This is a genomic window from Bacillus sp. AFS053548 (genome assembly GCF_002575105.1).
In the GTDB taxonomy this organism is placed as follows: Bacteria; Bacillota; Bacilli; order Bacillales; family Bacillaceae_G; genus Gottfriedia.
Genome location: NZ_NUHI01000029.1, coordinates 1 through 42,608, shown reverse-complemented (window position 1 = coordinate 42,608; position 42,608 = coordinate 1). Strand labels below are relative to the sequence as shown.

The 42,608-nt window shown below is 31.6% G+C and carries 45 protein-coding genes and 2 pseudogenes; 12 read left to right on the top strand and 35 right to left on the bottom strand.

Annotated elements, in window-relative coordinates; translation table 11 throughout:
* Window positions 1-239: 239 nt before the first annotated feature.
* From CN946_RS16695 to CN946_RS16670, 7 genes and pseudogenes are all read right to left on the bottom strand, one after another.
* Window positions 240-677, bottom strand: a complete 438-nt coding sequence (locus CN946_RS16695; RefSeq protein ID WP_098862183.1) for a DUF4288 domain-containing protein — start codon at window positions 675-677, stop codon at window positions 240-242.
* Between the two features lie 539 nt (window positions 678-1,216).
* Window positions 1,217-1,681: a hypothetical protein gene (locus tag CN946_RS16690; RefSeq protein ID WP_098862182.1), complete on the bottom strand. Its 465-nt coding sequence runs from the start codon at window positions 1,679-1,681 to the stop codon at window positions 1,217-1,219.
* 46 nt (window positions 1,682-1,727) lie between these two features.
* Window positions 1,728-1,946, bottom strand: a pseudogene (locus CN946_RS16685) (SPFH domain-containing protein); the annotation flags it as partial.
* A 2-nt stretch (window positions 1,947-1,948) separates the two neighbouring features.
* A complete protein-coding gene (locus CN946_RS23870; protein ID WP_286133963.1) occupies window positions 1,949-2,071 on the bottom strand; it encodes a hypothetical protein in 123 nt (40 codons plus the stop codon).
* A gap of 250 nt (window positions 2,072-2,321) precedes the next feature.
* Window positions 2,322-3,308, bottom strand: a complete 987-nt coding sequence (locus CN946_RS16680) for a peptide ABC transporter permease (protein WP_098862180.1) — start codon at window positions 3,306-3,308, stop codon at window positions 2,322-2,324.
* Complete coding sequence (locus tag CN946_RS16675; protein WP_286133962.1) at window positions 3,305-4,186, bottom strand: ABC transporter permease subunit; 882 nt, start codon at window positions 4,184-4,186, stop codon at window positions 3,305-3,307. Before CN946_RS16675 ends, CN946_RS16680 begins: the two co-directional genes overlap by 4 nt.
* A gap of 44 nt (window positions 4,187-4,230) precedes the next feature.
* Complete coding sequence (locus CN946_RS16670) at window positions 4,231-4,725, bottom strand: hypothetical protein (protein WP_098862179.1); 495 nt, start codon at window positions 4,723-4,725, stop codon at window positions 4,231-4,233.
* Window positions 4,726-5,143: 418 nt separating this feature from the next.
* Here CN946_RS16670 and CN946_RS16665 point away from each other — a divergent pair, with 418 nt between their 5' ends.
* On the top strand, window positions 5,144-6,367 hold the full coding sequence (locus CN946_RS16665) for an MFS transporter (RefSeq protein ID WP_098862178.1): 1,224 nt from the start codon (window positions 5,144-5,146) through the stop codon (window positions 6,365-6,367).
* A gap of 518 nt (window positions 6,368-6,885) precedes the next feature.
* On the opposite strand, the gene CN946_RS16660 is transcribed toward CN946_RS16665, so the two are convergent.
* The 12 genes from CN946_RS16660 to CN946_RS16605 all read right to left on the bottom strand — a co-directional run bounded on the left by CN946_RS16660 (window position 6,886) and on the right by CN946_RS16605 (window position 20,441).
* Window positions 6,886-7,185: an SMI1/KNR4 family protein gene (locus CN946_RS16660; protein ID WP_098862177.1), complete on the bottom strand. Its 300-nt coding sequence runs from the start codon at window positions 7,183-7,185 to the stop codon at window positions 6,886-6,888.
* Between the two features lie 229 nt (window positions 7,186-7,414).
* Window positions 7,415-7,675, bottom strand: a complete 261-nt coding sequence (locus CN946_RS16655) for a DUF1294 domain-containing protein (RefSeq protein WP_097977681.1) — start codon at window positions 7,673-7,675, stop codon at window positions 7,415-7,417.
* A 22-nt stretch (window positions 7,676-7,697) separates the two neighbouring features.
* Entirely contained in the window at window positions 7,698-8,174 is a 477-nt protein-coding gene (gene ybaK, locus CN946_RS16650) for a Cys-tRNA(Pro) deacylase (protein WP_098862176.1), read from the bottom strand.
* Window positions 8,175-8,210: 36 nt separating this feature from the next.
* Complete coding sequence (gene rarD, locus CN946_RS16645) at window positions 8,211-9,146, bottom strand: EamA family transporter RarD (protein WP_098862175.1); 936 nt, start codon at window positions 9,144-9,146, stop codon at window positions 8,211-8,213.
* A 25-nt stretch (window positions 9,147-9,171) separates the two neighbouring features.
* Window positions 9,172-10,611, bottom strand: a complete 1,440-nt coding sequence (locus CN946_RS16640; protein WP_098862174.1) for an MDR family MFS transporter — start codon at window positions 10,609-10,611, stop codon at window positions 9,172-9,174.
* A 116-nt stretch (window positions 10,612-10,727) separates the two neighbouring features.
* A complete protein-coding gene (gene msrA / locus CN946_RS16635; RefSeq protein ID WP_098429555.1) occupies window positions 10,728-11,246 on the bottom strand; it encodes a peptide-methionine (S)-S-oxide reductase MsrA in 519 nt (172 codons plus the stop codon).
* A gap of 243 nt (window positions 11,247-11,489) precedes the next feature.
* Window positions 11,490-13,202 (bottom strand): FTR1 family iron permease, encoded by a 1,713-nt coding sequence (locus CN946_RS16630; protein ID WP_098862173.1) that lies wholly within the window; start codon window positions 13,200-13,202, stop codon window positions 11,490-11,492.
* 9 nt (window positions 13,203-13,211) lie between these two features.
* A complete protein-coding gene (gene efeB / locus CN946_RS16625; RefSeq protein WP_098862172.1) occupies window positions 13,212-14,462 on the bottom strand; it encodes an iron uptake transporter deferrochelatase/peroxidase subunit in 1,251 nt (416 codons plus the stop codon).
* Between the two features lies 1 nt (window position 14,463).
* Window positions 14,464-15,312, bottom strand: coding sequence for an iron uptake system protein EfeO (efeO, locus tag CN946_RS16620; protein ID WP_098862171.1), 849 nt, complete (start codon window positions 15,310-15,312; stop codon window positions 14,464-14,466).
* A gap of 288 nt (window positions 15,313-15,600) precedes the next feature.
* Window positions 15,601-16,908 (bottom strand): D-arabinono-1,4-lactone oxidase, encoded by a 1,308-nt coding sequence (locus CN946_RS16615; RefSeq protein ID WP_098862170.1) that lies wholly within the window; start codon window positions 16,906-16,908, stop codon window positions 15,601-15,603.
* On the bottom strand, window positions 16,896-18,071 hold the full coding sequence (locus CN946_RS16610) for an amino acid deaminase/aldolase (protein WP_098862169.1): 1,176 nt from the start codon (window positions 18,069-18,071) through the stop codon (window positions 16,896-16,898). Before CN946_RS16610 ends, CN946_RS16615 begins: the two co-directional genes overlap by 13 nt.
* 96 nt (window positions 18,072-18,167) lie before the next feature.
* On the bottom strand, window positions 18,168-20,441 hold the full coding sequence (locus CN946_RS16605; protein WP_098862168.1) for a DEAD/DEAH box helicase: 2,274 nt from the start codon (window positions 20,439-20,441) through the stop codon (window positions 18,168-18,170).
* A gap of 466 nt (window positions 20,442-20,907) precedes the next feature.
* Between CN946_RS16605 and CN946_RS23865 the strand changes: the two genes are divergently transcribed.
* Window positions 20,908-21,042 carry a hypothetical protein gene (locus tag CN946_RS23865; RefSeq protein ID WP_286133961.1) on the top strand — a complete coding sequence of 45 codons (135 nt, stop codon included), beginning with the start codon at window positions 20,908-20,910 and terminating at the stop codon, window positions 21,040-21,042.
* 15 nt (window positions 21,043-21,057) lie between these two features.
* Window positions 21,058-21,228 (top strand): DUF6678 family protein, encoded by a 171-nt coding sequence (locus CN946_RS24050; protein ID WP_353616201.1) that lies wholly within the window; start codon window positions 21,058-21,060, stop codon window positions 21,226-21,228.
* 233 nt (window positions 21,229-21,461) lie between these two features.
* Here CN946_RS24050 and CN946_RS16600 read toward each other — a convergent pair whose 3' ends face one another.
* A complete protein-coding gene (locus tag CN946_RS16600) occupies window positions 21,462-21,713 on the bottom strand; it encodes a hypothetical protein (protein WP_141546934.1) in 252 nt (83 codons plus the stop codon).
* 208 nt (window positions 21,714-21,921) lie between these two features.
* On the opposite strand from CN946_RS16600, the gene CN946_RS16595 reads away from it, so the two are divergent.
* Window positions 21,922-22,122, top strand: a complete 201-nt coding sequence (locus CN946_RS16595; protein WP_098861363.1) for a cold-shock protein — start codon at window positions 21,922-21,924, stop codon at window positions 22,120-22,122.
* A 583-nt stretch (window positions 22,123-22,705) separates the two neighbouring features.
* Here CN946_RS16595 and CN946_RS16590 read toward each other — a convergent pair.
* The 3 genes from CN946_RS16590 to CN946_RS16580 form a co-directional block, all read right to left on the bottom strand.
* Window positions 22,706-22,945 (bottom strand): hypothetical protein, encoded by a 240-nt coding sequence (locus CN946_RS16590; protein ID WP_098862166.1) that lies wholly within the window; start codon window positions 22,943-22,945, stop codon window positions 22,706-22,708.
* 149 nt (window positions 22,946-23,094) lie between these two features.
* A complete protein-coding gene (locus CN946_RS24115) occupies window positions 23,095-23,598 on the bottom strand; it encodes a barstar family protein (RefSeq protein WP_483295399.1) in 504 nt (167 codons plus the stop codon).
* A 155-nt stretch (window positions 23,599-23,753) separates the two neighbouring features.
* Complete coding sequence (locus CN946_RS16580; protein ID WP_176547355.1) at window positions 23,754-23,909, bottom strand: hypothetical protein; 156 nt, start codon at window positions 23,907-23,909, stop codon at window positions 23,754-23,756.
* Window positions 23,910-24,094: 185 nt separating this feature from the next.
* Between CN946_RS16580 and CN946_RS16575 the strand changes: the two genes are divergently transcribed.
* Window positions 24,095-24,934 (top strand): tyrosine-type recombinase/integrase, encoded by an 840-nt coding sequence (locus CN946_RS16575; RefSeq protein ID WP_098862164.1) that lies wholly within the window; start codon window positions 24,095-24,097, stop codon window positions 24,932-24,934.
* Window positions 24,935-25,128: 194 nt separating this feature from the next.
* Here the strand turns inward: CN946_RS16575 and CN946_RS16570 are convergent, their stop codons facing one another.
* The 5 genes from CN946_RS16570 to CN946_RS16545 all read right to left on the bottom strand — a co-directional run bounded on the left by CN946_RS16570 (window position 25,129) and on the right by CN946_RS16545 (window position 30,071).
* Window positions 25,129-25,635 (bottom strand): hypothetical protein, encoded by a 507-nt coding sequence (locus tag CN946_RS16570; protein WP_176547356.1) that lies wholly within the window; start codon window positions 25,633-25,635, stop codon window positions 25,129-25,131.
* A 304-nt stretch (window positions 25,636-25,939) separates the two neighbouring features.
* Window positions 25,940-26,491: an HNH endonuclease gene (locus tag CN946_RS16565; RefSeq protein ID WP_098862162.1), complete on the bottom strand. Its 552-nt coding sequence runs from the start codon at window positions 26,489-26,491 to the stop codon at window positions 25,940-25,942.
* A gap of 738 nt (window positions 26,492-27,229) precedes the next feature.
* Window positions 27,230-27,970 carry an esterase family protein gene (locus CN946_RS16555; RefSeq protein ID WP_098862160.1) on the bottom strand — a complete coding sequence of 247 codons (741 nt, stop codon included), beginning with the start codon at window positions 27,968-27,970 and terminating at the stop codon, window positions 27,230-27,232.
* Between the two features lie 17 nt (window positions 27,971-27,987).
* A complete protein-coding gene (locus tag CN946_RS16550; RefSeq protein ID WP_098862159.1) occupies window positions 27,988-29,175 on the bottom strand; it encodes an ATP-grasp domain-containing protein in 1,188 nt (395 codons plus the stop codon).
* A gap of 65 nt (window positions 29,176-29,240) precedes the next feature.
* Window positions 29,241-30,071, bottom strand: a complete 831-nt coding sequence (locus CN946_RS16545; protein WP_098862158.1) for an alpha/beta hydrolase — start codon at window positions 30,069-30,071, stop codon at window positions 29,241-29,243.
* A 520-nt stretch (window positions 30,072-30,591) separates the two neighbouring features.
* Here CN946_RS16545 and CN946_RS16540 point away from each other — a divergent pair.
* Window positions 30,592-31,104 (top strand): GNAT family N-acetyltransferase, encoded by a 513-nt coding sequence (locus tag CN946_RS16540; RefSeq protein WP_098862157.1) that lies wholly within the window; start codon window positions 30,592-30,594, stop codon window positions 31,102-31,104.
* A gap of 77 nt (window positions 31,105-31,181) precedes the next feature.
* Here the strand turns inward: CN946_RS16540 and CN946_RS16535 are convergent, their stop codons facing one another.
* The 3 genes from CN946_RS16535 to CN946_RS16525 all read right to left on the bottom strand — a co-directional run bounded on the left by CN946_RS16535 (window position 31,182) and on the right by CN946_RS16525 (window position 32,778).
* Complete coding sequence (locus tag CN946_RS16535; RefSeq protein WP_176547354.1) at window positions 31,182-31,649, bottom strand: hypothetical protein; 468 nt, start codon at window positions 31,647-31,649, stop codon at window positions 31,182-31,184.
* A 69-nt stretch (window positions 31,650-31,718) separates the two neighbouring features.
* Entirely contained in the window at window positions 31,719-32,237 is a 519-nt protein-coding gene (locus CN946_RS16530) for a hypothetical protein (protein ID WP_098862156.1), read from the bottom strand.
* On the bottom strand, window positions 32,212-32,778 hold the full coding sequence (locus CN946_RS16525) for an RNA polymerase sigma factor (RefSeq protein WP_286133960.1): 567 nt from the start codon (window positions 32,776-32,778) through the stop codon (window positions 32,212-32,214). The genes CN946_RS16530 and CN946_RS16525 overlap by 26 nt, the downstream gene beginning before the upstream one ends.
* Before the next feature lie 218 nt (window positions 32,779-32,996).
* On the opposite strand from CN946_RS16525, the gene CN946_RS16520 reads away from it, so the two are divergent.
* The gene (locus CN946_RS16520; RefSeq protein WP_098862154.1) at window positions 32,997-33,971 is read left to right on the top strand and encodes an NAD(P)H-quinone oxidoreductase; all 975 of its coding nucleotides are present in this window, start codon (window positions 32,997-32,999) and stop codon (window positions 33,969-33,971) included.
* Window positions 33,972-33,997: 26 nt separating this feature from the next.
* Complete coding sequence (locus tag CN946_RS16515) at window positions 33,998-34,702, top strand: DUF554 domain-containing protein (RefSeq protein ID WP_098862153.1); 705 nt, start codon at window positions 33,998-34,000, stop codon at window positions 34,700-34,702.
* A 40-nt stretch (window positions 34,703-34,742) separates the two neighbouring features.
* Here CN946_RS16515 and CN946_RS16510 read toward each other — a convergent pair whose 3' ends face one another.
* Window positions 34,743-35,441 carry a YoaK family protein gene (locus CN946_RS16510; RefSeq protein ID WP_098862152.1) on the bottom strand — a complete coding sequence of 233 codons (699 nt, stop codon included), beginning with the start codon at window positions 35,439-35,441 and terminating at the stop codon, window positions 34,743-34,745.
* 997 nt (window positions 35,442-36,438) lie between these two features.
* Here CN946_RS16510 and CN946_RS16505 point away from each other — a divergent pair.
* Together CN946_RS16505 and CN946_RS16500 are read left to right on the top strand one after the other, a co-directional pair.
* Complete coding sequence (locus tag CN946_RS16505; RefSeq protein WP_098862151.1) at window positions 36,439-37,326, top strand: Vgb family protein; 888 nt, start codon at window positions 36,439-36,441, stop codon at window positions 37,324-37,326.
* Between the two features lie 360 nt (window positions 37,327-37,686).
* A complete protein-coding gene (locus CN946_RS16500) occupies window positions 37,687-38,250 on the top strand; it encodes a GNAT family N-acetyltransferase (RefSeq protein ID WP_098862150.1) in 564 nt (187 codons plus the stop codon).
* Window positions 38,251-38,589: 339 nt separating this feature from the next.
* On the opposite strand, the gene CN946_RS16495 is transcribed toward CN946_RS16500, so the two are convergent.
* Window positions 38,590-39,141: a hypothetical protein gene (locus CN946_RS16495; protein WP_098862149.1), complete on the bottom strand. Its 552-nt coding sequence runs from the start codon at window positions 39,139-39,141 to the stop codon at window positions 38,590-38,592.
* Between the two features lie 392 nt (window positions 39,142-39,533).
* On the opposite strand from CN946_RS16495, the gene CN946_RS23860 reads away from it, so the two are divergent.
* Complete coding sequence (locus CN946_RS23860) at window positions 39,534-39,830, top strand: hypothetical protein (RefSeq protein ID WP_286133959.1); 297 nt, start codon at window positions 39,534-39,536, stop codon at window positions 39,828-39,830.
* A 12-nt stretch (window positions 39,831-39,842) separates the two neighbouring features.
* Window positions 39,843-40,661, top strand: a pseudogene (locus CN946_RS16490) (IS110 family RNA-guided transposase); the annotation flags it as partial.
* A 476-nt stretch (window positions 40,662-41,137) separates the two neighbouring features.
* Here the strand turns inward: CN946_RS16490 and CN946_RS16485 are convergent.
* Together CN946_RS16485 and CN946_RS16480 are read right to left on the bottom strand one after the other, a co-directional pair.
* Window positions 41,138-41,695 carry a hypothetical protein gene (locus tag CN946_RS16485; RefSeq protein WP_098862148.1) on the bottom strand — a complete coding sequence of 186 codons (558 nt, stop codon included), beginning with the start codon at window positions 41,693-41,695 and terminating at the stop codon, window positions 41,138-41,140.
* A 47-nt stretch (window positions 41,696-41,742) separates the two neighbouring features.
* Window positions 41,743-41,958: a hypothetical protein gene (locus tag CN946_RS16480; RefSeq protein ID WP_098862147.1), complete on the bottom strand. Its 216-nt coding sequence runs from the start codon at window positions 41,956-41,958 to the stop codon at window positions 41,743-41,745.
* Window positions 41,959-42,608 lie beyond the last annotated feature (650 nt).

The following is a 42,608-nucleotide window of genomic DNA, read 5'->3' as shown; positions in this document are numbered from 1 at the left end:
AAGTGTAGCTTTCTGCTATGCATAAAGCATCAGCCCTCTCGATTTACTAACATTATGAAGCTCAATCCCTTCAACCATTTGGCTTTCGCCCGCTATCTAACTGTCTACGCTTAAAGATTAAAGTTACCTTTAACCCTCCAAGACTCGCTACGAGCGAATGGCTAGTTCTTACTCGACGGGAATCTCACCCGTTATATGATACGACCTAGGCTCGGCCGCACATGCATGCGTTAGTTGAATTAATCAGATTTTAAATTTTGGTCAACAACTTCATCCTCAATTGTTTCTGGATAATAGTGAGAAATGATTTTCTTTGTTGGAATACCTGTTGGAACCTTTAAAAAACGCGAATATATTTCTGTACCTGGTCTAATTTTATCATCTATTAAATTATAACAATCGATGATTTCAACAAATTTCCAATTAACGACTTCATCATACATATTTTTATATGAATGTTCGCTTTTAATAGCATTACGTTCTGCAATTGAATTGGCGTGATCTAATGATCTTGCTTTAAAAAGCACAATACTTTCTTCATACATTTTAAATTTATCGTAATAATCCTCATCTATTTTTTCTGGAGAAGGATTTCCCGAGTGAATGCTTTCATATAATACTTTAACTGCATACCATTCCCATTCATTAGACAATTTCTTACGCAATCTTTTTTTCATTTTTCCCCTCCTAAGAAAAATCATTTTTATCCTTTAAAATCTATTATATATTAAATTCCTTATGCAACTAAACTGCCATTATGTTGAATAAAAAAATCGACTAAACAGCCGATCATGTTGTACAACTATTTCATGCGTTAGTTGCATAAAAAATCCAAGTTTGCAAACTTCCTCATACTAGCTTTCCAACTCACATTTCCATTCCATAATCCCAGTAAACTCCATACAACCAAGTTAATTATATAGAATATAACTATAAACCGAGTCGGAACTTTAACTTTAGCTAGCAAGAAAATTGGTCCTCCAAATAAATTTATTCATACAATTTAGACAATTACTTCTACTTTTGTATCTAATGCCGATCTTAGAGATACAATAAATTTGATAAAGTCATTTTTTGATTCTACATTTTCACATTTTTCCCAAATATCATTCTAGTCCCCCGAACGTATAAGTATGTGTATTCTACTAAAGCAAGGGTTAGTTAACTAGAATTATATTTTTACTTATTATTTTAAAAATATCTAAAGTGAATTACATTAAATATTAATTAGTAAACTTCCATCGGAGTGAACTGTTACTAATGGATTATCAGGGTCACTTTCTACAGTAAGAATACTTTCTTTTCCAAGTACCATTGATATTTTTTTCATAAATTCGAAAACTTTTTTTACATCAGTCTCACTTTTAATTTCATTTGGATCTATATCAAATTCAATTTCAGTATCTGAAAAGAAATAGCAATTAAATAAAATTCCATTAATATTAATAGTCATCATAATACTGTGATTCTCTTTTTCTTTAAATAGCATATAAACAGTTTTATTCTCATATTCAGATATCTGTCCATCTATATATAAAGTAATATTCCAAGGAGAACGATGGACTAATTCATATAATCTCAGCCACCCGTTTATATCTACTTTAAATACGTAAATATCTCTTAGACTTCCATCTACAAAAAACACCTCATTTATAACCTCATTGTTGATGTTTTTCTCCATTCGTCCATTCTCCTTAAAGAATAATTTAAAATCCATACCGTAGTTTCTATTTATTCATTGTACTTAAAACAGGTTGTGCACCTTTTTCGGAAATAATTGTTACAAGTAAACTAGTAACCATATCGGCTTTTTGACTGTCTGTTGCAGTTAATAATCCTTTTTCTTCAAGCATCATCAAAGCATCTTCCACCATACCAACAGCACCTTCTACTATTTCTCTTTTAGCTTGAACAACAGCTTTCGCTTGTTGTCTTTGTAACATACTACTTATAAAGTTATATCTGCAGCATTACATAAGTTTTCTTTATTTTTTTCATTTGTGATTATTCCTTGTAGCAATAAGAGACCACCTGTAATTATCAATTCTAATCGAAGTATCCAGTTGATCACTCCATATAATCCTCCTGATAGTTTTTCTACTCTTAAGTTTAATAATAGGCTAATTATACAGCTTAGATTGACTTCTGTAACTTGGGGTATTTTTGCATATTTGATAGAATTTTAGAAAATAATTGCTCAACTAAACTGCCTTTTTGATTCAAAAAAATCGACTAATTAGTCGGTCATATTGTTCAACTAATGCATTGTGTTAGATTTACAAATAAAAGCCAAAAAGTTGAGTATGAATTGTTTTAAGTAATTATCTATCTTCTTTTACAAATGAAAAATCCATTATTATCTCATTTTTTAATTTCTTTGACGAACGTTTACGTTTTTTTTCTTTACTTCTTACAGTTGAATTTTCAATTCCTTTTTTAATCATTGTAAAGGCTAAGATAGTTAATATAAATCCAATACTCGGCCCAATCACGATCCATTTATCCAACATTAATTCAGCGTACGATAGCCCAATTAACCCTGACCATTCATTTGATAATGAAACAGTAACTTCCCTTTCGCCTGTATTAAGGATTTCACTGTCACCAATTACTAACTTAAAAACTCCTAAATGAACCATTAGTAGTAGAACTTGAATAATTTGCTGAACGAACATAAGAAGGATTCTAGAACGTAAAAACGGAATAATATGCTTTTTAATCACCCAAAAATTACTACCGCCTATGATCCTAGTTGAAGTGATAAACTCATTTTTTTGATAGAAATTCACTTCATTTCCAATCACACTTGTCAAAGGTGGTAGTGCAACAACTGTTAATACCATTATTTGTGAAATTAACAACGAAAACCCATTGCTAGTTGGATTGAAAAAATTCACATTTAAAAACATGAATACTAGAAAAACCGCTGGAACAAATCGGCAAGCACGTTCAAATGCTTGAAAAAGAAATCGAAACCTTTGTAAATAGACTCCGTAGATCACTCCAAAAACCATACCTAAAAGTACACGAAAGAAACTGATAATGATCGCAAATACAATCGTAAATTTCGCACCGTCAATTACTGACCAAAAAACATCTCTCCCGTGCCGATCTACACCAAATAAAAAGTGTAAACTTGGAGGAAACGGGAACGTATCAATTACTCTACCTTCCGAGTTATAAAAAAAAGTAGGTGGAGGTTGAATCAATTTCTTCAGATAAAACGAATACATGAAACTAACAATTAATAATCCGACAATAAAAAGTGACCCGATTAGAAAGGAGCTGCTCCTTAGATAATTCTTCATATGATCCGCTCCTCACCCGTTAATTTTAAAATGAACAATTTCGATGCCACGTCGAATAAGTAGAATGGTATAAATAAAAAGACTAAACAAACAAAAAAAGCTTCTGGGTTATTGTGATTGATTAGGGAATATAGCAATTTAAAATACCCATTCATATTGAACAAATACTCGAGTACAAGCTGGTTAGAAAGTAAAAACCAAAACAAATATTGAATATTTGAGAAAACCGTTACTAACACATTTCGAAAGATATGCATAAATAAAATCCATTTCTTTGTTAATCCTTTTGAAATTGCGTATTCGACGTATGTTTTTTGACTTTCCTCTTCTATCGCAAGTAATGTCATTTGAGACAACATTATGCCAGGAAGGATTGAAACGACCAAAATTGGTAAAATGTAGACATTATCAAATCCAGCGATTGGATCAAAAATCATCACACCCGTTTTATGATAAATTCCAATAAAGATTAATTGAGTTGCTAAAATAAACATGACATCCGGAATGCTTTGTAGAAAATACAGACATTCTTGGACCAGTTTTCGGAGTTTTACTGGTAATAAAAAAGAACCAAACGACAGTGTAATTGCTACCACTAAAGACGCTATAAATGAAGTTGCTAAAATTATTAATGAGTAAACATATGGGTTTTTCATTACGTTAATTAAAAGATCATACCCTGTTTTGGAAATTTGAATTGAGATATAGTTTATATATACTAAACTCCCCAGATAGAGTTGAATTTGATCCCAAAATGTATAGAACGAATCCTCTCTTGGCCCTTGTAAAGAAACTGAAAAAGCAAGGATTAAGCCAATCATGACAATCGTTAGTAGTAATTGAAATAGTTTTTCTAACATATATCCAATGATTTTCAAATTAAAAACGACTCAAGAATTAACTTCTTGAGTCTCCTCCATTCTTATTTAGGACTCTGCAAGTTAAAAATACCGCCCTTTTTATTCCCACCTGTTTTTACAATGGTTCCGGATATTTTTACAATTTGGACACCTTTTTTCGATTTAATTAGACCGGAATACTCTCCATCTTTTATGTATTCTCCTTTTTCACCATATTTTTTTTGAATTTCGCTGGATTGCTTACTCGGATCAAATAACAGATTGATCGTATAATCTTTAGACGTATCCAGTTCTGTATCTAACCAGCTAAAATAACCTTTTTCTTCTACCTTGATCTTTTCATTATAAGTTAAATCATTTTTACCAATCTCATTAATTTGCAATTCTAAGACACTGTTTTTCGGTAGGTTCGTATTCCCACTTAAACGGATATACGATGTAGTGTATAATCCATTTGCATTGAGTTCGATTTTTTGAGGTGGTTTTTTAATCGAACATCCTATTAACGAACAAATTAAACTAATTAATACTAGCATAAAAAAAATACGCTTTTTCATCCTAAAATAAACCCCTTCATTTTGTACTATTTAAATAACACTGCACATCATTAATTCAGAAACACCCCCGGTAAGAACAAGCAAAATTACTAGTGTGATAATTGCAAAAATAAGTTACTTCAAGAAATCTTCTTCTAAAAGGAACTTATCTTTTATAGAACAACTATAAAATATGGTAAATTTCACCAATATTTATTTAATTATAATTCAATAAAAATACGATAAGTTCCTTCATGAAGTAGAATCCTTTTTCAACTAAGCTGCTATTTAGCTAAATAAACACTTCAACAACCCTATTCATCAAAACCTAGATTCTACTTTTTCTATTTTTATTTCGATTTTACATAGTCTTTTTTTACTATTGATGAGATAATAGATTTTGTCGAATTATATTAAGGGTAAATGGGGAGAAATTTTTATGTGGAAAAACCGAAACGTTTGGATCGTGTTGTTCGGTGAATTTGGAGCCGGTATAGGTCTTTGGTTCGGAATTATCGGAAATTTGGAATTTATGCAAAAACATGTGCCTTCTGATTTCTTTAAATCATTAATTCTATTTTTCGGTTTATTAGCAGGAGTTTTTGTTGGTCCGTTGGCTGGACGGTTAATTGATCAATATTCAAAGAAAAAGATTTTATTAATTAGTGGCTTAGGTCGAACTTTAAGTGTGATTCTTATGTTTTTTGCCATACAATACGAAAGTATTATTTTCATGGTTTTATTTTTAGTTATGCTGCAAATTTCTGCTGCATTTTACTTCCCAGCGCTTCAAGCTGTTATACCAATGATTGTGAAAAACGAACAGTTATTAACTTTAAATGGGATTCATATGAATATTTCTACAATATCAAGAATTGCTGGGACTTCAATTGGCGGTATTTTAGTTGTATCAACAAGTCTTACAAATGTATACGGAATGAGTATGCTAGCATATGCATTTTTATTTTTTATGACGTTCTTTTTACGAATTGAAGAACCTACAATCAAACCAATGAATGTAGAAAAAACAAATAAATCTAAAGCTGATAAAGGATTCGCTGAAATATTTGCACTCATAAGAAAAAGTCCAACAATTTTAAATTTATTTATCTTAAATCTGGTACCAGTACTTTTCCTTGGCGGATTTAATTTAATGGTAATCGAAATAAGTGATCTTCAACATGATCCTTCAGTAAAAGGCCTTATTTATACAAGTGAAGGGATCTCATTCATGATTGGAGCATTTGTCATTAAACGATTAACAAAAAAGTATACGAATAAGCAATTATTATACTTTTCAACCTTTTTAGTAGCTTTTGCTCAGCTATCACTTTTCTTTGCAGATCACCATTGGATGACACTTATCTCTTTTGCAATTTTCGGATTTTCAGTTGGTTGCTTCTTTCCTGTTTGTTCAACTGTTTTCCAAACTTCAATTGACAAATCATATCATGGTCGACTTTTCTCATTTAGAAGTATGTATGACAGGGTTACATTCCAGATCGTCCTTTTAAGTACAGGACTATTTTTAGATACAATTGGTTTACAATATATGGTTTTAATTTTCGGAACGGTTTCTCTCTTAATTCTTGCTAGATTGTTATATAATGACAAAAAATCTAAAGCAGAGTTAGTGAACGAAAATCAAAACTTATCAATGTAATTAAAGAGGCTATCTCAAAAGTCAGGCTAACTGACATAGAGGCGCCTCTTTTTCATTATTATTTATTTTTGAGCTAACTTAATGGAAGTAATCGGGGGTATCATAACAGCGCTTTTCATTTGTAGAAGATATAATCGATCTCGTTTTTAAAAAATGGAAGGATTTTTAATGGATATAGTAAGAATTAGAACAAAATTACTAGTAACTAATTAAAAAGTATCATCAATCTTACAATTTTAATGTCATAATACCCTAACCAGTACACGTAATTATTTATTTTATTTGCGATTCTCATAGATTTAATTGCATTTTTGTTATTTTTATTTGCGGTTCTCGATTTTTAATTGCAGTATTGCTATTTTTATTTGCGATTTTCAGATTTTATTTGCAGTCCACTCTTTTTTCATCATTTATTTGCACAGAAAGATTACTTAATTGTTGTTGATTACACTTAGTCCCCATAAAAAAAGGGGCCCCATTCTAATTACACTTTTGGAACACCCTCATTTTATTAAAATTCAATATCCATATGCCGCTAAAAATTCATTCAAACTAGAATACAGTGTAACAACTTCCCATTTTCGTTCAAATTCATAGGCAGTACATACTTCTCCTGATTCCTCGTTGATAAAGATAACATCATCCGTTTCGTCATCGAAGCCAATTATTAACCAATTTTCTGGCCATTGTATTTTTTTACTTAAGTCCTTTTTAGCATCGTTTAAATCTTCTTCTTTTATAAAATAGATGGTCATATTTTCATTTGAGACTTCATCTATACCGATTCCTTTAATTCTTGAAAACCATTCGTTTTGCATTTTTATTCCCCACTTCCAATAAGAAAGCCTGTATCAACCAAGTGATCACAGGCTAACTTTTTTACTTTTGTGCTTTTTTTGATTCAGATAAATTGGATTTATCTTCGTAGTTTGGTTGTTTTTGACCGGCGTTATTTTTTCTTCCACCATTTCCACGTCCCATTTCTTTCGCCTCCTTAAATTGTCATAAAAATATTTTATACAATTAAGGTAAGACTATCCCACTAAATTACAGGAAGAAAAAATAGATTACAAATTGGATAAATAGGATGATCCAATAGCCAAAAACAAATTTTGGATGTTTTGTTTTATGTTTAAAATAATACATTCCTAAAATAGAACCAATCGAACCTCCGATAATTGCAAATAAAAATAAGATGCGTTCAGGAATTCTCCATGCTTTTCTTTTCGCCCTAGACTTATCAATTCCCATAATTGCAAATGAAACAATGTTTACGATTACTAAATAAAACATAAAATACCCTACCATTTGGATCCCTCATAAGACTTGTTTATTTTGAAATTTTTGCTATTTTGCTACGAGTTGTTTGTATTAAATCTTTTGCATTCAATTGAAGTTGTATACCTATTTTTCCACCGCTAACAATAATCTCTTCTATATCATTAACAGATTCTTCAATAAAAGTAGGATATTGCTTTTTCATTCCAATTGGTGAACAACCACCTCGAACATATCCTGTACTTGCTAAAAGGTCTTTCACTGGTAATAATTCTACTTTCTTTTCGCCAGATGCTTTTGCGGCTAATTTTAAATCTAATTCTTTTTCGACTGGTATGACAAATACATAAATCGCCTTAGATTGACTGATTGATACAAGTGTTTTATAAACTAATTCAGGATCTTTATTTATTTTACTTGCTACAGAAACCCCATCAATCCTTCCATCATTCGAGTCATAGTTTAAGGTTGTATAGCTAACTTTTTTTGAATCTAACATTCTCATTGCATTCGTTTTACTTACAGCCATTTTTACTCCTTTCAATGCTACAAACATAAGATATTTTTAGGCAGAAATTGATTGCTTTTTATTACGTTTTTTAAGTTTTTGTTCAATGGATTTCATAAACGGTGTAGTTGAGATCGCAAATACGATACAAGCTACCCAAATAAATGAAAATGAGATAAAGTCTTTCTTTGAGAAACTTTCATCGTATAATAAAATCCCTATTAATAAACTAATTGTTGGTGAAATAAATTGTAAAAATCCAACATAAGTATACGGAATTAATTGTGCTGCTTTACCGAAAAATAATAAAGGAATAATTGTTACTAAACCAGCACCTACAATTAATAATTGCTCAATTGGTGCACTTTGTACTAGTCCTGCTTGGCCTTTATAAGCTAGGAAACCAAAGTATAGTAAGGCTACTGGAAAAATTAATAATGTCTCTATTGTTAGGCTTAAAAAAGAATCGATATTTAAAATCTTTTTCAATAATCCATAAAAAGCAAATGTTAAAGATAATAGTATCGCTACGATTGGTAATGTACCTGACATGATTGTTAAATATCCTACACCTATTGTAGCTAAACATACCGAAACGATTTGCCAAATTGATAGTGACTCTTTCAATACAATTACACCAAGTATAATACTAACTAATGGATTAATATAGTAGCCTAAACTTGCATCAAGTATATGATTTGAATTAACCGCCCAAATATATATTAGCCAATTGGTACTAATTAATAGTGAAATAGCAATCATTGAAACTAATACTTTTTTATTACTTACAACATGCTTCCAAGTAATTTTAAATTGCTTTAATTTTTTTGTAAGAAGAATGAAAAGTATTAAAGTAACAAAAGACCATATAATACGATGTGTTAATATTTCAAAAGGTGAAATATCTTGAATTAGTTTCCAATAAATTGGTAAGACACCCCATACCACATATGCAAGTACACCGTACAAAATCCCTTTAAGTGTGTTGTTCATTCTCTCCCAGCTTTCTTTTTCTATATTAGTGTGCTATTTCAACCTTTTTTTCTTCAGATTGTTCAGACGGTAAAAATAAGACGAAAATAAACGTAATAATACTAAATACCACCATAAATAAAGTGATGATTTCAAAACCAGCAGTTACAGCTTTTACTGTCGATAAATGATTGATTTGATTATGAGCATTTAGTACTAATTTTTGACCATTCAATACTTCGGAAGCCTTAATCGTAAAAATGGTTCCTAACACAGCAACCGTAATTGTTTGCGAAAAAGTATTTAAAAAGGAATTTGCGGCAATTGCAATGCCCCGCTGGTTCATTCCTACAGCTGATGAAATTAGGATCATATAAATTGGAAAAGATAATCCAAAGCCAAGACCTAAAAATGCATTAAATGGATAAATTAATATTTTTGAATCATGGAAAAAGTTCATTCCTAAGGCACCAATAATACATAAGAAAGTGCCTAATAGGATAATATTTCTTGCCTTCATTTTCTTAATGAATCGACCAGATAAAAAAGAACCTAATGTCCAAGCGAATGAAAGTGGAATTAACATTAAACCTGATTGTGTCGCACTTAATCCAAACACACTTTGATTATAAACTGGTAAATATACCTCGATCGAGATTAGAAGTGCATGTGCAATAAACATTGCTGCATATGTTACGACTAAATGACGGATTTTAAATAAAGAAAGTGGTAATAATGGTTCCTTTGCTCTTGTTTCAACAAAAAGAAATAACCCAAATAAAATGATTGCAAACGCAAAAAGGAATAATAAATTTGGAGAAGTCCAGTTATTTTGCTCTCCTCCTACAACTAAAGCATATAAAGCAGATAAAGTACTTAATATAAAAAGAATGGATCCTAAATAATCAATTGAAATTGTATTTTTACGGTCAATTTTTTGATGATAATATTTCCAAAATAGAATAATAGAAATGATTCCGAATGGAAAATTAATAAAAAAGATATAACGCCAAGAAATGAAGTCTACAAAAAATCCTCCAACTAATGGACCGATTACACTTGAAACTGCCCATACTGCACTAATATACCCTTGCACTTTAGCCCTTTCTTGGTATGGATACAGATCACTTATTACCGTCATCGTTAAGGGTAATGCAGCTCCAGCACCTAGCCCTTGAATTGTACGAAATAATATTAATTGACCCATATTTTGTGAAAAACCACATAAAACTGAACCTAAAATAAATAAAATGATACCAAACATTAATAAGTTTTTGCGGCCATATAAATCCGATAGCTTCCCATAAATCGGAGTCGTTACAGTCATTGCCAACATATAAGCTGCAAAAATCCAACTCATCAACTTAACACCAGATAATTCTGTGGTGATGGTAGGTGTGGCAGTTGTAATAATCGTCCCTTCAATCGCAGACAATGTAACAGCTACCAACAACCCGATCGTCACTAGCCTTCGATTTGTTTCCATAGTATACCTCCATTCGAGAGCAGATATAAAGATTGAATTTTTTTAGGATAGATAAATATTCCTATGCTCCCTTAAAAATAATAGAAGCTCTTATGGAGCTTCTATTGTTTCCCTGCCTACTTTTTCCAATTTGATTCAATAAATTCGTCTCTTCCAGACATCGCTCTATCTTCTTTATAGTGTTTTGGATTTTTTTTATGATAGTCTTGGTGATACTCTTCAGCCTCATAAAAAGTAGTTGCCTGTAATATTTCAGTTACGATCGGTTTCTTAAAAATATTACTTTCAATTAATTTTTCTTTTGATTCCATTGCTTCCTTAAGCTGTGAATCATTATGAACAAAGATTGCAGCTCGGTATTGTGAACCTCTATCTTGGAATTGACCGTCTGGATCTGTTGGGTCAATTTGTGGCCAAAATAATTCTAATAGTCTTTTGTATGAGAATAATTCATCGTCAAACGTAATTTGAACTACTTCATAATGACCAGTAGTCCCCTTTTTAACCTCTTCATACGTAGGGTTTTCTAATTCCCCACCCATATAACCTGAAACAATACCATGTATACCAGGTAAATCCTCAAATGGTGTTACCATACACCAAAAACAACCACCTGCAAATGTAGCTTTTTGAATCATTTTAAATCCTCCTAACATCACCTAGTTTACATAATATTATTATTTGAAACCCATCTTTTTCTTTAATCTTATCTTATCTCTTTTAAAAGAATTTTTAAATATTTTAGCTCATAATTTTCCAATTTTTTATAAAATGTATTCCGTTAATCTGATTGGACATTTACTAAACTGAAAAGACGATAAAAAACAGACAGTAATTGTCTATTTGAATGACAATTATGTCTGTTTTCTTATACTGTTTTAAGCAGCAATTGACTTATTATTATTTTTGATTCTTGTTCCAACAAACAACCAAATGACAAATAGTAATAAAATTAGTTGTGGAATGATACTTTCTAGGGAAGGATAAATCCCTAATTTAGGTATTGTTGGAAAAATAGTACTCATATGGTCAGGCATATAGCCAATTCCTTGTAATGCATGTATACTTTGACCAATGAATTTAAATGTCAAGTAATAAATACATAAACTTGCGATTGTAAAAAACGGCTTTAAAGGAATAAATTTGCTTCCTTTTAAGATGAAAATTCCAATTATAACAAGAAAAATGATTCCACCTGCAAAACCAGTAATCAATTCTTTCGCTGTGATTGAAGAGCTCATACCGATATAAAATACGACAGTTTCGGCACCTTCTCTAAATACTGCGAAAAATGAAAGTAAGCTTAAAGAAAGAATTCCTCCGCCTGCAATAGCTGCTTTTGCTTTTTCTTTCATCTTACTACCATATTCTTGTTGGCGAGATTGTTTATGCAACCATAACCCAACTGTTAACATGAAAATAACAGCAATAAGACCAGAGATGCCTTCTATTAATTGATTACTTATTCCAGCTGAGATTTTTGATAATAAGAATTGGAATAATAAACCGGCTACTAAACTAGCTATTATGCCAAAAGCACCACCAACGAAGATCCACTTTCGTGCTGATTCTTGTTTACCTTTTGACACTAATGCTAATAAAGCAGAAATAATAATTAAAGCCTCTAAACCTTCACGAAATACAATTGTCCCTGCATCAAACATCGTATAAGATGTTTTCTTCGTAGCTAAGTTTAAATTGTTTTGAATTTGTTTTAATGTTTTCATCGTTGTAGCAGATTTAGGCTTTTCCGTTAACTGAGTTAATGCAATGGATGTATCATTTTCAATCTTCTTATATAATTCCATTGAATTTGATTGAACCATTACTTCAACATATGGCCAATCTTGTATAAATTCATTAAAAGTTGATTGTGCTTTCTCTGTATCATTTGATTCAACATAATTGATTGTTTGATTGAGTAGTTTTATTGCTTTCTCAATACTAACTTCTTTTGTTGAGTCACTACTTGGATTATTCAATACATCAATTAATTTAGTAAAAGAATCATTAACTTTCGTAATTGAAGGATTTTCAGTAAACAAAGTTGACCTTGATGTAATCATATTTGCTTCGATTGAACCATAAAATCCACTGTTTGCATTTCTTACATCATTTTCTACTTTAGACCATTCAATTTCAAACAGCTTATACTCTGATTGTGCTTTTTCCCAATTCGATTCATTGGATAAAGTTTTAACATTATTTAAATGTGATACTAGTTTAGTAAGATTAATTTGAGAAAGATCTTTCTTATCATTCGTATTTTCAATCCACTTTTCTGTTTCAAAAGCTACCCCACGAATATCATCTTTTACTGTTGCAAGATCATTTTGATCAATATCTTTAATCGCTTGGTCAACTAGTTTATTTAATTTTGAAGTTTTTTTCTCATTTTTAATTAAAACTTTAATCGCTAATAAATCTGTTTTTACTTTATCTTTTTCACCATTTTTAACTTCTGTTAAAGAGTTACCAATATGTGAAAGTACTTGTTCTTGAAGATCAGTTTCAGCAAATGTTTTATGAAACGGACTAAATATTAAACTAAAAAATAGTAAACTAGCTATTAAAAGTATATTTTTTTTCATGCAATTCACCTAAAGTAATCCTTCACCAATATAGCTTCCATTCTTAACCCCTGGGAAGCATGCAAATACTGCACTACCATTATGTTCAATGTATTCGTTCAATAAATCCATTTTCGCTAATTTATCTTGTAAAGGAATAAATTGTTTTTCTAGGTCCCTTTGGAAACTAACAAATAGTAAGCCTGCATCTAATTTTCCCGTTTGGATATCAAGTCCGTCAGTATATGAATAAGATCTTCTTAAAATTTTAATTTTTCCTTTTCCTTTTGCTAAGGCAACATGAGAATTTGCAGGAATCAGTAATTTCCCATTATCATCTGTTTTCTTTAGATCTATCTTAGCAAATTCACTACTTTCACCAATTGGTGCACCATTTGCTCTGTATCGTCCAAATGATTGTTCTTGATCTTGTAATGAACTACGATCCCATTCCTCAACACGGATACGAATACGTCTTGCAACTAAATAAGAACCACCTGTTAGCCAAGCTGGGCCATCGCCATTTTGTACCCAAATATGTGTATTCATTTCTTTTTCATCTTTTGTATCCGGATTTCCAGTACCGTCTTTAAAGCCCATTAGGTTCCTAGGTGTACTACCTGACGGATCCGCTCCAGATGAACGTTGGAAACCATGCTGCATCCATTTTAAACTAACAGTTCCACGTCCAATACGAATCAAATTTCTAACGCCATGGAAGGCAACCTGTTGATCGTTTGCACAAACTTGAACTACGATGTCTCCACCGTTCCATTCCTCTCTTAAATCATCACCAGGAAAATGAGGTAAATCTTTTAACCCCGATGGTTTACTTGATTGAATTGATAATCGGTCAAAAAATGAAGGACCAACTCCAAATGTAAACGTAAGCTTCATTGGTTGTAAACCTGTTGCTTCACCCGTATCAATTGGTGGCGATGAAGGAAATTCAGAATCACCTAATTCCTTTCCTTCACTCATTAAAGCTGCTGCTTCAGTCCATTTTTTAAACATTGTTTTGACATCTGCTTTTGAAGTAGTTTCTAGTTTAAATGACGCCAAATACATAAAATCTTGAGCAGGAGTTGTAATACCTTGTTGTTGCTTACCATAAAACGGAAAAATCTCTCTCGCATCCGCTTTAGCAGGTGAAAAGAAATTTGTTACCTTTTCAGTAGCTGCTTCAATTCCAGTTGCACCAATTAGTATACCAGCTCCACCAACTCCCATAAGTTTTAATGCATCTCTTCTAGAAACTTTATTCGTTTCTAATTTTTTCATATTATTTAACCCCTAATGTTGACCCAACTTGAGAAATCGGTTCTGCTAATGCATCTACTTGTTGAGCCAATTTTTTCACTTCATCTTCTTTTAACTGTTTGTAATCAACGTACCCGTCACCTTTTTTATAAGTATTTAAAGTTGTCATTAAATCATTGAATCTAGTTTCAATAGTTGAAGCTAAATCAGCATCTTTTGCTTTTAGTTTTTCTGATAATAATTGAACGATTTTATCCGAACCTTCCACGTTAGCTGCAAAATCAGCTAAATCAGTATGTGAATATCGCTCTTCTTCACCAGTAACCTTTGAAGAGGAAACTTCATTTAATAATTCTACAGGACCAGTTACAAATAATACAGGATCAATTTCAGCTGTTTCTACTTTTGCTCTTAAGTAGTTAGCATCCTTCATAAGTTGTTCTGTATATTTTTCAAGACCTTTTGTTGTATTTTGAACCCAAAGAACTTGCTCAATTTTATGGAAACCAGTCCATTCATTTGCAGGTACATCACCTTCACGTGCATCGATTTTTGGATCTAAATCGCCAAATGATTCTGCCACTGGTTCAATTCTTTCATAATATGAACGACTAATTGGATACAAACGTTTTGCTTCTGCCATGTTTCCTTCATTAATTGCATCAACGAACTTCTGTGTATTTGATACGAACTCTTCCGTTTGAGATACAACGAAATCTCTATAATTATTAATCTCTGAATCTAAATTTATTTTTGCTTCTACTTTTGATTCTTTTTTTACGTTACTAGCTTCTTCACTTTTTTGTGCACAACCTGCCATCATTAAACTTGTAGCAAGAGAAATTGCGATCATTGTAGTTTGCTTCTTCATGAAAATACCCCCGAAAACTATAAATTAAATATATGTAATTGATATTGATAACTTTTCTCATTACTTATCATAATACAATTGATAAATATTTTCAATTAGATTTTCATAAAAAAATGACTGAAGCATGTTCAGTCATTTTAAACTATTTAGAAATATACCTATTATTTAGTCCAAGTTTTCTAATTAATTTCACTTAATGTTCGTACTTTTTAATATTAGCTCTTATATAATTAAGGTACTACAGCAACTATTAAATCATTAAACAGCAAGACTTAAAATCAACAACTATTATTCAATCTTAAATAATTTCGCTAGATAAGCATTTACAAAAATATTATTCTGATCTAATTGACTTCGAATAGTAAGAAAGTTAGATAATGATGGATACAAGTGATTTAGTTTTTCTATATTCATTGAATGCATTTTTCCCCAATGTGGTCTACCGTTGTAGCTTTGAAGAATTTCTTCTATTCTATTAAAATAGTCTTGATGATCCATTCCTTTATACATATGGATTGCGATATACGCTGAATCACGCATCGAAGCAGGACTTATTAAAAAATTATCTCCTTTTACGAATCGACATTCGATTGGGAAATGAACGTTAAATCGTTTATTTTTTATCTCTTCTTGTATTTCTAAAGTTGCATCATTCATATATTCAGCTGGAATACTATATTCCATTTCGTTAAATTTTACATTTCGAGTTGTTGCAAATAATTCATGGCTCGGTCCAACCATCCTTGAATTTGGAACACTACTACCACTTATTTTACTAATTTGAGAACTACTTTTTGGAAAGTTTCTACTAAATTCACTTAATAACCAGAATGCTTTATTTTCAATGGTGGCTACCTTCCATTTCTCATATTTAAATGAATGCTTCTTCGTTCTAGTTTCATTCATTACCTTTACTTGAACATGATCAGAATAAGGAAATAAGTAAAACTCAAAATGTTCATTTTCTTTTTTCAAATTTAGTAGATTACTATAAACCTCATCAATCATTATTTTTTTACTCTCATAACGATACGTATTAGCAGGCTTTATTCTAATTTTAAATTTAACAACTATGCCAAGTAGACCTAACGATACGCCAATTGCCCTATAAATATCTGTATTTTTTGTCTTTGAACAATCTAATAGATCACCTGATGGTAATACTACTGTCATCTCTTCGATTTGTGTAGATAAAATTCCGTGATCAATTCCTGTTCCGTGTGTACCCGTTAAAAATGCTCCTGCAATCGATTGAACATTAATATCACCTAAATTTTCTTGCGAATAACCTGATTCGTATAATTCATTTCCTAATTGCTCAAGCTTAGTTCCAGCCCAGACTTCGGCAATCTGTTCTTCTTTGTTGATTGAAATAACACCATTTAAATTATCTAATGACATTAAATAGTCGTTTGTTGAAATTAGTGGAGTAAATGAGTGACTTGAACCTACTACTCTTATTTTCTTATTTTCCAAGTTAGCTTTTTTAACGAGGTTTACAACTTCTTCAATCGATGATGGATACAATACTTGATTCGGTTTAAACTTTACACTTCCAGACCAGTTTTTCCATAACATACTTTTCATAGGAAGCACCCCTTATCTCCTCTGTATGTTGTAAACTGGTCGATGATTTTATTTTTACTTACTACATATAAATGAGAAAAACGCTCAGCAATTTCGCCGGACTTACTTGGTCTAAATAAAATTGCTTCTCCTATTTTTAAATCTTCATTTCCTGAATAAAAAACTGGGGTTTGAACTTCACCAGCACCTTCTAGTGGCAATAAAGTACAATGATCTGGGGAATATGGAGTTGGTAATTTTTCTTTTCCTACAGCACCAGATGCGATAAATCCTCCACTTGTGCATGTAAAAATCTTATCCGCTGGTTTTCGAATAATTGGTAAAGCAAAGCCTATTGCTGGTTGATATTGAAAACTTCTGTATTCATCAAATAATGTTGGAGCGTAAAATCCAGAGCCTACTGTTACTTCAGTAACCACTTTTTCCTTTGATGTCGAGTGAAGACTTCCTGTACCTCCACCATTTACAAACTCAAGATGATAGCCATCTTTTTCAATGTATTTAACAATTTCTCTTCTTTTTTTCGCTATTTCACCTAATGATTTCGTCTTTAAAAACTGGATTATTTTATTTTTCAAAACCTTATTTTTGGCATCATCACCAACACCTGCAATTTGCGCTTCATATCCCATAATTCCTTCTAAGCGGACGTTCAAGGATTGCAAAATATGAGTTAGTAACGGTACTAAATCTTTAGATTCTTTTATTGGTGACCTTCTAACTCCAAAATGAAAACCAAAATATGATGTACTCATATCTATATCAAGACAAAGTGGAATAACAATCTCATTTTTTGCTGCAATCTTTTCAATCATACTAATTTGTTCAGTCTGATCCACCATACAAATTATTTTTTTACCCTTTTTTATTTGTAATGCAATTTTATTTAATCCTATTACATCAACTGTTGGATAACCAATTAATAAATTATCAAATCCATTTTCAGCAAGAAAATCTGCTTCATGGGGGTTATAACACATTAGCCCCTCATAACAATTATTGCTCTCTAAAATATATTTTAATACTTGTACACTACGAATTGATTTTGTAGCAATTCGTATTTTCTTTCCGTTTGATTTAGTTGCAATATCATCCACATTTTGAACAAAAGCATCCCAATCTAAAAAAGCACATGGCATAGACAATTTAGAAAATACCGATCGATCGACCATTTATTCACCTATCCCGATAGCATTTATTATTAATTTATGCTGAAAATTATTTAATAAGAATAAAAAAAATTACATAGAATACTTTCTATGTAACTTTTAATAGTCTATAAATCCTTTTAATATTTGACATGTTAAAGGACAATTCAATCTTGCGGAGTTATTTGATTGGTTTAAACTAACATTTGACAAAGGAATTCCATACCATAAAAGTTCATTATCTATCATAATGAAAGGTTGTACTTGATCTTTTTTAATAAAACTTCTATTTTTTTGATTTTCAAAATGCGCTTCACTTATAAATAGAATTGGTATCTCAACTTCATTGATAAGTTTTCGAATTTCAAAAGACATTTCAGATAAATTTGGCATGGCGACAATTATTTTTTTAGTAGCATTTTTTAGATCATTTACTAATTCATTTTTCAGGTCCATTGAATCATTTGAAAACAGTCTTAACCTCTTTGATATACTCTTTGAAAAAACCTTCTCAAACTCTTCTTTACTCACCTTGTATTCATTATCTATTTGGAAATGAATTAACTTATTTATCGTCTTTTTTGAATTTGTTTTACTTTTTATAAATGGAATATCTGCAATATGAATAAATTTACCTCGAGCTCTAGTCAAAGCAACATTAATTAATCTTTCACTGTTTTGATCTGTTAGCAATAATCCAGGAGAATATTGTGGTTTCGTATCAACTGAATCAAAAATGATTACGTCGCACTCCGCTCCTTGAAATCGGTGAACTGTTGCGATTTGTATTGGTAATTCTCGATATTTTGTTTTCCCGATAATCTCTTTTTGGAGTGCCGTAAGTAACTTTGCCTGTGCTCTATATGGCGTAACAATTCCAATTGACTTGACCCCATCTACTATACTTGAAAGAATACACTGAATTGCAATAATCGCAGAACCTAAATTATATCTAGAATTGGTATTTGAATCTTTTAAAGCATATGTTTTTAGAAATTGTGAATTTATTAAACTATTTGCTTGCATTGGAAATGGTCTATGTTTTGCGATTTCCTTTCTTTTTTTGACAGAAGGATGATCAAACACCAATGAATGATAGATTTCATTATTTGTAAATCCAGATATGGCCGGATGCATTCTCCTTTGTTGATTCAATAACACTAAATTGATTAATGGCTCACCATTTTCTATTTTTTGTACAATACCAGTATGGTGAAATAAATCTTCTTGTAGCCATTTTTTCACATATTCATTATGAAAGCATGCTGCAATTGGTGGCAATTGTTTAAAATCTCCACATACAACAATTCGTTTCCCTAATGTTGAAGCAAAAGCGATTTGTGGTGTATACGCCATACTAATTTCATCTACAATGACTAAATCGAACTGTCGTAAATAGATTAAAGGATCAATCGAACATTTCGATAATGTAGTTCCAATCACTTTTGCTTGATCAATCAATTCTTTTTCTTTTTCACGAATTTCCCCTCGAATTTTATTTAACTTATTTTGAATTTTACTTAAATCATCTAATTCTTTTTTTGAGGCTGCACCCCTTCTAGCTTTCCTTAGCATCGAGTGCTTTCGTTCATCTAAATTTTCCAACTCATATTGATTTATACTTCCATTTACTTCAACAAGCTTTGAAGAAAGGACATCTTCGTGTTGTAATAACACTTCATCTTTTGTATACCCATAGCGGACAATCTCGCCACTTTTCCATTTATCTTTCTCTTCTAATTCATGAATTACATTTTTCATTAAAACATCTACTGCTGCATTAGAATGAGCAATTACTAAAACCGACTTGTTTTTTTCGTAATGTTTTAAAATAATATTAGTTAAATTATAAGATTTTCCAGTACCAGGTGGTCCCCAAATATATGTTGTTGCATTATAAAACGAACGATAAATTAGTTCCTGCTTTTTTGAACTTTCTTTCTTCATTTTACTTAAATGTTTAGCAGTAGAATCAGCATTTATTAGCTTCATAATCATTTTTTGTTTACTACGATAATCTTTTATTTCCTCAAGTCTTTCAATTAATTGATCTAGTAGCTCCCATGGTTCATTAAAAAGCTCCGCATATGGAATCGTCGAAGTAATTCTTTCATTTATTTTAATTTCAACTTGAGAGCCTTTAAATGACAATAATTCACCTTGATACTCTTGATTTTCTATTTTTATTCGAACCGGCGTTCCTTCTGGGACAAAAATTTCTGCATAAATCGTAAACAAGATTACCGTACTTTGTCCAATTTGATATAGAGGAGTCCCCTTAGAGAGGGTGTAACTTCTCCCACCATGAAATTTCAAATAATTTCGTTCCGCTTCAATTGCAGTTTGCCATTCTGTAATTAACTTATTTACGTCATTTAGTGTATTTACAATCATTTATTTCACCTTATTAATTTTTAAATTGATATTTAAAGAATTCTCTTTAGTCCTTTTTTTTACGTTAGTGAGTTCCCTTAAATTTTGGACAACATTTTAACAAACAAAACGTTCCTTAACGATCAAAGTTAAACTTTAATAGTAATTTACTAATCATACACTAGTTCTTATAGTTTATTAAATTATTACATCCTATCTATTCAGTTAAAATTTTGTTCTAATTGGTTCTTAAACAAGTATTTAATAAAAAAATATAGATCCGATAATTTAATTATTGGTTAGATAGGTAGAACTGTTTGAATGGAAATAGGTTTACATTTTATATAAGGCTAATGCATTCTGTCTGATTTTTTATTACTTCTTTGCAAAAGTACTTTGGTTATTTTTATCGAGCTATAGGGCAGGTTACTTCAATAAGGAATCTCTTTGGTATACATTTTTATAAGAAGAATAGAGGTGAATAAAAATGAAATATCAAGAAGTAATGAATGATACAAAGTGGGATGAAATTAGGTTAGCAATTTATGATTACTCAAACAATCGACAATGGAGAACAAAGGACATTGAAAATGGATTCATTTGTCCTTGGGATGGTGAATAGTATCATCATTTTAAAATTGGCGGTTATAAGTGTATTGAATGGTTAGAGATAAAGGCAGAGAACGAAGAGATAAGGAATGAAGTTTTAGAAATTCTAAAAAGTATCCACGTTCCTGGGGAAGTGCTTGATGGTGTGATTAGGGTTTATGGTTATGTTGAAATTGGTACTCCTATTGACTATCTATAAAATTTCTTATTGAACTAAAGCAGTGCGTTAGTTCAATAAGATTATTCCTCGTATAACCAATCAAATTCATCGTGAAGTATATATTCTTGATCATCTAAAGTTAAGTAATAATTAGAACAAACAATATCAAATTCTTTATAATCTACACCATAATCAATACCTAAATAAATATGCTTTATATCTTTATTTTTTCTCGCTTTAACAGGTATTCTGTCAATTACATTAGAGTTATCTTACACAGCTGAACGGTAAAATTCACTCCATTCATCCCATTCAAAACTATAAGGAATGTTTGCATAAATAACACTTTCAAACTTCAAAGTCCCTTTCTTTACACGATAGGTAAACCCACCTTCTCTATCTATTTGAGATATAGGCTTTGAAATTTGGAAGCTAATACTTTTTACGCGATGATTGATCTTTAATTCTTCAATCACCGTATTGTATATCTCTAGATCATCGTTATCTCTATAGTCTTCCGTCAATCACACAACCATTTCTACTTTTTTATCTTTAATTCGTTATGAAAATTTATTATTCCTTCTATTAGAAACATTAAAAAAACTGCAATTAGCAGCTCAAGGGTCTTCAACTTATACGAGTTTAAGTATTTTGAAAATTCTATTATCTACAAATATATTGTTTATATGATATAATTACAAAGTGTGTAACCCACACAAGGAGGCAACAAAAATGGAACATGGTAAAGTAAAATGGTTTAATGCAGATAAAGGTTTTGGATTCATAGAGCGTGAAAATGGAGATGATGTATTCGTCCATTTCTCAGCTATTCAAACTGATGGTTTCAAATCATTAGATGAAGGTCAAGCTGTTACATTTAATGTAGAGCCAGGTCAACGTGGACCTCAAGCGACTAACGTTCAAAAAGCATAATAATTATAAAGAAAGACAGATCTTTTAAAAGGTCTGTCTTTTTTTATACCCTAATTAAAGAAATGCATATAAAAAAACCTTATTCATATCGAATAAGGGTGTTCACAAAAGGTATCTCAAGTAAAGAAAATGGTTTAAGGTATTATAGCCCATATAAAATGAATGTACAAATTTACTAGTAAATTTGTATTTAAGTTTAATTTACGACATACTTATTCTGGTCTTACATTTCGTGGCATACTCTCGTAGAAATATTTAAATGTACTCACAATTAAGTAATAAATTCAGCAAATATTGGTGTATGAATAAATCCACTTGCTAGCCTACCTCTCCCCTTAATATTGCACTTCAAGACTGGTTCGATGAAATTTTATTAAAAGTCAAGCAATTGAGTGAAAATATTTATAATTAAGAGCTTGTATTTAATGTCACACATTATAATGTAAAAAAAAGAAGGGTAGAAAAGCGGAAATGATATCTGCTTTTTCTATCCTGTTTTTGTACTACAAATGACCTCATTTACTACAACAACATTAATTTTTCTTATTGAACTAACGCATGAGTTAGTTGAACAAACGGGATTTTATAAATTACTTTTTTTCCATCGATCATCAGTCCAAGGAAAATTTGAAGATTGTATTAGGTTAAATTCATTTATTTTTAAAATCTCTATCGCTTCATCTGTAAAATTATGGGCAATAACAATTTTTTTATTATTCGTATTCCCAAGTTTTTCAATTCCTTTTATAGCATGTGTTGAGGTAACAACAAATCTATCATTTTGATAATATATTGCAGAGACAACTTCATCGCTTGGCTTCATTTGTTCCCCATATTTTTTAGGCAAAGCTTTAATTATTCTTGAAATGGATTGATTTTTGAATAAAGTGAAATTCTTTATACAATATTCTCCTTTCGTTTACTGAGAGCTGATGATGATCAGCACCCAATTTTATTCAACTAATGCATGCGTTAGTTGAACAAGAACTCACATTTCCAATTGGGAAATTCCTGATTATGCTCTAGAAGACACTCTTTCATTATATTCGAATCTTCAGGTAATCTTTTAACCAATTCTGACCACCCAACAAATTCTATTTTATTTGGTAACTCAACGACTCCAGTAATGGTCTCCCAAAAAGAGTCCCAATTTTCATTATAATAATCTGGAAATTTCAGTTTTTCTTTCAATAGTGAATGCAATTCTTTGTTAGTTTTTACTTTCGTTACATCAACTATTAATGTGGGTGCTTCAGTTTTTTTCTTTTCAATTATGTATAGAAAAACAATAAAATAAGGCAAGAAGAATAAAAAAAACAATAAAATAGAACCTTGTAATTTGTAAAAAAAAGTAACTGGAGCTGCATAATGGAGCATTATTAATGTTTTTGGATTTGGTAAACAAACCATTATAAGCATAAGAATTAATAAAAAAGGTGGTAATAGAGTCCAATATTTTTTTCTATGTTTTTTCATTTTATGTCCAGCTTTCGTTATCTAATTAATAAATTTTACCATGTAATGTACATTACAAAACAACCCTAAAGCATAATAAAAGAATGATTAATCAATCCTTTTTTTATGTCACTTACGCATGCTTTAGTTGAATAAGAATATAATCTTGTTGTTGTTTAAAATACAATATTTTTTATAAACAGAAATCCATATAATAAAGCGATTCCAATTAAAACTAACAATCCTACCATTACAAATCCATATATAAAGCCTTTTCCCATTGCAAATAAATCTAAAAACATATTTTTAAAGGTTCCAAGTAATTTATTCATAAATTCATCCCCTTCATAATCTACTAATACTAATATTTTACCATAAAATTCCAAATACTTATGCAACTATACTGCCATTTAGTGCAATAAAATTTGATCCCCTTCTAGTTTTAACCCACCTATTTTAATCATGAATTTCGTCAATAATGCCTGGTAAAACACCTATTATTGGAGGGAATTCATTAATGTTATTATCTAAAGCATGGAAAAGTTACTATAATGATAAGTTAATTGAAGGATACTCAACAACTACTCTAAAAGCATATAAAATACAGGCAACACTATTAATTAAACATTTCGGTGATATTAACATTGCTCAGATCAATACTGATGCTTTGAAAGAGTATCTTGTATTTGTTGGAGAAAAGTTAAAACCTGCAAGTCTAGCACATCGAGTTCGTTTTATAAAATCTTTATTCCGTTGGGCTCATGAAGAGGGTGAAATTCATAGTAACCCCTCCTCAAAGCTAAAAGAACCAAAAGCTGGAACCAGAATTCCTAAATTCTTAACTGTTAAGGAAATTGAACTCCTTCGGGAAGCTTGTAATACACCAAGAGAACATGCAATAATTGAGTTTATGTATTCATCAGGATGCCGTATCGGCGAAATTGTCTTAATAAATAAAAATGATATAAATTGGACGAATCACTCCGTAATAGTACGAGGAAAAGGTGATAAAGAAAGAGAAGTATACTTCAATATTCGTGCTGAAATTTGGTTATTTAGATACTTAAACGAACGACATGATGAAGATCCTGCATTATTTGTAACTGAAAGAGCACCTCGTCGGTTAAGTATTGCTCAAACGCGCCATATAATTAAGGAGGTTTCTTTAAATGCAGAGTTTAACAAAAAGATTTCTCCCCACCAACTAAGGCACAGTTACGCAACTCATTTAATGGATAACAGAGCTCCACTTGAATTAATCCAAAGTTTATTAGGTCACGAAAAGAGTGAAACAACACGAATATATGCGAAACTAAGTGGAAAGCAACGCCAAGATCAATACTGCAAATACTTTTAAAAAAGGACCTGCACGGTCCTTTTAATAATGGATACTTATAAGGCTAATGCATGCGTTAGCTATCCATGAATCCTCAGATTCACAACAGTGAATGGAAGTTTATATCGTACTCCATGGTAGTTGTATAAGCAACAGTCTGAATTTTATTGTAGACCTGATGGATTTCATAATATATTTTTTTATTGCCTACTGACTTAATATGTACACCAAAAGACACTATCAACTATCGGTTCAAAGTTGGATACCTTTATGAAATTCAATAGAATGTCTGTGTTATTTGTTCCAATATATTCATCTTCATCAACATTATAAAATTGAATAAATTCGACCCTATATATGCCACTATCAATCTCTATTCTATAATTTGAACAATTTTTATCTGGTACTTTTTCATCTTCAAACTGCGCTGCCATCGTGAGGCATCCATAGTCTACCAAAAATAATTGATCATCTGTTACCCGTATGTAGCCTACAGACCTCCGAAAGCATTTAGGACTAATTTCTTTTGTTCCAACTTTTACGTCAACTTTCCAAGAATGTTCAATACCTTCTTCAGTCATTTGAAAAACCAAAATATGTCCCTTTTTCATTTCAGATGCAAAATGGTTTAGGAGAATATCAAACTCCCAATCTTCATCCACGAATGATTTATTTTGTTCAGCGTTAGCTATTCCAATAAAGTTGGTATCATCAAATTCCATACAGTATTTCATTGCTTTTCCTCCCTAATGCAAAAAGTATTGTGCCACTTGAGATATAATTAGCTGAAACAATTTGTTTAATATTTTCCCTCTCCCCATATGGCGAATATTTTTTCAATAAACCAATAGGTATACACAACAATTAATTACACTTATATCAATAAAATGAACATCATTTCCTTCTTTTCTTATTAAACTATCCTGCCAATTAGTTGTATAAAAATGAGTAACTTTAGAAGAACCAAAATAAAAAAAGCAGCCGGTCTGGCCACTTATTTATTCCATTTAGTTACTAATAGATTTTTTAGCAGTAGGTATACCACTGCTTAATATAAGGTATTTTCAACAAAAAAGGATAGACCTTTATCATTCCTAGAAACCAACTAAGTTTCCCATCCCAATCTTCTGAATTTCCAGGTGGATGTAAATCCCAACCAAGATCCTTTAAAGTAAAATTAGACTTTGCACTATTCCTTTTCATTGAAGTAGTAACTAAATTTTCTTTATCATTTTTCCCACCTAATGAAACTGGTGTAATATGATCGATTGTAGGTAGTAAATCCCAATATGCCGGATGACATTCATTGTATTTCCAATTTGGATGGAAAGGAAATTCATTAGGATAGATTTCTGATAGTATTCTAAGTACCGGTGGTAATAATACCTTATCTCCGCTATAACGATCTATGAACCTATCCCTTATAAAAATGCTTAACATATCAGCTTTTGAATAATTCCTTTTTACGTATTCAGTTTTTTTAAATGGATAATTGGAATTTAGTAGTTCCTCCCCTAATGCTTTCTTCCCAGATTCAATTAGATCACAAACTTTTGCAATTATATTTGCTTTATCCAATAATGGTACTCCTCTATTTGACTCATTTATTACTATATTTCTATTGAAGACTATTTCCTATACATACTAATTTTTAATAAGTTAATAGCATTTCGTCCCTCGTCCAACTGAAGCAAGAGTTATTTGAACAACTTGATCGCCAGAATTGAATATTTATCTCAGAAAATATCAAAGGTATTATATTAAAATGAAATCGCATAGTTAAACTAAAAAGACGGATTCTATATTGTTGAATCCGCCTTTTTATAGATAACTACATTTTTGGTTTTCTATTCTGTCTAAAATCTTTGATAACCGTACAAACCCTAAAGAAAATTTATTCGTAAATACCTCTTAGATAAGTTTTTAAGAAGTCTCCTTTTAAACAATCGACTAATAAAAACATCTTTGACGTCAGTCCCATCTAGACATTTAAATTCTATTTTAAATGTTAGAAGCTTTTGTGAATAATTAATGTAATCAATATTCGAGTAATAAACTTTTCGATATTTTGCTAGTTTATAGTAAAAACCCGATTGAAATATATTACCTTTTATCTCAAAAAATTCTTTGCGAAATAATATTTTTCCCCTTGCCCTTATCTCATCTTCCGAACCGACTGCACAATATATTTTTTTCAATATTTAGTTCCCCTATTGTAAATTTAAGAAAGATAATTATAACCTAATACTGGGAAACATCCATTTTCAATATTATGAACATGCATAAGAATAAACTGACAATCATATTTCTGACATTTTATTTAAATAATTCTCCTATATAATACGGCATTTGTTTTCGCCACCAAACCCAGTCATGCGAAACATCCCCGCCCCACTCATCAAACCATGCTTTAATTTGTTTTTCTTCAAAGGCTTCTTTTAATGTAAAATATGAAGGTAGTCCGTCTTGTTCCCAATCTCCCCGTCCGGTACAAATTATGATATCTGCTGAACGGTATCGATCAATAAACCACCCGTCATTTTGATTCCATATGTAATCACTTGGTGAATTTTCGTATACAAGGGGATTATTTCCGTAGTCCCCGAAAAAGAAACGCACATCGTAAACACCGCTAAGTGCAACGGTTGTTTGGAAGACATCCGGATGTCTTAGGAAAAAGTTCAACGCATGATATGCCCCCATACTACAACCCGTTGTCATCATTGGATCAAACCAACCTGTTTTATGTTTAATAAATGGAATAGCTTCTGAAATCACATATCGATCATATGCTTCATGGGCTAATGCACGGTTATGTACCGATTTTGAGTCGTGTAGCCAGCTTTCACTATCTATAGTAGACAGTGTAAAAAACTGAACTTTTCCAGATTCAATAAAGTCATGACACACATCAATCATTCCAAAATTATAGTATTCAAAATGAGTCCCCCCAGAAGAAGGAAAAACTAGGATTGGCATGCCACTGTGTCCATATCTGTTCAACTGCATTTCGCGTCCTAATTCCCCACTCCAATGGCTTAAATGTTCTATATTCATAAATAAATCTCCTATCCTTATACGTTTACAATGCTGCAATTTTTTCGTTCATGTACGAAACTAATGATGTCATCAACTTCTTCCTGAGAATCTGCATTAATCGCATAAAATTGATTACCTTGTAGTTCCGCAAACGCATCTGGAATACGCTTTTCAAATTTTACACTGTCGCCAAATCGTTCATAAATAGCATTTGTGTCGTGGTTATACTCATACGCATCACGCTGTGTTATACCGACACAATACTGGTTTTCGCCATCGGATTCCTTAATTTTCCCACCTGTCACTATAGAAGCATACTGATCAAATAAATCAATAGAGTACGCGAAATTATACATATCTATCGTGTAGCCACCAGCTAAGCGGTTATTATATTCAAGTGCAACATAATCCCCATCTTCTAATTTAAAAAATTCAATATGGAAAAAGCGTTCTTTCATCCCAAAAGCTTTTACAATTGATTTACCATAGTATTCAAGCTTTGGATCAATTTCTTTTTGAATAATATAAGCTAAATCCAACTGACCTTTTACAAGTTCCAGAGTTGGCACATTATATGTAAAGCTTGTTTGGAAAACAATATTCCCTTTCTGATCGACTAAACCATCAAATGTACAAAGTACCCCGCCTTCGACATATGGTTCAATGAAGTAGACCTGTTCTTCATCCCATACTTCTTCAAAATTGCGTACAACCTCTTCTGAACATAATTTAAATGTTGCAGCCGAACCAACACCATTATCCGGTTTAGCAATAACTGGCAAACCTAATTCATCAATGGCTTTCGTTAACTCATTTTTAGTTTTAACGACTTTTCCGTCTACAACAGGCACCCCTGCTTTTTTAAACAGCTTTTTCATTTCAGATTTATATTTAACTTTTTTCAAGTCACTTGGTTTATTACCGTATACATTAAATTGCTCACGCAACTTCGCATCAAGTTCTAACCAGTGTTCGTTATTGGATTCAATGCGATCAATCGGACCATGTTTATAAAATAAAAATGCGACAGCTCGTTTCACTTCATCTAGGTCTTCTAAATTATTCACACGATAATATTCTGTTAAAGCGTTTTGTAATTTGGGACCTAATTGGTCATATGGCTCTTCGCCAATACCTAATACATTAACACCTGCTGCTTTTAAACGATGAGCAAATGACTGAAAATTCTCTGGATAATATGGAGAGATCAAAATATAATTCATAAAATTGCTCCTTTATAAAAAGTAATAGTTATCTAATTTAAGTCAAATATCTTTAATCAGTTCATTTAAGACCATTTCTCACTTAAGAAACGTAAACATTCTGGTAAGTGCTTTGCCCAAGCTTTTTCATCATGTACTTCATCTGCAAAAATATTTAAACAAATGCTATCAATAGGAACAGAGCCTTTTATTAGTTGTTTATAATACTTAAGCGAGCAATCGATATATGCCTGCTTCATATTTCCATACATCAATTGACGATCGGTATCATCGCCTTCCTGAGTACCAACTTGAATATACACTCGTTGTTCAGGATCCAACTCTTCACTTGCTATATAATGATCAAATGCTTTACTTGTAATCCAATTGGCTAAAGAAAAAATACCTAAACCACCAATTTGATCTTTATATTCAACACCCATAAAAGCAGAAATATTTCCTCCTAGCGAACTACCAATCACCGCTGTATGATATTTATCCGATTTAGTTCGATATTGCTTATCGATAAACGGCTTCACGACTGTCATGACAAAATTAGCAAACTCCACGCCTTTCCCACCTAGTTCATAATCTTCAGGAAGTGGGCTTTCAGTAATTTTCCAAGGTGTATATTCATTAATTCGATCTTGTCCACCGTTATCGATTCCAACAACAATCATCCTCGGTAAATCAGGGTTTAGTTTAATTGCCGGAATCACTTTCCATGAATATCCGCTATAAGATTCACTACTATAGAAAATATTTTGACCATCATGCATATAGACAACTGGATAATTTTTATCTAGGTCTTCTTCATAATTTTTCGGCAATAAAACACGCACGCGACGTTTTTCATTTTTATAAGCCATATGTAATTGATGTGTTTCTAGTTTTAAATAAAAATAGGATTGATTCATTTTAACTTCCTCGCTCCTTTAAACTTACCTTTAGAAAAATACAACTGCTTAAGTTCTTCTATTAAATAAGTGTTTGATAAATATAAATCACACTAGGAAGTGAAGAGAACTCTTCAATAACTTTATAAACTATTTGTTCTAATTTCTTTATTAACTCTAAATCAATTAAACTTACATTCTAACCAGCTACCTAAATAATGTTTTTCCAACAGGTTAACACATAGTCTGAAAAATCATTTGTAATTAATTCAACGAAAATAGATTAGATTCCTTCTTGAACAATTAAGTCAATTAATGATATAGAGGATAACTGGTAAATGAATATCCTCGATTTCACACTATTGGAAGATAGTTTACTAAGGAAACAAGGTTTATAATATAAGCTATGAACAATTAATAATTGGGATTATCATTTGAACAAGCCGATCTATAGGAACAAATATCATTTTCAATTTTACGGTTTGTCTAAAAAGTTCTAAAATAATAAGAGATAATAAATTAAATATGGGGGAAAGAAAAAATGATTAGAGAAGCTACTCAAAATGATTTAATCGACATTTTAGAAATTTATAATGATGCCATTCTTAATACAACTTCTGTTTATACATATAAACCACAATCGCTTGATAGCAGACAAATTTGGTTTGAACAAAAGATGGTTGAAGGGTTTCCAATACTCGTCTTCGAACTTGATCAAAAAGTCGTTGGATTTGCTACATTTGGTCCTTTTCGAGCTTGGCCGGCCTATAAATATTCGATTGAGCATTCAGTATATGTAAATAGTGAATACAGAAAAAAGGGTATTGCCACTTCATTAATGAAAGAATTAATCTCTATTGCCAAAGAAAGAGAGTATATGACTTTAATTGCTGGAATTGATGCAGATAATGAAAAAAGTATTGCCATGCATAAAAACTTTGGATTTGTATATTCAGGTACAATTAAAAAGGCAGGTTATAAATTTAATAGATGGCTTGACCTGTCCTTTTATCAATTAGATCTTGATGGACCAAAGAATCCTACAGAAGAATAAAATTAGTAATCTATAAAAGGTATGTTTTGAACAATATTTTTTAAAACATACCCTTTCTTATTCGATCGAAAAGCGTTCTATTTTACCTCTAAAGCAAAAGCATAGAAGGCATCGCCATGTGATAAGTGCTCATCTTTTTTATCCATCCAATATACTCCATATGAATAATAATATACTCCTTTATTAATAGGTGCTGAAAATTGATTCTTCACTACTACTATTTCACTTTCCTTATTATTATTAAATTGAGTTAAGTGGATTTCACTTGGTTTAGGATTATAATTCATTATAACTTTAACGTTTTCGCCTGGTTTTACTTCAATCGGCTTTTTCCCCTTTAGCAGTTCGACCGGTCCAGCCGTATCAACGCATTCTCCCTGTCCATTCGATTGCCAACAATAAGTACCTAACTTCGTATCATATGTTTGATCCTCGACTTGAACCATTGTTTTTGGTGGCTTATTACCTTTCATACCATTATTTGCTGAACATCCAGTGAAAATGAGAAAGAAAAAAAGTATCGCTGCACTTAACCATTTTGTCATTTTGAACACTCCCTATTTTCAAATTGGACTATAAATATGACTCGAATTTTATTTTAAACAGTCAATCAATCATTTTTCAATTTTTAAAAACTTTAAGATTGTTCCGTCCTCTTGTTTTACAATAATGAATTTTTGGTCCTCATTCGTCAAATAAATTTTATCGCCAACCTTTAACATATTAGACGAAAAATTGACTTTAGGAATCGTATGATCTTTAACAACTTCTTGTACTACACCAATTTGGTCTTTAAGTGTAATTTCCTTATTATGTAAAACTCCTTCAAACCGATATTGAGCCCCGTTTACAATTAATAGTCCAATACTTACATCAGCAGAAGTACTTTTAGATTCATTTTTAATACCTATGTCTTCCTTTAGCGCGTTTTTAATAGGAGAGTTAAAATAATAAATTGTAAATGCAAGAAACAAAAGAATCCCAACTGAAACAAACGGTTTTCGAATTCGATTATATCCCCTATTAGGATTAGCCTTATTCCATATATGATCATAAATGACGGAAGGGTTATGTTGATCTAATTTCTTCTGAAGAGTGTGTTTAATTTCAGAAATGGGATTGTTTTCCACCATTAAGTTCTCCCCCTTTCAGTTTTTGTTCTACTTTAAACAGCTCGTTTTTCGATAAACGATTTCTTAATTTTGTCAGTGCATAATTAAGCCTTGATTTACATGTACCGATCGGAATATTTAAAGAGTCCGCCAGTTCATCTAATTTAAGTTCTAAATAATAATGAAGAACTATCACTTCTTTACTCTTCTGTGGTAATAAGTTTATCTCTTTCCATAGATGATCTTCCATTTCATTTTTTAAAATCGATTGTTCAACTTCATTTTCAGTTAGAACATCATAATGAATGCCGAAAAGTTTCTTAATTTTTTGTTTACGTATCATATTACGGGTGATATTTACTGTCATTCGATAAATCCAAGGTTCAATAGCTTTAGTTTGATCAAACAGATGGAATTTTTTTATGATACGAATGAACGTCTCTTGCGTAATATCATCTGCCATTACTTTTGATTTAGTTAAAAAGTAAGCAGTACGATACACCAATGACGAGTGATTATTAAACAATTCTTCTAAACAATCTTTGTCAATTCTTTCAGGCACTAGTCCTCCTCCTTTCACCATTTACTCTATATACACTTAAAAACAGATTATAGTTCGGAGTTTTTTAAAATTTTTTCTATAAAATTCCTTTTAAAAAAATGAATAGGAATTATGTTAAGAAAATAGACAAATTTCATCTATCCGAGTTTTTAAAATATTCTTTCGATTAGTTATATAGTATGATAAGAATTAACTTAATTAAAGGTAGGTTTTTTAGAATGAAGGCAGTTCAAATTGATGAATCAAAGCATTTATTTATTGACGATTATCATATGCCTGTTTTAGGTGAGAATGAACTACTTGTTAAAGTTCATGCTACGGCTATTAATCGAGCTGACTTACTTCAAAAACATGGTAAGTACCCCGTACCAAATGGTGCATCACCTATTTTAGGTCTAGAAATGGCCGGGATTGTTGAACAAGTTGGGGCTAATGTTACAAATTGGAAAGTTGGAGATCGTGTTTGTAGCTTATTGCCAGGTGGAGGTTATGCGCAGTATGTTTCCATTCCTTCAGATTTAGCAATTTCAATTCCGGATCATTTATCGTTCGAAGAGGCTGCAGCTATACCCGAAGTGTTTTTGACAGCTTACTTAAATTTATTTGAATTAGGTAGATTAAAAGAAAATGAAACTGTATTAATTCATGCCGGAGCTAGTGGTGTTGGGACCGCTGCAATTCAGCTTGCAAGAGAATTTGGTGCAAGTTCAATCGTTACGGCTGGAAATGAAATGAAACTCGCAGCTTGTACTGATTTAGGTGCAAATCATGTGATTAACTATAAAAATGAAGATTTTAAAACTGTAGTCGAAAAAGTTACTGAACATGTAGGTGTAGATGTCATTTTAGATTTTATTGGTGCATCTTATTTCCATCTAAACTTACAATCATTAAATACTAATGGAAGGCTCATTTTGATTGGTACAATGGGTGGAGTTAAAGTGAACGATGTGAACTTATTACCACTTTTGACAAAGAGAATTTCCATTATAGGGAGTACTTTGCGTTCACAAACACTTGAGCAAAAAATCTATTTAACGAATCAATTTAAAAAAGATGTCTTACCACTTTTTACGAATAAAAAAATAAAACCGATTATCGATACAGTGTATAGCTGGCATGAAGTGAATGAAGCTCATACACGAATGGAAAACAATTTAAATATCGGAAAAATAGTCTTAAAAATAGATTAATTATATGTAAGTTAAAGGGGATAATCATGGTACTACTCGGTTCAATTGTTAATGCAGCAGCTATTATTTTTGGCTCTTTACTAGGTTTATTTATTAAAAGAATTCCAGATCGAATGAAAAACCTAGTAACTCAGTCAATTTCTCTCGTAATTATTGTCATAGGATTTACGTTAGCAATGAAAACAAATCAAATTCTAATTGTTGTTTTCAGCTTATCATTAGGTGCAGTTTTAGGTGAATGGTTAGATATCGAAGCTAAATTAGATAAACTAGGTCTATTTATCGAAAGTAAAGTTCAATCTAAAAACGAAGGTTCTATTTCTAAAGGATTTATTACTTCGACTTTATTATTCTGTGTTGGTGCGATGGCTATACTTGGGGCTCTAGATAGCGGACTTCGTCATAATCATGAAATTCTATATACAAAATCAATGATGGACGGTTTTCTATCGATCATTTTAACTTCAACACTTGGCATTGGCGTATTGTTCTCTGCTGTCCCAGTTTTAATCTATCAAGGATTCATTGCCATTTTTGCCTCATTTGTACCGAATCTAGTAACTCAGCATTTATTAAATTCAATTATTGCAGAAATCTCAGGTACAGGAGGAATTTTATTAATTGCTCTTGGTTTAAATTCATTAGGTTTAGTAAAAATAAAAATTGGTAATATGTTACCTTCTATTTTATTTGCACTTATTATTGTTTGTTTCATTCAGTTTTTCAAATAAGATTACTAAAATGAGCCCCAAAAATGGGCTCATTTTTAAATTAATGGAGTTTCTTTCTAAAATAACCTTTGTCTTTGTGATATAAGATTAACGCTATTATTAATACTCCTGCAGCAATCCAAACAGCTTGATTCCCAATATATTTTGTGGAAAGACTCCCAAACAATGCACCAAATGAAAAGGAAAGGATAATAACAAGAAACTCTTTAAATTTTGTTTTTGCTTCTTTGTCATGATTTACAAAAGCTGTATATGCTGCTTGTGAAGCAATTCTAATATTGCCGGTTGTCATAGTTGAATTGTATGTCCATTTATCTAAATGAGTGAAGGTTGAAATTTGTAATGATGAGACAAAGGAGATGCAAACTGTTACAACTATATTAGGTACACTACTAGGTAATAATCCTACAATCAATAATACACTACATTCTAATAAAAGAATTGATCGTCTATAGCTGTATAATAGTTCTCTTAAACGTGGATGTTTAGCGGATTCAGCAACTAACACCCCTAGAATAAAGGCTATAATAGGTAAAACATAATCCACAGAGTTTTTCCAATTTCCAAATGATAGATTTATTGCCAAAAGAACAAGATTTCCCGTTTGTGCATTGGCAAATACACCATCTCTACTAATAAAAGTATACCCATCTAAAAAACCACCTACTAAAGCTAATAATAAACCAAGATAGACTGAATTTGATGATAATGATGGAATTATTTTTTGTTTAGATTTCAATCTAGTTCTCCTACTTCTATTACTAAACTAAGCACAATCATAACACACTTATTATGTAAATAAATGTGAACAATAATCCAACAATTACATAAAAAAGAATCAATTTCACACTTGGGTTAATTGATTTTTTAAAATGGCTCTGTTAAATTAAAAAGTTGATTTTTGAAATAAAAAAGTGGCTGTCAATTTAGACAACCTTTAGGACTCTTATCGAACTAATGCACTGTGTTAGTTACATAACTTACAGCACTACTTTTTAGTATCTAAGTAGTTGTGATATATAAAAGCTTTGTGCTGCAACTAAAATTATAACTACCGATAAAACAAAGAAGCCAATTGACCAACTTTTCTTTTTTAAAATATAATTCTCTATCTCCGATAAAAACATGGTTGCCGCCATAATTATTCCTATAAGTCCGGAATAGAAAAAATTAACAGGAAATGATTTTAAAGAAAATACAATAAGTACTATGTAAGGAATTAAAAGTATCATCTGAGTAATTGCAATAGGCTTAACCCTGTTCTTAAAAAAACGGTTACTTAATTAAATATTATTCCCTCTCCTCTTTGTCTAAAAAATTAAAAGTATATTTTAATTATACACTTGCAATCGATTACTGAAATTTGGGGGAATTCTAACTTTTTAACACAGAATTTAAAAGAATCCTTTTGCAAGTAAACTATTTTGTTGAATAAAAAAGGCCGTTCATTAGCTGCTTATGATTTTCAAATAAAACATTGCATTAATCGAACAACCGTTAAGCTGCTTCGGTGTGCTTTTATTAATTGTTCTAACTCAACTCATGCATTACGTTAATTGGTAGTAGAGTTAAATAATTTAAAGGGAAAATTTATAAATTGTTGAAATTAAATAATTGGATATAAATACCATTATAAAGAGCTTTTTTGAGCTGGAAAATAGAGCTTATTAATGTGTAGAAGTTTTAAAATGTAAATTATATGTAAGTTTAAGGCAATCTTTAATGGAGGAGCTAAAATGAAATTTGATCTGCAAGAAATAAATATTCCATTTTCTGATTCAGGTCCATATGGGATAGCTGTTTCGCATGATGGGAAAATATGGTTTACTCAGCATAAAGCAAACAAAATTAGTTGTTTTGATCAAAATGGACATTTTCATGAGTATACTGTTCCCACACCTAATGCTAGAGTAATGTGTTTAACAGTATCTTCAAAAGGAGATATTTGGTTTACGGAACATGGAGCCAACAAAATAGGAAAGCTCTCTACAAGTGGTCTAATAACAGAATATCCTTTGCCGCATCCAAATTCAGCCCCGTATGGAATTACAGAAGGACAAAATGGGGATATCTGGTTTACTGAGATGAATGGAAATCGGATTGGAAAATTGACTACAGAAGGGAAGATTCATGAATATGAACTACCTAACAAAGGCTCATATCCTTCTTTTATTACACTAGGATCTGATAACTCACTTTGGTTCACTGAAAACCAAAACAATGCTATTGGTAAAATAACGGAATCTGGAGATTTAATGGAATTTCCAATTCCTACACCCGCATCAGGACCTGTAGGCATAACAAGAGGAAATGATGATGCACTTTGGTTTGTAGAAATAATTGGGAATAAGATAGGGAGAATCTCTTATTCTGGTGAGATAATAGAATATGATATCCCTACACCGAATGCACGCCCCCATGCTATTGCTGTTGGAGAAGAATTTGATTTATGGTTTACTGAATGGGGTTCAAATAAAATAGGAAGATTGACTAGAGACCATGAAATTGTGGAATACACAATTAAAACACCTAATGCAGAACCTCACGGAATTGTTTGTGACAAGGATGGAGCCGTTTGGTTCGCATTAGAATGTAACAAAATCGGAAAATTAACCTTGATATAATAAGAGGTATGTAGTTAGCTTGTTAAATATATTAAAATGAAAACTGAATTGGGAACTCTCGTATTATACCTATATATTGGAGATCAGTTATACTGTATTGCCGTGTATCAAGCAAATGATACTTCGTTGTAAGAAAATGTGTCGTGATTCTGGATATACCTGGCATGCATTAGAAGGAGCAGCAAACTTATTTATTATAGTAACGTACCCGAAGAAGATGATATGGTGACATATCAACAAACTGAGGTGGTACCGCGAAATTGTAACTCTCTCTCAAGAATTATTTCTGTGGGAGTGAAAGTTTTTTATTATATAAGTTTCATTAGGACATAATTTAAAGTTTTCGAGAGGGGAAATTATATGAATCCTATTTTATTAGATGTTCCGTTACAAATAGAAACAGACAGACTAATTCTTCGAGCACCTCTTCAAGCCGGTGAAGGGAATGTAGTAAACCAAGCTATTAAGGATTCAATTAGTGAGTTAAAACAATGGTTGCTATTATTCCAATCAATTCCTACTGTTGAAGAAACGGAAATTATTCTGAGGAATGCCCATATAGATTTTTTGAAAAGAGAAAGCTTTCGCTATCTTATCTATCATAAGGATACTAATGATTTTATTGGAACTGCTAGCCTTCACGGAATTAATTGGAAGATTGCTAAATGTGAAATAGGATACTGGATTAACACACAATTTAGTGGCAATGGATATATGAAAGAAGTAGTTAGTGAGTTAACAGAACTTGGCTTTCAGCTACTTAAATTTAGAAGAATTGAAATACGATGTGATTCTAATAACACTAAAAGTCGTTCGATCCCTGAAAAACTAGGTTTTGAGCTTGAAGGGATATTACGTAATGAAGATCTTTCAGCTGACGGTAAAAAACTAACTGATACCTGCATCTATGCAAAGGTAATTTAGACTAAAATTTTAAAATCTATTGTATAACTAATGTTTTAGTTGTATAAGGAAAAAGGAACTTCGCATGAAACGAAGTTCCTTTTGTTATTCAGTCAAATCGTATATAAAATATGGATAAAGAAATAGAAGGCTCTATTTAAGCAATTCGTTAGTTGCATTTGCATTAAAAAAACTATTTGGTCAGAACAATCTGTTTTAGTAGGTAAAAATCAACTTATTAGTTTCCCAGAGTCTAACGAAAAAAAGAAATGTCACATAGGCACTTCTTTTCGTTTTCATACTGTATCTTCCCCATGCATTTTTCGGTAATATCGAAGGTTTTTCCAATAAGGCATAGCCTTATTGCATCGCTTTGAAGAAATCCCCGTCATCGTAACGCATGTACGTGATCTTGCCGTTGCTATTCACGCTTGCACGGCCTGTCACGGTGAATGGTTTATCAATTTCACCATCTTTTTTCGCAACGAAATTGACCGTGAAATCGTAGTCGCCTTTGCTTCCTTTGACTTCACTCGCTTTTACGTCACTCTCGCTGATCGTATAGCCGCGATTTTCCGCGGTCATCGTATACTTAAACGCGTGAGCAGCAACAAACACATCATACGCTTTTGCGGTGAAATAATCACCATACATCTTTTTGTAATATGTTTCAAGTGGGGATGGGCTACTTGGTTGAGTTACCTTCCCATTACTACCCACAATCGTTGCACTATCGCCCGATTCAATGTGTTTGATGAGCTCAGGATCACTCGTAAACTGGTGCGTAAGAACACTTTTAATGTGCGCGATGTTCTTGTCCTCACCCTTCACATCTGATTTTGACGATGTGCATCCAGTTAATAATAGGATGCTGACCAACAATAAACTAAGGTAAACTCGACTTTTTTGCATCTATCTCCCCCCTTCATTATACTCAGTTCGTTCATCCACTCTATTTTACACTATTTACCAGCTTTATCTTTCATAATTCTACTTTTCTGACCACGCAAGGACAGTGCAAATCGAGAAGTACGTTTTCTATGTTCGCCTAACGCCTTACTCCGTTATGTTTTCGTTAGGCAATATTATTTCCTTCAATTTCAAATACTTCTTCTTCATCAGAATTTACTTCCATTTTGTTGAATAAAAAATGCGATCTTCTATTGAAGAATCGCAGTGCGTTAGTCATAATGAACGAAACGGCTCCATTTTGCTTAACGTAGGTTGCAGTTGGCAATAATGGTAGTGTTCAAAAAGCCTACCAAAACCAAATGTAGAGCTACAAACAAAAGGAGCCGTGTATTATGAAGGATAGTCAAAAATTTGTTGGTTTAGACGTTTCAAAGGAGATTATTTCTGTTGGTATTGCTGAAGAAGGACGAGGGGAGCCAAGATTTCATGGTAATATTCAAAATACCCCTGAAAGTATTCGTAAACTTTTCAAAAAGTTAGGTGACCCTGAAAAATTACTAGTCTGTTACGAAGCTGGTTCTTGCGGTTATAGTATTTTCCGTCAACTATTATCAATGGATATCGAATGTATTGTGGTTGCACCAACTCTTATTCCTAGACGTGCTGGAGATCGTGTGAAAACAGACTGAAAAGATTCATTACGTTTAGCTCAACTTCTTCGAGCTGGTGAACTAACTTCTGTATGGGTACCAGATGAAACTCATGAAGCATTGAGAGATTTAATTCGTGCTCGCTTTGATACTAGGGAAGATTTACAAAGAGTACGTCAAAGATTAGTGCATTTCCTACTTCGTCATGAAATACGACCGCCTCAAGGTGTTAAGAATTGGACGGTCAAATATCGTACTTGGTTAAATTCACTTACATTTGAAAAACCTGCATTACGAATTGTTTTCCAAGAATATTTTCATTCTATTTACGAAGTTGAAGAAAGAATGAAACGGATTGAAACCCAAATTCATGAGGAAGCGATTAAGAGCGAACATGCACCAGTCATTCAAGCACTTCAAACACTTAGAGGCGTTGCCGAAATCACAGCTGTTACACTCGTTGCTGAAATAGGATCGTTCTCTCGTTTTTCAAATCCAAGACAATTAATGTCTTATTCAGGCTTAGTCCCTAAAGAATACTCTAGTGGATCAAATCGTTGGCAAGGTTCTATAACGAAAGTTGGAAATTCTCACATTCGTCGTGCTTTAGTAGAATGTTCCTGGTCTTATCGTCATCGTCCATCTCTCAAAGGTGAATTAAAGAAAAGACAAATTGGTCAACCAATTGAAGCACAGAGAATATCCTGGAAAGCGCAACACCGTCTCAATTTAAAATATAATCGAATCACTTCTAGAGGAAAAACTGGTAAATTCGCAGTAGTCGCAGTCGCTCGAGAATTACTTGGATTTATATGGGCAATTGGTTGTAGTATCGAAGAGTCACAATTAACTAATCCAAAAGTAGCTTAAAAACTAAATTTCATCTAAAAAATATTAATTTAATAGAGTCTAAAAAGATTGAAATTTTGGCTCGGAGGCAAATCCGGCAAGGAGAACCCTCTTGTTCAACTATGTACTAGGTATAATAACTGAACGTACGCCGTTAGTCCGAGGCAGCTCCGTAACGGATAGAATGAAATGTGGTAACCAACCCACGCATATCAGACTGTAAACCACCGTTAATATTTTTGCCTTCGTGCCAAGATTTTAAGGATAACTATTCTTTATCTTTGAAAACTAAATACTACTTTTCTAAATTATTTAGAAAGATTTTTCACAGACTTAGTTAACCAGTTTTGAAAAAAACTAAGTTGGTAGTCTTACAATAAGTCTGTCCAAAAACAGATAAAACCCTAATTTTAAAACCATTTGGGTATGGTGATTTGACATTTTCGTTCATATCAGTTGAATAAGATTTTTTTATAAACCTACCAGCATATACTCTATTAAATCAATAAAATTGGTTCGAATTCCAAATTTCTATCTAACTTATTTTTCTTAACTAACTGGAAAAAATCTTGAGAAATGAAAATTAACCTTGCACACATATGACCGTCGCCAAATGTTTCAGCAGACTTAATAATGTCTACATCTACATTTTCAAATACACTTTTCTGATATTTAAACCCTTTTCCGCTATAAATAAATTTGGTTCCTCCACATTTATTACAGCGTATTGTATTTGCTATTGTATCACTATCTTCTAACATTCCAGGTTTAAGTTGATCATTAATATACAGTTGGTGTACATCATCAAGTATTACATTATCTTTGGCATTTTTTTTAACTTCATAAAAATCAAAACCTTTTAGTTTACTCTTTTGCAATTCGTCCTTCGCTTTACTACTAATAAATAATTCATCTTCAATCCAGTTAAGCATAAGAAAATTCTTACTAGACCATTTAGGTGACTTTTTCATTCTAAAACTGTCTTTTTGGACTAGACCACAACCACAACTATCACATAAATTTTCATCATTGAAGGTAATGTGTTTATACGCCATATCTCCCTCTGGTTGAGGGTATTCCCATCTCCATTTACTTCTTACGCTTAGCCATTTAGCATTATTAAACTCATTGGTTGAACTAAAGATGGTATGTCGTACCGATCGGTGATTTGTTTTATTTCCTCCCAATGTTCATTATCTTCAAATACTTCAAAAACAACAATTCCGTAAGAATTATCAAAGAAAATTTCATGTGATTTTAGAAAGAATTCGATCTTTTTATTCCCTTCATTAAGCGCAAATCTGTGTTTATATCTCATTTTTTTCTCCAAGTTAAACCAATTTTATTTACTCAAATATTATCATATTATTTTTAAATTTATTAATAAAAAAATTACAACGTTTTAAGGAAACAAACTCCATTTTCACATAAAAAAAATCGACTAAAAAGTCGATCACGTTGTTAAACTAATGCATGCGTTAGTTAGATTTTAATTATTATCTCTCCAAGTCTAAAAGCATCAAACAATAAAAAAATGGAAAAATTAATAATTAAAAAATAAAAATTGATTTGGACATTTTGTGTTTAAATAAAGAAATAGTATTTAAAAGGATACCAAATCCTATGCACAAATGTGATACCAAATATATAACTTCATTATGAATTAAGAAATCGTAGATAGTAAGAGCCATTCCAATTGTTAATAATAGTAAAATCAAATTTTTTTTCAATTATTTCTCTTCTTTCTCATCATTCATCTAAATCTCCTGAAATGCAGATTTCCAATTAATCACGATTTATTACCTCTAAAAAATATATCAAGTATAAACTCTATTTTTTATTACTATATCAAGAGAAACGTAATTTGTAATTTGGGGGATTTTTACCTCTTTCCATAGAATTTTCAATTTTTTTATTCAACTGATATGAACGAAACTGTCAAATCACCCTACCCAAATGGTTTTAAAA

Coding starts and splice junctions, on each gene's coding strand:
- CN946_RS16695 (WP_098862183.1), bottom strand. CDS start 677: ATGAAAAAAAGATTGCGTAAGAAATTGTCTAATGAATGGGAATGGTAT.
- CN946_RS16690 (WP_098862182.1), bottom strand. CDS start 1,681: ATGGAGAAAAACATCAACAATGAGGTTATAAATGAGGTGTTTTTTGTA.
- CN946_RS16680 (WP_098862180.1), bottom strand. CDS start 3,308: ATGAAGAATTATCTAAGGAGCAGCTCCTTTCTAATCGGGTCACTTTTT.
- CN946_RS16670 (WP_098862179.1), bottom strand. CDS start 4,725: ATGAAAAAGCGTATTTTTTTTATGCTAGTATTAATTAGTTTAATTTGT.
- CN946_RS16665 (WP_098862178.1), top strand. CDS start 5,144: ATGTGGAAAAACCGAAACGTTTGGATCGTGTTGTTCGGTGAATTTGGA.
- CN946_RS16660 (WP_098862177.1), bottom strand. CDS start 7,185: ATGCAAAACGAATGGTTTTCAAGAATTAAAGGAATCGGTATAGATGAA.
- CN946_RS16655 (WP_097977681.1), bottom strand. CDS start 7,675: ATGGTAGGGTATTTTATGTTTTATTTAGTAATCGTAAACATTGTTTCA.
- ybaK (WP_098862176.1), bottom strand. CDS start 8,174: ATGGCTGTAAGTAAAACGAATGCAATGAGAATGTTAGATTCAAAAAAA.
- rarD (WP_098862175.1), bottom strand. CDS start 9,146: ATGAACAACACACTTAAAGGGATTTTGTACGGTGTACTTGCATATGTG.
- CN946_RS16640 (WP_098862174.1), bottom strand. CDS start 10,611: ATGGAAACAAATCGAAGGCTAGTGACGATCGGGTTGTTGGTAGCTGTT.
- CN946_RS16630 (WP_098862173.1), bottom strand. CDS start 13,202: ATGAAAAAAAATATACTTTTAATAGCTAGTTTACTATTTTTTAGTTTA.
- efeB (WP_098862172.1), bottom strand. CDS start 14,462: ATGAAAAAATTAGAAACGAATAAAGTTTCTAGAAGAGATGCATTAAAA.
- efeO (WP_098862171.1), bottom strand. CDS start 15,312: ATGAAGAAGCAAACTACAATGATCGCAATTTCTCTTGCTACAAGTTTA.
- CN946_RS16610 (WP_098862169.1), bottom strand. CDS start 18,071: ATGGTCGATCGATCGGTATTTTCTAAATTGTCTATGCCATGTGCTTTT.
- CN946_RS16605 (WP_098862168.1), bottom strand. CDS start 20,441: ATGATTGTAAATACACTAAATGACGTAAATAAGTTAATTACAGAATGG.
- CN946_RS23865 (WP_286133961.1), top strand. CDS start 20,908: ATGAAATATCAAGAAGTAATGAATGATACAAAGTGGGATGAAATTAGG.
- CN946_RS16595 (WP_098861363.1), top strand. CDS start 21,922: ATGGAACATGGTAAAGTAAAATGGTTTAATGCAGATAAAGGTTTTGGA.
- CN946_RS16590 (WP_098862166.1), bottom strand. CDS start 22,945: ATGAAGCCAAGCGATGAAGTTGTCTCTGCAATATATTATCAAAATGAT.
- CN946_RS24115 (WP_483295399.1), bottom strand. CDS start 23,598: ATGAAAAAACATAGAAAAAAATATTGGACTCTATTACCACCTTTTTTA.
- CN946_RS16580 (WP_176547355.1), bottom strand. CDS start 23,909: ATGAATAAATTACTTGGAACCTTTAAAAATATGTTTTTAGATTTATTT.
- CN946_RS16575 (WP_098862164.1), top strand. CDS start 24,095: ATGTTATTATCTAAAGCATGGAAAAGTTACTATAATGATAAGTTAATT.
- CN946_RS16570 (WP_176547356.1), bottom strand. CDS start 25,635: ATGGAATTTGATGATACCAACTTTATTGGAATAGCTAACGCTGAACAA.
- CN946_RS16555 (WP_098862160.1), bottom strand. CDS start 27,970: ATGAATATAGAACATTTAAGCCATTGGAGTGGGGAATTAGGACGCGAA.
- CN946_RS16550 (WP_098862159.1), bottom strand. CDS start 29,175: ATGAATTATATTTTGATCTCTCCATATTATCCAGAGAATTTTCAGTCA.
- CN946_RS16545 (WP_098862158.1), bottom strand. CDS start 30,071: ATGAATCAATCCTATTTTTATTTAAAACTAGAAACACATCAATTACAT.
- CN946_RS16540 (WP_098862157.1), top strand. CDS start 30,592: ATGATTAGAGAAGCTACTCAAAATGATTTAATCGACATTTTAGAAATT.
- CN946_RS16535 (WP_176547354.1), bottom strand. CDS start 31,649: ATGACAAAATGGTTAAGTGCAGCGATACTTTTTTTCTTTCTCATTTTC.
- CN946_RS16530 (WP_098862156.1), bottom strand. CDS start 32,237: ATGGTGGAAAACAATCCCATTTCTGAAATTAAACACACTCTTCAGAAG.
- CN946_RS16520 (WP_098862154.1), top strand. CDS start 32,997: ATGAAGGCAGTTCAAATTGATGAATCAAAGCATTTATTTATTGACGAT.
- CN946_RS16515 (WP_098862153.1), top strand. CDS start 33,998: ATGGTACTACTCGGTTCAATTGTTAATGCAGCAGCTATTATTTTTGGC.
- CN946_RS16505 (WP_098862151.1), top strand. CDS start 36,439: ATGAAATTTGATCTGCAAGAAATAAATATTCCATTTTCTGATTCAGGT.
- CN946_RS16500 (WP_098862150.1), top strand. CDS start 37,687: ATGAATCCTATTTTATTAGATGTTCCGTTACAAATAGAAACAGACAGA.
- CN946_RS16495 (WP_098862149.1), bottom strand. CDS start 39,141: ATGCAAAAAAGTCGAGTTTACCTTAGTTTATTGTTGGTCAGCATCCTA.
- CN946_RS23860 (WP_286133959.1), top strand. CDS start 39,534: ATGAAGGATAGTCAAAAATTTGTTGGTTTAGACGTTTCAAAGGAGATT.
- CN946_RS16485 (WP_098862148.1), bottom strand. CDS start 41,695: ATGGCGTATAAACACATTACCTTCAATGATGAAAATTTATGTGATAGT.
- CN946_RS16480 (WP_098862147.1), bottom strand. CDS start 41,958: ATGAGATATAAACACAGATTTGCGCTTAATGAAGGGAATAAAAAGATC.